The sequence below is a fragment of the Bradyrhizobium canariense genome (genome assembly GCF_018130465.1).
GTDB lineage: Bacteria > Pseudomonadota > Alphaproteobacteria > Rhizobiales > Xanthobacteraceae > Bradyrhizobium > Bradyrhizobium canariense_C.
Genome location: NZ_JAFCKJ010000002.1, coordinates 57265 through 111879, shown reverse-complemented (window position 1 = coordinate 111879; position 54615 = coordinate 57265). Strand labels below are relative to the sequence as shown.

Here is a 54615-nt window from a genome sequence, read left to right as displayed (position 1 = left end):
CGACACCCAGCGATTGGCCTGGAGCAGCGCGGCGGGACCGAGATAGCGCTCGCTGTTCCACCAATAGCTCGGGCACGAGGTCGAGCAGCAGGCGCAGAGGATGCACTCGTAGAGGCCGTCGAGCTTCTCGCGGTCCTCGTGGCTCTGCTTCCATTCCTTCTGCGGCGTCGGCGAGGTCGTCTTCAGCCACGGCTCGACCGAAGCGTACTGCGCATAGAAATTCGTGAGGTCGGGAACGAGGTCCTTCACGACAGGCTGGTGCGGCAGCGGATTGATCTTCACCGCGCCGTCCTTCACGTCGTGCATCGAGCGGGTGCAGGCCAGCGTGTTCTGGCCGTCAATGTTCATCGCGCAGGAGCCGCAGACGCCTTCGCGGCAGGAGCGGCGGAAGGTCAGCGACGGATCGATGTGGTTCTTGATCCAGATCAGGCCGTCCAGCACCATCGGACCGCAATCCTGGGTATCGACGTAATAGGTGTCGACGCTCGGATTCTTGCCGTCGTCCGGGTTCCAGCGATAGACGCGGAATTCGCGGACGTCGGTCGCGCCCGCGGGCTTCGGCCAGGTCTTGCCGCCGGTGATCTTGGAGTTCTTCGGAAGTGCGAATTCAACCATTTCGATAAAGCTTTCGCTGTTCGCTCAGTACACGTGCGCCGTTTAGTAAACGCGAGCTTTCGGCGGGATGTACTGCACGTCGTTGGTCATGGTGTAGTCGTGAACCGGGCGGTACTCGATCTTGACCTTGCCGGAATCTTCCAGCCAGGCCAGCGTGTGCTTCATCCAGTTCTTGTCGTCGCGCTCGGAGAAGTCCTCGCGGGCATGCGCGCCGCGGCTCTCGGTGCGGTTGGCGGCCGAGTTCATCGTCACCACCGCCTGCGAGATCAGATTGTCGAATTCGAGCGTCTCGATCAGGTCGGAATTCCACACCAGCGAGCGGTCGGACACGGCGATGTCGGTGATGCCGCTGTGGACCTTCTCGATCAAATTCTGGCCTTCGCTCAGGATATCGCCAGTGCGGAACACCGCGCAATTGTTCTGCATCACGTGCTGCATGCCTTCGCGCAGCTTCGCGGTCGGCGTGCCGCCGGAGGCGTAGCGGTAGTGGTCGAGCCGGCCGAGCGCCAGATCGGACGAATTCGCCGGCAACTCCGGCTGGCTGGCGTTCGGCGTGAGCTTTTCAGCCAGGCGCAGCGCCGCGGCGCGGCCGAACACCACGAGGTCGATCAGCGAGTTGGAGCCGAGGCGGTTGGCACCGTGCACGGACACGCAGGCGGCTTCGCCGATCGCCATCAGGCCGGGGATGATGGCGTTGTCGTCGCCGTCCTTCTTGGTCAGCACTTCGCCGTGATAGTTCGTCGGGATGCCGCCCATGTTGTAGTGCACTGTCGGCACGATCGGGATCGGCTCGCGCGTCACGTCGACATTGGCGAAGATCTTTGCGGATTCCGAGATGCCCGGCAGGCGCTCGGCCAGCACCGCGGGGTCGAGATGGTCGAGATGAAGGAAGATGTGGTCCTTCTTCTTGCCGACACCGCGGCCTTCGCGAATCTCGATGGTCATCGCGCGCGAGACGACGTCACGCGAGGCCAAATCCTTCGCGGAGGGCGCATAGCGCTCCATGAAGCGTTCGCCCTCGGAGTTGACGAGATAGCCGCCTTCGCCGCGCGCGCCTTCGGTGACGAGACAGCCCGAGCCGTAGATGCCGGTCGGGTGGAACTGCACGAACTCCATGTCCTGCATCGGCAGGCCGGCGCGCAGCACCATGCCGCCGCCATCGCCCGTGCAGGTGTGTGCCGAGGTGCAGGACGCATAGGCGCGGCCGTAGCCGCCGGTCGCCAGAATCACGGACTGGGCGCGGAAGCGGTGCAGCGTGCCGTCGTCGAGCTTGAGCGCGATGACGCCGCGGCAGGTGCCCTGGTCGTCCATGATCAGGTCGATGGCAAAGAACTCGATGAAGAACTCGGCCGCGTGGCGCAGCGACTGGCCGTACATCGTGTGCAGCATGGCGTGGCCGGTGCGGTCGGCGGCGGCGCAGGTGCGCTGCGCCTGGCCCTTGCCGTAGTCCAGCGTCATGCCGCCGAACGGGCGCTGGTAGATCTTGCCGTCTTCGGTGCGCGAGAACGGCACGCCCCAATGCTCGAGCTCGTAGACCGCCTCGGGCGCGTTGCGCACCATGTATTCGATCGCGTCCTGGTCGCCCAGCCAGTCCGACCCCTTCACGGTGTCGTACATGTGCCAGCGCCAGTCGTCCTTGTGCATGTTGCCGAGCGAAGCCGAGATGCCGCCCTGCGCAGCGACCGTATGCGAGCGGGTCGGAAACACTTTTGTGATGCAGGCGGTGCGGAGGCCGGCTTCGCTGCAGCCGACCACGGCGCGCAGCCCCGCGCCGCCGGCGCCGACCACGACGACGTCATAGGTGTGGTCTTCGATCGGATAGGCTTTGCCGTTGGTGGCGGGAGCGCCGTTGGCCTTGCCATTCGTATCATTGGCCATGGCTTAGACTCCGGAGGAAAGTTTCAGGATCGCGTAGGTCGAGGCGAGCGCCACGGCGATCGAGAAGAAGTTGTTGAGCATGATCGAGATGAGCTTCAGCTTCTCGTTATGGATGTAGTCCTCGATCACGACCTGCATGCCGATCTTCATGTGCCAAGCGCTGGCGAAGATGAAGAGCAGCAGGATCACCGCGATCGGCAGCGAGCCGAGGATCTGTGCGGCGCCGGCCTGGTTGCGGCCGAGCAGCATCATCACGATCACGATCACGGGAATCATCAGCAGCGTCATGGCGACGCCGGTGATGCGCTGGCGCCAGAAATCGGACGTGCCCGAATGCGCCGCGCCGAGATTGCGGACGCGGCCGAGCGGGGTGCGCATGGAGGAGCGCTTCGGAGAGCCGTGGGATTCGTCGAAACTCATCGTCCGCCTCCGATCGCGTAGGCGATGATCCAGACGAGGACTGTGAGCACGATGCCGCCGATCAACGCGCCCCAGGTCAACGCTTCGCGCTCGTTGGCCTTGAAGCCGTAGCCGAGGTCCCAGACGAAGTGCCGGATGCCGCTGAGCATGTGGTGCATCAGCGCCCAGGTGTAGCCGAACACGATCAGCCGGCCGATGATGCTGCCGGTGAAGGCCTGGACGTGGCCATAGGCGGTGGGGCCGGAGGCCGCCGCTATCAGCCACCAGGCCAGCAGCAGCGTTCCGGCGTAAAGCGCGATGCCGGTGGCGCGATGGACGATGGAGAGCGCCATCGTCAGGGTCCAGCGGTAGACTTGCATGTGGGGCGAGAGCGGTCGTTCGATCCGTGCGGTCATGGGCTTCAATTGCTTTATTGCGGCCCAGCATGGGGCGCGCGGGGATCGCGAAAGGTCGGCTCTATTTACGGAGTCGATTTCACCTGCGCAATCACCAAATCGACATAAATCGAACCTGGGTTCAGCTCTAGGCCCTTGATGTAACAAGGCCAATCGGCGGCTTGGTATACCAGGACGATGGCGCACCGACTAAAGAAAGAACCAAAATTCATCTCTTCTTGAGGAGCTGGGGCGCATTGAAATTACTATTGGAACGGCTCTAAGCCGCCGCAGGCCGGCGAGGTTCGAACCAGTCAGTTCATGACGTTCGAACCGGCAGGGCTGATCGGCGAGCAATTTTCAATTTCCGCCAAGCGCACCGATTTTTCGCGAGACGGGCGGATATGCGCAGCCCGCATCCCACCCCAGACCGGCGATGCGGCGGTCGACCCAACAAATCAGATCGCCTAGAGCATTGCGGGCAGCCGTTTCAGAGCGATGCATCGGAGAAGTTGCGACCGATCGCCGGGGTAGGTCAGGGGTGATTGCAGGACTTGATATCAAGGAGATCGTCGAGCTCGCGCTGCTGCTGATCGCAACCGGCGCGCTCTCCGGATTTTTGGCCGGCGTGTTCGGCATCGGCGGCGGCGCGATTCTGGTGCCGGTGTTCTACGAGTGCTTCCGCATTGCCGGTGTGCCGCTCGAGGTGCGCATGCCGCTCTGCGTCGGCACTTCGCTCGCCGTCATCATTCCGACCTCGATCCGTTCGTTCCAGGCGCACTACAAGCGCGGCGCCGTCGATTTGTCGATCCTGCGCGCCTGGTGGCTGCCGATCCTGATTGGCGTCGTCTCGGGGAGCGTCGTCGCGCGCTACGCGCCGGAGCGGCTGTTCAAGATCGTGTTCGTCGCCGTCGCCTGGTCGGCCGCGGTACGGCTGATCTTCGCGCGCGAAAGCTGGAAGCTCGGAGATGATTTGCCGAAGGGTCCGCTGATGCGAATCTACGGCTTCTGCGTCGGCATCTTGTCGACGCTGATGGGCATCGGCGGCGGATTGTTCTCGAACCTGCTGATGACCTTCTACGGCCGGCCGATTCATCAGGCCGTGGCGACGTCATCGGCACTCGCGGTGCTGATCTCGATCCCCGGCGCGCTCGGCTACATCTATGCCGGCTGGCCCGCGGCAGCGAACTATCCCGGCGTCGCAGCCCTGCAAATTCCGTTCGCGCTCGGCTACGTCTCGCTGATCGGCGCCGTGCTGGTGATGCCGATGAGCCTCGTCACCGCGCCGCTCGGCGTACGAGCCGCGCACGCGATGTCGAAGCGAACGCTGGAGATGGCGTTCGGGTGCTATCTCTTCATCGTTGGCAGCCGGTTTGTGATGAGCCTCGTCGGCGGGCAGTAAGGGGTTCGTCGCAGGCTCTCTCCTCAACGTCGTCCTGGACAAGCTCGGGAAGCGAGCGCCGATCCAGGACCCATTACCCCAGGAAGGAGTTGCGGCGCGCAGCTGGCGACCGCGAGTCTTCGCCAAATTTCTCCCTGGGGTAATGGGTCCTGGCTTTCGCCAGGACGACAGCGAGAGCGCGGCCTCGCCTTGCCGTTGCGCCCCTACTTCTTCGCGTAAAGGTCCTTGTACGTATCCCGCAGCACGTTCTTCTGCACCTTGCCCATGGTGTTGCGCGGCAGCTCGTCGACGACGAAGACGCGTTTGGGCATCTTGAACTTTGCCAGCCGGCCGTCGAGCGCCTTCAGCACCGCGGCCTCGGTCACATCGGCGCCCTTGTTGCAGACCAGCACCGCCGTGACGCCCTCGCCGAAATCGGCGTGCGGCACGCCGATCACGGCGGATTCGATCACGCCGGGCATGGCGTCGATCTCGCTCTCGATTTCCTTCGGGTAGACGTTGAAGCCACCGGAGATGACGAGATCCTTGCCGCGGCCGAGAATGTGGACGTAACCCTTGGCGTCGATCTTGCCGAGGTCGCCGGTGATGAAGAAGCCGTCGTCGCGGAATTCCGCCTTGGTCTTCTCCGCCATGCGCCAATAGCCCTTGAACACGTTGGGGCCCTTGACCTCGATCATGCCGATCTCGTCGCGCGGCAGTTCCTTGGCCGTCTCGGGATCTGTGACGCGCACGGAGACGCCGGGCAGCGGAAAGCCGACTGCGCCGGGCACGCGCTCGCCGTCATAGGGGTTCGACGTGTTCATATTGGTCTCGGTCATGCCGTAGCGCTCGAGCACGGCATGCCCGGTGCGCGCCGACCATTCGCGATGGGTTTCGGCGAGCAGTGGCGCGGAGCCCGAGATGAACAGCCGCATGTGTTTTGTGGTTTCGCGCGACAGCGCAGCATTCTGGAGCAGACGGGTATAGAACGTCGGCACGCCCATCAGAACCGTGGCACGCGCCATCAGCTTGATGATCAGATCCGGGTCGAGCTTCGGCAAAAAGATCATCGACGCCCGCGAAAACAGCGTCACGTTGGTCGCCACGAACAGGCCGTGGGTGTGGTAGATCGGCAGCGCGTGGATCAGCACGTCCTTGTCGGTGAAGCGCCAGAAGCCGACGAGCGAGAGCGAGTTCGACGCCAGATTGTCATGGGTCAACATCGCGCCCTTGGAGCGGCCGGTGGTGCCTGACGTATAGAGGATCGCGGCGAGATCGTCGTTTGCGCGCGACACGGTGGTGAATTCGCTGCTGGCCTTGTCGGCAGCGTCCGTCAGCGAGCCCTTGCCGTCAGGCCCGAGCGTCTCGATTTTCGCCTTCACCTTGGCGGCGATGGGGCCGAGGCCCTCCGCCTTGGAGGGGTCGCAGACCACCAGCGAGGGCTCGGCATCGCCGATGAAATAGTCGAGTTCGTTCAGCGTATAGGCGGTGTTGAGCGGCAGGTAGACCGCGCCGGCCCGCACCGTAGCCAGGTACAGCACGATGTTGGCCACGGATTTCTCGACCTGCACCGCAACGCGGTCGCCCGGCTTCACGCCGCGCGCGACCAGCAAATTGGCCATCTGCCCGGCCCGTGCGATCAAATCGCCATAGCTGATGCGCCCTCCGTCATGCGTCTCGATCGCGAGGCGCTTCGGATCGTCCAGGCCGTCGAACAGGCGGGAAAACAGATTGGCGTTGGCAGCTTGGTTCATGCAAGATTTCCTCGACCGCAAGGCTTGACCACAAGGCTCGTCAGACAAGGCCGGTCAAAACCGAGGGCTGGATTAGCAAAAACCGCCCCGATGAAGCAACGGAGACAGTTTGCATGACCAAAAACGGGAAACGCGTGGCCTGGGTCACGGGCGGCGGCAGCGGGATCGGGGAGGCCGGTGCCGAGGCGCTCGCGGCCGACGGCTGGACGGTGGTGATCTCGGGCCGGCGCAAGGACGCCCTGGATACCGTGGTCGCGAAGATCACCAAGGCGGGCGGGGCGGCCGAGGCGATTGCGCTGGACGTGTCGGTCGCCGCCGAAGCCCAGAGGGCGGCCGATCAAATCGTCGCGAAGCACGGCCGGATCGACCTGCTGGTGAACAATGCCGGCATCAATGTCCCCAAGCGCAGCTGGAAGGACATGGAACTGGAGGGCTGGGACAGACTGGTTCAGGTCAATCTCAACGGCGTGCTCTATTGCATGCACGCGGTGCTGCCGACGATGCGCAAGCAGCAGGACGGCTCCATCATCAACGTCTCGTCCTGGGCCGGCCGCCACGTCTCGAAAATGCCGGGCCCGGCCTACACCACGACCAAGCACGCGGTGCTGGCGCTGACCCATTCCTTCAACATGGACGAATGCGTCAACGGCCTGCGCGCCTGCTGCCTGATGCCGGGCGAGGTGGCGACCCCGATCCTGAAACTCCGCCCGGTGGTGCCGAGCGAGGAGGAGCAGGCCAGGATGCTGCAATCCGAAGATCTGGGCCGCACCATTGCGTTCATCGCGAGCATGCCGGCGCGGGTCTGCATCAACGAACTCTTGATCAGCCCGACGCATAACCGCGGGTTCATTCAAACGCCGCATAACAGGGATTAGGACGTCACTCGTCGTCCCGGCGAAGGCCGGGACCCATAACCACAGGACGTAGTTTGGCGAAGACACGTGGTTACCTGTCTCGCGCTACAACTGCTGATCGGGAGTATGGGTCCCGGCCTTCGCCGGGACGACAATTGAGTTTGTAGCGCTCACACACGGATGCGCCGCCCTATAGTTTCACGCATCACGATAAATTATTTCCCGAAACCCTATCGCAAACCCTCCCGTAGTTCGAGCCAACGACGGCGCTGCTGCTTCACGCTCACAGGTCGCAGCCACTGTTGTTGCCATCTCAAACGCCGGCAATCGCCGGTCACAATCCAATCGGGAGACTCTCCATGTCGAAGCGTATTGCCTATCTCGCGGCCGCCGCGTTCAGCGCCCTCGCCATCACCGCGACCGTCGTCGCGCCCGTCCGCGCCGAGGAGAAGACCGTCATGGTCGGCGGCGCCGCGATGTTCCCGTCCAAGAACATCGTCCAGAACGCCGTCAACTCGAAGGACCACACCACGCTGGTGGCGGCGGTGAAGGCGGCCGGCCTGGTGCCGACGCTGGAAGGCAAGGGCCCGTTCACGGTGTTCGCACCGACCAACGCCGCCTTCGGCAAGCTGCCGGCCGGCACCGTCGACACCCTGGTCAAGCCCGAGAACAAGGCGACGCTGACCAAGATCCTCACCTACCATGTCGTGCCCGGCAAGCTCGAGGCTTCCGACCTCACCGACGGCAAGAAGATGAAGACCGCCGAAGGCGAGGAGCTGACGGTGAAGAAGATGGACGGCAAGGTCTGGATCGTCGATGCCAAGGGCGGCACCTCGATGGTGACGATCTCCAACGTCAACCAGTCGAACGGCGTGATCCATGTGGTCGATACCGTGCTGATGCCGGCGACCTAACACCGCGCGATCCTGTTTCATCCCCCGATCAGGGTGCGACGAAAACGGCGAGCCGGGGGGTACCCGGCTCGCTTTTTTGTGACCACGATAGCCCGCCGGTATCGATTCGATGCCGGACTGGGCGTAACGAAAGCGGAAGCATCGGCGTATAATTGCTGTCAGACGATGTTCAGGACGGAACCATCATGTCGAGCCTCACTGTCACCGACGAGCAGGTCAGCGCCACCCCGGCCAAAGTGATCCAGCCGGCCTGGGTCCGGGTCATGCACTGGATCAACGCCCTCGCCATGGTCCTGATGATCCTGTCGGGCTGGCAGATCTACAACGCTTCGCCGCTGTTCGGCTTCAGCTTTCCGCGCGACTACACGCTCGGCGGCTGGCTCGGCGGCGGCCTGCTCTGGCACTTTGCGGCGATGTGGCTCTTGATGATCAACGGCCTCGCCTATCTCGTCACCGGTCTTGCCACCGGCCGCTTCCGGAAGAAACTGCTGCCGATCACCCCGTCCGGCGTGCTCCACGATGTCAGGGCTGCCCTGACCTTCAAGCTCGGCCATGCCGATCTCACCGTCTACAATTACGTCCAGCGCCTGCTCTATGCCGGCATCATCGTGGTCGGCGTGCTGATCGTGCTGTCGGGCCTGGGGATGTGGAAGCCGGTGCAACTGCATTGGCTGGTCATGCTGTTCGGCGATTATCCGACCGCGCGCTACATCCATTTCTTCTGCATGGCTGCGATCTGCGCGTTCCTCGTCATTCACGTTTTACTCGCGCTGCTGGTGCCGAAGAGCCTGCGTGCGATGATCATCGGTCGTTGAGCGGAGCAAGAACCATGGCCAAGCGCTCATTCCTGATCCCCGGCGTCGACAAGCGGCTGCTGATCAAGGACTCCATCAAGACGATGCCTGATGTCAGCCGCCGCCGCTTCATCGCGGGCGGCGCCAGCCTCGGCGCGCTGACGCTGCTCACCGGCTGCGACGTGATCGATTCGTCCTCCGCCGAGGAGATGCTGAAGTCCGTCTCGAAGTTCAACGACGCGGTGCAAGCCTTCATCTTCAATCCCGATGCGCTGGCGCCGACTTTTCCGGAGAGCGCGATCACAAAACCGTTTCCGTTCAATGCCTATTACGATCTCGACGACGCGCCCGAGGTCGATGGCAACGACTGGAAGCTCGAAGTTCGCGGCCTCGTCGACAACAAGAAGTCGTGGACGCTTCCGGAATTGTACAAGCTCCCGCAAGTCACGCAGATCACCCGTCACATCTGCGTCGAGGGCTGGAGCGCGATCGGCAGCTGGACCGGCACGCCGATGCGCGACTTCCTCAAGCTGATCGGCGCCGACACGCGCGCCAAATACGTCTGGTTCCAGTGCGCCGACAAGGACGGCTACAATTCTCCGCTCGACATGCGCACCGCGCTGCATCCGCAGACCCAGATGACGTTCAAGTACGCCAATGAAATCCTGCCGCGCGCCTATGGCTTCCCGATGAAGATCCGCGTGCCGACCAAGCTCGGCTTCAAGAACCCGAAATATGTGGTCTCGATGGAAGTCACCAACGACTACAAGGGCGGCTATTGGGAAGACCAGGGGTACAATTCGTTCAGCGGGAGTTAGCTCCGCGGATCTGGCCTACCGTCGTCCTGGACAAGCGAAGCGCAGATCCAGGACCCATTACCCCAGGGTTCAGTTTGACGAAGACTAGCAACTACGAGCCTTCGCCAAACTCCTCTGTGGGGTAATGGGTCCTGGCTTTCGCCAGGACGACATGGATCAGGCCGGCCCCACCTTGCGCTGGCACAGCGCCGCGACCGCCCCCAGCGCCAGCAGCGCCGCCGACACGTTCAGCGCGTAACTCAAGCTCCCCAGCGCGTCCGTGATCGCGCCGACCACGATCGGGCCGAGTGTCTGGCCGACGCCGAACGAGATCGTCATCGCCGCGATCGCGGTCGGCCACACCTCGGGCGGATAGTTGAAGCGGACGAAGGCGGTGGTCGAGCCGACCACCGCGAAGAAGGCGACGCCGAACACCACCGCCGAGACCGCGAGCCATGCCGGCGAATGCCCGAGCATCGGCAGGGCGGCGCCGAGCGCGTTGGTGCCGAGGATGATGGCGGTCGCCAGTCCGCCGCGATCGAGCGCGAGCACGCCGCGCCAGGCCCACGGCGTGACGAAAGCGCTCAGCCCAATCAGGCTCCAGAACGCAGCCTGTGCCGCGGCCCCGCCGCCGCCGTCGCGCACATAGGCGATCATGAAGGTCATGTAGGCGATGTAGCCCGCGCCGAACAGGAAGTAGCCGGCGAGATAGATCAGCACGGGAAGAATCGCGAAGGCGCCGTGGCTGCCTTGCGAGAAACGCACTCCGCTCTCGATGCGGACCAGGAACAGCGGCACGGTCATGGCGACGGACAGCAGTGTCATCGCCCACCACACCAGCCACCACGAGCCCGGCCCGAAATATTGCAACGTGAACGGGGCGATCAGTCCCGAGGCGAGAATGCCGATACCGGGTCCGGCATAGAACAAGCTCAGCAGGAAATTGGCCCGCTCCGGGCGCGACTGCGCGATTGAAGCGGCCAGCGCACCGCCGGCGACGAAGCCGGCCGCGGCGCCAACGCCCAGCACGAGACGCGCCAGGCTCAGCGCAACGAAATTTCCGGTCAGCGCGCAAGTCGCGAGCGCGGCGACGCAGGCCAGGGTTCCGCCGCGGATCGCCGCCGACCAGCCGACGCGCTGGATCAGCCGGGACGCCACAAGCGCGCCCACGAGGTAGCCGACGGCGTTGATGGTGTTCATGAAACCGGCCGCCGAGTAGGACCAGCCGAGGTCCTCCCGCATGTCGGGCAGCACCAGGGCATAGGCAAAGCGGCCGATGCCGAGCCCGACCGTCGCGGCCAGCGACAGGGTCAGGATCAGCCGCGCGGGGTGGGCGTCGGGCGGGGGGCGGTCAGGCGCGTGCAAGGGGGTACTCCGGCATGCGCAGTGTGGCAGGCCCCGTCCGCCTTGCACAGCCGCGAGGCGGCAATGGTGTCTTGCCAAGCGCGCAACGCCGCTCTAGCACTCCGGCCGAAATTCACGAGCGTCGTCATGCCCGTCCTAGTGCCGGGCCATGACGAAACGGAGGAAGAACGTCATGGCGACCCACAAACTGCTGCTGCTCCCCGGCGACGGTATCGGCCCCGAAGTGATGGGCGAGGTGAAGCGGCTGCTCGACTGGCTCAATTCGGCGGGGATCGCCAAGTTCGAGACCGACACCGGCCTCGTCGGCGGTTCGGCCTATGACGCGCACAAGGTGTCGATCTCGGAAGGCGACATGGCCAAGGCCAAGGACGCCGACGCGATTATCTTCGGCGCGGTCGGCGGCCCGAAATGGGACGCGGTGCCCTACGAGGTGCGCCCCGAAGCCGGCCTGCTGCGCCTGCGCAAGGATCTCGGTCTGTTCGCGAACCTCCGTCCCGCCGTGTGCTACCCGGCGCTGGCGGATGCCTCGAGCCTCAAGCGCGAGGCGGTCGAGGGCCTCGACATCATGATCGTGCGCGAGCTCACCGGCGGCGTCTATTTCGGCGAGCCCAAGACCATCACCGATCTCGGCAACGGCCAGAAGCGCGCCATCGATACCCAGGTCTACGATACCTATGAGATCGAGCGCATCGGCCGCGTCGCCTTCGAGCTTGCCAGGAAGCGCAAGAACAAGGTGACGTCGATGGAGAAGCGCAACGTCATGAAGTCGGGCGTGCTCTGGAACGAGGTCATGACCCAGGTTCACAAGCGCGAATATCCGGATGTCACGCTCGAGCATCAGCTCGCCGATTCCGGCGGCATGATGCTGGTGAAGGCGCCGAAGCAGTTCGACGTCATCGTCACCGACAATCTGTTCGGCGACATGCTGTCCGACATCGCGGCGATGCTGACGGGATCGCTCGGCATGCTGCCCTCGGCCTCCCTCGGCGAGGTCGACGTCAAGAGCAAGAAGCGCAAGGCGCTGTACGAGCCCGTGCACGGCTCGGCGCCCGATATCGCAGGCCAGGGTCTCGCCAATCCGATCGCGATGATCTCGTCCTTCGGCATGGCGCTGCGCTACTCCTTCGACATGGGCGCGCTCGCCGACAAGGTCGACGCCGCGATCGCCGCGGTGCTGGCCAGCGGCCTGCGCACCGCCGACATCAAGTCGGAAGGCACCACGTCCGCCTCGACCACGCAGATGGGCGAAGCGATCCTGAAGGAATTGCAGAAGCTGCACGCGTAACATGCGTGCCGTCATTCCGGGATGGTGCGTAGCACCAGACCACAGGTGCGCAATTGCGCACCGGGGAATCTCGAGATTCCGGGTTCGGCTCTTCGAGCCGCCCCGGAATGACGGTGTGGCACTAAACAAAAAAGGCCGGGCGTGAGCCCGGCCTTTTTCGATTCGAATTGTGGTCCGCCTCAGTACAGCGGGAAATTCTGCGGATAGCCGCCAACGTCCTGCGGCGGGCTCAGCGGCTGGCGATCGATCGGACGGTTGAGGTTTTCGCGCGCGAAGGACGGATAGCCCACGGCTGGCGGGAAGGCGTAGTCGGAGAACTTGCGGTCGCCCGGATTGACCTCGGTGCCGCCGTCGAGCCAGGAGCGCTTGCTCACATAGATGCGGGTGCGGCCCTGCTGATAGGTCGCGTTGGGGCCGCTCGGGCCGTAATAGGGACGGCCGTTGTCATAGCGCTGCTTCTTGGTGTCGGCCGCGGCGGGTGTCGCGACGGCTGAGGACATGGCAATCACGGCGCCGGCCGCAAGCCACATCGCCAGTTTGTTCGCGGCAGAGAAATTCGAGCTCATCACGTCCCCTTCAGGCGGCAAGCCGCCAATCGATTTCACCCCCATACTAGCCCGGCCGGGGCGGCTGCAACTAGGTCAATTGGGTCACACCAGCGCTGAATAATCGTGCGCGCCGGCAAAAGTTGCATGGATACAGCTACTTGAGCTTGATGCCGGTCAAAGCGCTCCGCGCAATTGCGCGTTGGCGGCGCCGAGCAGCCAGTCCGATGCGCCCGGGGGCGCGCAGGGGCGGCGCTTTAGCTCCGCATGGGCGAACAATTCGGCCAGCTTCGGCTCGTTGCCCGATGTCAGCAGCGTCAGCCGGTTCAGCGTACAGGCGATCGCCGCGCGCCGCTCGGGCAGGGTACCGCCCTGGCAGGAGAAGCCGGAGATCTGGAGCGCCGGCTCCTCGCTGCGCTTGAGGTAGCCGAGGCAGACCCGCGCGCCCTCAGCCGCGCCGGTTGGCCGGAACAGGGCGACAGGGCCGAATTTCGTGTCGATCAGGCCGGCTTGCTCCAGCGGGGTCGCGATGCCCAGTCCCATCCGGACGGCCAGGTCCGCTGTTGCCGGACGCGCCACGTCGAATTCGCCGCCTTCCCGGTAAATCTCGAGCTCGGCCAAGAGCTCAGCCTTGAACTCGACCTTGGGCCTGTCCGCCTCGCTCGCCCAGCCCATCACGTCCCTGCGGCCGCCTTCGGGGTGCCTGAAGATGGTGTAAGAGGCTGTTTTTTCTGACGAATCGAGCCGGCTGAGGGCGAAGGCCGGAGGCGAGCGGTCGGCCACGCTCCAACCCGGCTTCTCCGCGGGCTCATCGTCCCGGAGATCAGGCAGCTGGCCAAGTGCCGCAAGCCCGAGGATGGCAAACAGCACCAAAGTCCCCACATAGGCGAACAGGCGCGCCAGCGTGCCGACGACCTCGTCGGCGAAGGCTGCGAGCGCCAGATGGATCTGGGTGGGGGTTGCGGCCGTGCTGGCCTCAGGCGATTGCATCCACGGCCTTCAGGCATGGTCCAACGTTGTCTTGAGGCCGGTTCTCGCATAGAAGCGCTGCTCTTCCTGTTTAAGCCTCAGCTTCGGGAAAGAGCTTTTTCGTCGGAGAGTGAACGATGGGTTACAAAGTCGCAGTCGTCGGCGCGACCGGCAATGTCGGACGGGAAATGCTCAACATTTTGGATGAGCGCAAATTCCCCGCGGACGAGGTGGTGGCCCTGGCGTCACGCCGCAGCATGGGCGTCGAGGTCTCCTACGGCGACCGCACGCTGAAGGTCAAAGCGCTCGAGCATTACGACTTCTCCGACGTCGATATCTGCCTGATGTCGGCGGGCGGCGAGGTGTCGAAGGAATGGTCGCCGAAGATCGGCGCCGCCGGCACGGTCGTGATCGACAATTCCTCGGCCTGGCGCATGGACCCGGACGTGCCGTTGATCGTGCCGGAAGTGAATGCGGACGCGACCGCGGGCTTCAAGAAGAAGAACATCATCGCCAACCCGAACTGCTCAACCGCGCAGCTCGTGGTCGCGCTGAAGCCGCTGCACGACAAGGCCATCATCAAGCGCGTCGTGGTCTCGACCTATCAATCGGTGTCGGGCGCCGGCAAGGATGCGATGGACGAATTGTTCTCGCAGACCAAGGCCGTCTACACCAACCAGGAGCTGGTCAACAAAAAATTCCCCACGCGTATCGCCTTCAACGTCATCCCCCAGATCGACGTCTTCATGGAGGACGGCTACACCAAGGAAGAGTGGAAGATGATGGCGGAGACCAAGAAGATTCTTGATCCCAAGATCAAGCTCTCCGCGACCTGCGTGCGCGTGCCGGTCTTCGTCGGCCATTCCGAGGCCGTCAACATCGAGTTCGAGAATCCGATCAGCGCGGACGAAGCGCGCGACATCCTGCGCAAGGCGCCGGGCTGCCTCGTCATCGACAAGCACGAGCCCGGCGGCTACGCCACGCCGTATGAAGCGGCCGGCGAGGACGCCACCTATATCAGCCGCATCCGCGAGGACGCGACGGTCGAGAACGGTCTCGTGCTGTGGTGCGTGTCGGACAATCTGCGCAAGGGCGCCGCGCTCAACGCGATCCAGATCGCCGAAGTGCTGATCAACCGCAAGCTGATCAGCGCGAAGAAGAAGGCGGCGTAGCTCCGCTGCCGTAGGGTGGGCAAAGACGCGAAGCGTCGTGCCCGCCATCTCTCCGCAGTTGCTATGGAAGTGGTGGGCACGCTTCGCTTTGCCCACCCTACTAGAGCTCGCTAGTCGCGCGCGTTCCTGAATTCCTTCGCCGCCTTGTCCAGCACGAACAGCGATCCCTCCGCGACGCCGAAATAGGCGCCGTGCGTCTGCATCTGGCCGGCGTCGACCGCCTTCCGCACGAACGGGAAGGTCATCAGGTTTTCCAGGCTGCGGAACACTGCGGCCTTCTCGATGCGCTCGACGAATTGCGCCATGGTCTCGTGGTCGCGCTGCTCGACCACCTCGCCGGGCTTGATGAACATCTGCATCCATTTGCCGATGAAGTCGCCCGGCGTGAGCGGCTCGATCTTGTCGACGAAAGCACGGATGCCGCCGCATTGCGCGTGCCCGAGCACCACGATGTGCTTCACCTTCAGCACCGTCACGGCATATTCCAGCGCCGCCGAGACGCCATGCGCGTTGCCGTCGGGTTGATACACCGGCACCAGATTGGCGATGTTGCGGACCACGAAGAGTTCGCCCGGCCCGACGTCGAAGATCACTTCGGGCGAGACGCGGCTATCGCAGCAGCCGATCACCATCACTTCGGGGAACTGCCCCTTCACCGACAGCTCGCGGTAGCGGGTCTGCTCGGTCGGCAGCCGCTGGGTGGCGAAGGCCTTGTAGCCTTCCAGCAAATGCTCTGGGAATGTGGTCATGGCCTATGCCTAATCATATACCGCAGGGGCGAACAAGCCTTTCGAATAGGCAGGCCAGATGCTATCGGCTTCGGTCGGAAGTGAGACGAGGAAACCGGAAAGGAACGCTTGCATGACCCGCCCGCGCCGCAGCCATCTGTTCATGCCCGGCTCCAACCCCCGCGCGCTGGAAAAGGCGCGCAATCTCGCCGCCGATGGCCTGATCCTCGATCTGGAAGACTCCGTCGCGCCCGATGCCAAGGCGGTGGCGCGCGACGGAATCGCGGCCGCGATCGCGGCCAAAGGGTTCGGCAAGCGCGAGATCCTGATCCGGACCAACGGCCTCGACACGCCCTGGTGGGGCGACGACGTCGCGATGGCGGCGAAGGCCTCGCCCGACGGCATCCTGGTTCCAAAGGTTTCAAGTGTGGAGGACCTCGACACGATCGGCCGTCGTCTCGCCGAGCTCGGCGCGGCGCCGACCGTAAAAGTCTGGGCCATGATCGAGACCGCGCGCGCGGTGCTGCATGCGGAGGAACTGGCGGCCGCGGGGCGCGATCCAGCGAGGCGCTTGTCAGGCTTCGTGTTCGGCCCGAACGACATCTCGCGCGAGACGCGGATCAAGATGCTGCCGGGCCGCGCCGCGATGATCCCGATGATCACCCATTGCATCCTGGCAACGCGCGCCCACGGCCTCGAAATCCTCGACGGGCCCTACAGCGACATCGCCAATTCCGACGGTTTCGCAACCGAATGCGCGCAGGGCCGCGATCTCGGTTTTGACGGCAAGACGCTGATTCACCCCTCGCAGATCGAAGCCTGCAACGCGATCTTCACCCCGCCCGAAGAGGAAGTCGCGCGCGCGCGAAAGATCATCGCGGCGTTCGAGCTGCCAGAGAACGTCTCGCGCGGTGCGATCCGCCTCGACGGCGCCATGGTGGAACGTCTGCACGCCGACATGGCGCGGCGCACGATCGAGATCGCGGATGCGATCGCTGCGATGGGAAAGGCGTAACGGCTCGGCGTAACGCGACAGAGCACGCCCACTCCGCAGCACTCAGATCGTCTGCTAGCCATCCGCCCGATCGTCTGTTATGCTACGAGTTGTAGCAGACAACGCAACAGGCGGGTCGAATGAGGCGGCGTCGGTTTATTTCGCTTCTCGGGGGAGCTGCGCTCGCGCCGTTTTCTGCGTTGCCGGTCCGTGCGGATCCTCCCGATGGCTGCAGTGTTCCCGCCGCGCGAGACGACGGTTGGCCGGTCGCCCCCGTCGGTGAGGACAAGCTCATCGATCGCACCGCGCTGTGTAAGGTGACCGATCGGCTTGCGGCCAACGCCAACGTGCATGCCCTTCTGATCGCGCGCGGCGGCAGGTTGGTGTTCGAACGCTACCTCAGGGGCGACGACGAAATCAGCGATCGCCCCGTTGCAAACGCCAGCTTCGATCCTGACACGTTGCACGACACGAAGTCGGTTTCAAAGAGCGTCGCCTCCCTCGCGCTCGGGATCGCGATCGACCGCGGGCTCATCCGCGGCGTCGACGAGCCGATCTTCAATTTTTTCCCCGAGCTGTCCGACTTGCGCTCACCGGAAAAGGATCGCATCCGTCTCTCGCACGCGCTCACCATGTCGATGGGCCTGAAGTGGGTGGAGGCGACACCGAGCACCGGCAACGACAACAACGACGAGGCGCGCATGCATATGGCGGCGGACCCGTGCCGTTATGTCCTCGGTCTTCCCGTGACGGCTCCGGCCGGGCATGAGTTCTTCTACAACACCGGCGCGCTCACGCTCGTGTCGGCCATCGTCCGCAAGGCCGTCGGACGCCCGCTCGACGAATTTGTGCGCGAGGCGTTGTTCGAGCCTTTGGGCATCACCGCATTCGCGTGGAGACGCGTGAAGGGAGATGCCGACGCCGGCGGCGGATTGCGCCTGCGGCCGCGCGACATGTTGAAGATTGGCCAGCTCGTGCTCGCGGGTGGCCGCTGGAACGATCGCCAGATCGTGTCAAAGGCCTGGATCGACGCTTCGATGACGCCGCGGCTGGAGGCTACCGGACCTTATTTTTACGGCTATCTTTGGTGGCTCGGCCGCTCCCTGCACGACGGGCGTGAGGTCCACTGGGCGGCCGCGCTTGGTCGCGGCGGACAATCGATTCGCGTTGTTCCGGAGCTCGATCTCGTCGTCGCCGTGACCGCGGGCTACTATCAGGACTACAGCCCGCGCGCGTTCCAGGTACAGGCCGGCGTTTTCAAGGACGTGCTGCGCGGCATTCCGTCTTCGGGCTGAACTGGAATTGTCGAAGTGTGGCGCGCCGCCTCAGTGCGACGCTGCAACGTCGCGATCGAGCGACTCCAGCGTCGAGGCATTGCCGCAATAGCCGTGATAATTCTCCGCGGCGGTGCCGTCGGCCAGATCGCGATCGCATCGGGCCTTGTGGCTGCAAAGCGCGCAAACTCGCTCCATGTCGCGCAGCAACAGCGGTTGCGCCTGTCCCAGCCGCTCTTCGTTGATGCCGAGCTGCTCCAGCATCTTCGGCAACTCGTCGGCGGCGTGGTGGCCGTGACGGACCAGTTCCTCGAGATCGTCAGGTGCAATCCTGAGATCGCCTGCGATCCGGTTGAACTCCGAGCGGTCGAGCTGCCGCATCTCGTTCAGCTCGCGGCGATGCTTCAGCCAACTCGCAAAGGACTCGATGAGGTCCTGGACAATGGGATAAGGCCTGCTTGCGGTGCTCATGCGAAGCTCCATTCGAACGGCGGAATTGGAGCGAGACTAGGCACAATGGTGCAGGAGTGCGTTGCGCTGGATCAAACACAGCTTGCGTATCCCGGACGCGCTGCAGCGTGAAACGCTGCTGCGCAGAGCCGGGACCCATCGCACCACATTGCTGGGTCCCGGCTCTGCGGAGCGGCACTGCGTACCGCACCGCGTCCGGGACACGAGAACAGAGTTAGGTAAACCGCTCCGCCGCCCACGCATACAAACTGCCCGGAATCGGCTTCTCGGCACCGCGGCCCTTGGGCGAGATGTGCAGGCCGATGATCTCGGGGTTGGCGACGAGGCCGAGATAGCTCGAGGGATCGAAGAACAATTTCGGTTCGGCGTGCACGGCGTAGAACGACTGCTTCGGCAGCGCATTCTGCAATTCGCCGGTACGGCGCGCGAGCGCGGTGAGTGCCGCCGGCCCGAAGATCGCGACGCGGATGTCGGAGAGGCGGTTCGAGCCGCCGCGCAGGCGGCGCATCGCAAACGTGACGCGATGGCGCAGCGACAGCCAGTTCGGCGTCAGCTCCTCCTGCTCCATCAGCTCTTCGAAGGCGGCAACGATGCCGTGTCTGGGCGGAAGGTAAATTACGGAATTGCCGAGCTGGCGGGGCCGCTCCCACGCGAAGTAGGGCTTTGCCGGATCGATCTCGACGGGCCTCAGCAGCAGCACGTCGGCGTCGAGCCACAGGCCGAGGCCCTTCGCCATCAGCTTCATACGGAAGAAGTCGCTGAACTGAAGCGTGGTCCAGTCGCGCCAGCTGCCGTCCGGCTGCGGCGGTCGCAATCGTTCGGAGAACGCATGCGGCAGGATTGCCTCGGCATCCGCATTGCCGACGCCTGCGGGCAGGCCGGGAATGGTGTCGAAGCTGTAGACCGTGACCTTGTGGCCGGCCGCCAGCTGCGAGCGCAGACAGGTCTGGCGCAGGGCGTCCATCGGGCCATGCCAGAAGGTGACGATGTCGGGCAGCATGTGTGGAGCTATACGGGATAACGAAGGCAAAGAAAAAGCCCCGGCGCTGGTGGCACCGGGGCTCGAACAGAAAGCTGCAATCAGGCCCAGGCGCGTTCGCGCTTGAGCTTTTCCTCATAGGTGTCGATCGAGGCCTTCTTCTCCATCGTCAGGCCGATGTCGTCGAGGCCGTTGATCAGGCAGTGCTTGCGGAACGGGTCGATCTCGAACTTGACCTTGCCGCCGTCGGGACCGCGGATCTCCTGGTTCGGCAGGTCGATCGTCAGCGTCGCGTTGGCGCCGCGCTCGGCGTCGTCGAACAGCTTGTCGAGGTCTTCCTGCGAGACGCGGATCGGCAGAATGCCGTTCTTGAAGCAGTTGTTGTAGAAGATGTCGCCGAACGAGGTCGAGATCACGCAGCGGATGCCGAAGTCGAGCAGCGCCCAGGGCGCGTGCTCGCGGCTCGAGCCGCAGCCGAAATTGTCGCCGGCGACCAGCACCTTCGACGTGCGATAGGCGGGCTGGTTGAGGACGAAATCAGGATTCTCGCTGCCGTCGTCCTTGTAGCGCTGCTCGGAGAAGAGCCCCTTGCCAAGGCCGGTGCGCTTGATGGTCTTGAGGTACTGCTTCGGAATGATCATGTCGGTGTCGACATTGATGATCTTCAGCGGCGCCGCGACGCCTTCCAGCGTGGTGAACTTGTCCATGGTTGCGCTTTCCCGGGTGGTTCTGGGGAACAGGTATTTATCGCGATCGGGGGCCGAATCCTAGGCCGAATTCGGCAGATCTAGTCTGCTTGAGCCTCAATCGCGGCCATATCGTCGTCCGAGAGGCCGAAATGGTGGCCGATCTCGTGGATCAGGACGTGGCGGACGATGTGGCCGAGGCTCTCGTCGTGCTCGGCCCAGTAATCCAGGATCGGCCGGCGATAGAGCCAGACCATGTTGGGCAGCCGCGCCACGTCGCCAAAGCTCTGCTGCGGCAGGCCGACGCCCTGGAACAGGCCGAGCAGGTCGAACTCGCTCTCGCATTCCATCTCGTCCAGGACTTCCTCGGTCGGGAAGTCGTCGACGCGGATGATCACGCCCTCGCAGAGGCTGCGAAACTCCGCCGGCAGGCGTTCGAACACTTCATGCGCCATCGCTTCCATCTCGGCCAGCGAGGGCGCTTTCAATTCCGTCCACATGCGGTTCTCATAGCGTGGGTTTCGCGGCGATGCATCCGGCTTTATAAGCGCGGCGAGGTTGACGGGCGCCGTCAAAACGGGGAGCGTAGGGCCTCGAATAGGACGTTCAGGTGGGCGGAAAAATGCGAGCGAAAACAGCGCTGACGCTACTGTGCATGGGGTTGTTTTCGCAGTTTTGCGTTGGCGCGGAGGCCCAGACCGCTGCCCCCGGGGTCAGGCTGGCCCAGGCGGCCTCACGAGACGATCTCCCGCCGCCGCGCAAGCGGCCCCCGGCGCGCCTGCGCGTCACGCCCTATTACAGTCCGGATGGCGTCTATCCGCGTTACAACCCGGGTCCCGATGCGGTCCGCGAGTGCAACGCCACCTATGTGCAGGAATATCGCCCCAGCGGCACGGTGATCGTGCCGCACATGAGTTGCTACTGGCGCCGGGGCTGAGTTGGCCGATCCCGCCGGCAGCTGCGCATGCGGACGCAGCGGAGGTCGATCATGACGAGATGGATCGCAGTCACGGTTGCCCTCGGGCTGATCGTCGCTTCGCCCGGCGTCTCCATTGCCGCGACGCAGGACACCGCAAAGTCAAAGGCCTCGGCGTCCGCAACAGACATCGGTGCGCGGCGTCACGGGCGCCATCATGACGCTGTGCGCCAATTCGCACCTTCCGAGCCGCGTTACTACGCGCGGCCTGTCTACTATCGCCCTTATCCTTACGGCGTGCCCGCACCGTTCGTGCTTGGCTTCGGACCGTGGTGGTGACGTCGCGGCGCGACGTCGGGCACGTCGTTCATTCATGAGGCATTCACGTCGCTGTCCCTAATTTAATCTCGGGAGCGACCGTCAATGAACAGCGCTGACGCGCGGCGCGAACGAGCGTCGCAACTCCGCTGTCCAGATCCAGGGAGAATTGCATGCTGAGGATATTGGGTCTCAGAGCAAGCACGATGCGCTTGCTCGGGATTGCGGCCGCCGCGACGCTGATGCTGTCGGCCGGGACCACGCGTCCTGCTGAAGCGATGACACCAATCAATCCGACGGCGTTGCCGGCGGCGAAGGCCGCAAGCGACGACATGATCCAGGTTCGCCACGGCGGCGGCGGCGGTGGACATGGCGGTGGTGGTCATGGCGGCGGCTTCCATGGCGGAGGCGGCTTCCACGGTGGCGGAGGACATTTCGGCGGCGTCCGCAGCGGTGGTTTCCACGGTGGTGGCTTCCGCGCCGCGCCCGCCTTTCATGGCGGCGGCTATCGCTACGGCGGAATTCACCATTACGGCGGCTATCACCGCTATGGCGGCTATCGCCCCGCCTATTACGGCCATCGCCATTTCCACCGTCGCTACTACGGCGGCTACTATCCCTATTACAGCCATCCGCGCCGCTGCCGGGTCATCTGGACCTATTACGGCCCGCGCCGCGTCTGCCGCTGGCATCGCTGGCACCATCCGTACCGCTATTGGTGATGTGAGTTGTGTCGTCATGCCCGGGCTTGTCCCGGGCATCCACGATCTTTCTGTGCAAGTCTAAGAACGTGGATGGCCGGGACGAGCCCGGCCATGACGGAAAACGTCGCCTAAATCCAATCCTTCAGTTTCCACGTCGCCGACGTCCAGCGTGTGAGGTTCTCCAGCTTCCACTGCTTGAACATCGCCGGCGGCCAGCGGCTGAGCTTCGAAGTCTCCTCGACCTCGGGCTTGGCGATCATGCGCAGCGGTGCCGCGCGCCGCCGGTGCTGGGGCGTCGCCGCGCTGATCAGATCGACATATTCAGGCTTGTTGGCCAAGAGCTGCGTCCCCGCGAAACCGTCGCGAGGACGCAGTGTCGGCGCTGCCGATTAACGGCGGTTTGCCGCGATCGCTCAAATTGCAGGGAGCGGCTCAGCGCCACTCCCGCACATCCACGAAATGACCCGCGATCGCCGCGGCTGCGGCCATTGCCGGCGACACCAGATGGGTGCGGCCCTTGAAGCCCTGGCGGCCCTCGAAATTGCGGTTCGAGGTCGAGGCGCAGCGCTCTTCCGGCGCCAGCTTGTCGGGGTTCATCGCGAGGCACATCGAGCAACCGGGCTCGCGCCATTCGAAGCCGGCCTTGATGAAGATCTTGTCCAGACCTTCAGCCTCGGCCTGCTCCTTCACGAGGCCGGAGCCCGGCACGACCATGGCGTTGACGCCGCCTGCGACCTGCTTGCCTTCCGCGATCTTGGCGGCGGCGCGCAAATCCTCGATACGGCCGTTGGTGCAGGAGCCGATGAAGATGCGGTCGAGCTTGATGTCGGTGATCTTCGTGCCCGCGGTCAGGCCCATGTACTTCAAGGCACGGTGCTTGGAGAGACGCTTGGCCTCGTCGGCGATCTTGTCGGGGTCGGGCACGATGCCGGTGACCGAGATCACGTCCTCGGGGCTCGTGCCCCAGGTCACGATCGGCGGCAGCTTTGCCGCATCGAGCCGCAGCTCGTGGTCGAAATGCGCGCCCTCGTCGGAGCGAAGTTTCTCCCAATAGCGCATCGCCGCATCCCAGTCCGCGCCCTTCGGTGCCTTCGGGCGGCCGCGCAGGAAGTCGAACGCCTTCTGGTCCGGCGCGACCAGGCCGGCGCGCGCGCCACCCTCGATCGACATGTTGCAGACCGTCATGCGGCCTTCCATGCTGAGCGCGCGGATCGCCTCGCCGGCGTATTCCAGCACGTAGCCGGTGCCGCCCGCGGTGCCGATCTCGCCGATGATCGCGAGGATGATGTCCTTGCCCGTCACGCCATCCGGCAATTTGCCGTCGACGGTGACGCGCATGTTCTTCGCCTTCTTCTGGATCAGCGTCTGCGTCGCCAGCACGTGCTCGACCTCGGAGGTGCCGATGCCGTGCGCGAGCGCGCCGAACGCGCCGTGCGTCGAGGTGTGGCTGTCTCCGCAGACGATGGTGGTGCCGGGCAGCGTGAAGCCCTGCTCGGGGCCGATGACGTGGACGACGCCCTGACGCTTGTCGAACTCGTCGTAATATTCGATGCCGAATTCCCTGGCGTTGTCGGCCAGTGCCTTGATCTGCTCGATGCTTTCAGGGTCGGGGTTCGGCTTGGTGCGGTCGGTGGTCGGCACGTTGTGGTCGACGACGGCCAGCGTCTTTTCCGGCGAATGCACCTTGCGCCCGGTGGCGCGCAGGCCTTCGAACGCCTGCGGTGAAGTGACCTCGTGCACCAGATGGCGATCGATATAGAGCAGGCAGGTGCCGTCCTCGGCTTCGTGCACCAGATGGTCGTTCCAGATCTTGTCGTACAATGTGGTCGGCTTGGACATGAGCGTCAGCTCCAGGAATGTTGTGTAGAGCGGATATGCGCGGGTGGGGCGCGGGCAACAAAATCGTCAGCGCAGCTTTTAGGCTGCGCGCGTAAGCTCTGACGTTGCCGAGGTCGCGAAGCGTCCGAAGAACCGGCCAGGCAGCCGCGAGCGATCGTCGATGACGACGCGCTTGACGGGCGAGAGGCTGGTCAGATCTGGAAACATTCCAAGAATATATAGCAGGCCGAGTTGGAATCGCGAGGGCTTTGACGCGCACGGCTGACGCAACAAAAAAGCGCGGGGTTTGGCCCCGCGCTCTCTAAAACTCGCCTGTAAGCGGAGCTTACTCGTTGACGGCAGCAGCCGGGCGGTCCTGCTTCTTCTCGACGATGCGGGCCGACTTGCCGCGAAGGTTGCGGAGATAATAGAGCTTGGCGCGACGGACCTTGCCGCGGCGCACCACCTTGATCGAGTCGATCATCGGCGACATCACCGGGAACACGCGCTCCACGCCTTCGCCGTACGAAATCTTGCGCACCGTGAAGCTCTCGTTGAGACCGCCGCCGGAACGGCCGATGCAAACGCCTTCATAGGCCTGCACGCGGGTGCGGTCGCCTTCGACGACCTTCACGTTGACGATCACGGTGTCGCCGGGGCCGAATTCCGGAATCTCCTTGTTGGCGGAGAGCTTGTCGAATTGCTCTTTTTCGAGCTGTTGGATCAGGTTCATGGGTAAATCTCCATCGGCGCGCCCAGCCTTGGAAAACGGGGGCTGCGCGAAATTCGTTTATCCAGCCATTGCGGATGTGGCCGCTGCTATAAGGCAAGCCGGAGCGTTTGTCACCCGTCTGTCTTGTTTTTTGGCGTTTTTTGGCGTCCGGCCCGATTCGGGGCCTTGCTCGGGATCTGGGCCCACAAATCCGGTCGCCGGGCCGCCGTCAGGGCCTCGGATTCCGCCCGCCGCCAGCTGGCGACCTTGGCATGGTCGCCGGAGGTCAGGATCTCCGGGATCGGGGTTCCCTCGAACAGCTGCGGGCGGGTGTATTGGGGGTATTCGAGCAGGCCGTCCGAAAAGCTTTCCTCGGTTCCCGAGGCTTCCTTGCCCATCACGCCCGGTAGCAGCCGCACGCAGGCGTCGATCAGGGCCAGGGCCGCGATTTCACCGCCGGAGAGCACGTAATCGCCGATCGAGACCTCCTCCAGGCCCCGCCCGTCGATCACGCGCTGGTCCACCCCTTCGAACCGCCCGCAGACGATCAGGGGACCCGGACCCCTGGCCAGTTCCAGGACCCGGGCCTGGGTCAGTGGCCGACCCCTCGGGCTCATCAGCAGTTTTGGCCGGTCCTGTTCGCTTTCGGCGGCATCAACGGCCGCCGCCAAGACATCGGCCCGAAGCACCATGCCCGGCCCGCCGCCGGCCGGGGTGTCGTCGACGCTGCGGTGGCGGTCGGTGGCCGAGGCCCGGATGTCCCGCGCCTCCAGCTCCCAGAGCCCGCCAGTCAGCGCCCGGCCGGCCAGGCTCACGCCAAGCGGCCCCGGAAACATCTCCGGAAACAGCGTCAGCACCGTCGCGCGCCAGGGTGAGGGATTGGTCATTGTGCTTCAAAGATTCCGTCGTCCCGGCGAAGGCCGGGACCCATAGCCACCGCAGCCAATTTTGCGACGGCTGGAGCCATCAGCTTAGCCAAAAACCACGTCCTGTGGTTATGGGTCCCGGCTTTCGCCGGGACGACCCCGGGAGGGGTCCCCATCTTTGTCCTCGCCCGCGATTTCCGCCGGTAGCGCGATCACGACGCGGCCGCCGGCGATGTCGACCTCGGGCACCACCGCGTTCGTGAACGGCAGCAGCAGCGTGCTGCCTTTGGGCGGCGCGATCTCGATGATGTCGCCGGCGCCGAAATTGTGGATCGCGAGCACGCGGCCGAGCGCATCGCCATCCGTGGTGACGGCGGCGAGCCCGATCAGATCGGTGTGGTAATATTCGTCCTCGTCCGTCGCGGGCAGCTTTTCGCGCGCGACGTAGAGCTCGATGCCGTTGAGCCGTTCGGCCTCATCGCGGGTCGTGACGCCCTTGAACGTCGCAACCAGATGATCTTTGGCCTCGCGCGCCGTTGCGACCTCGAACTGGCGCTTGCCGTCCTTGGACGAGAGCAGACCGTAGCGCCGCACGGCAAAGGGATCTTCTGTGAAAGTCCACAGCTTGACCGCGCCGCGCACACCATGCGCGGCGCCGATCCGCGCGACGCAGACCAGCGCCGTCATGGTCTGGCCTTAACCCTTCGCGGCGGCTTCGGCCTGCGCCTTGCGTTCCTTGCGCGGCACGGCCTTCTCGGGATTGCTGCGCGCTTCGCGCTTCTTGACGCCGGCGGCGTCGAGGAAGCGCGACACACGGTCCGACGGCTGAGCGCCCTTGGCGAGCCAGGCCTTCACCTTGTCCATGTCGAGCTTCAGCCGGGTCTCGTTGTCCTTCGGCAGCAGCGGGTTGAAGTAACCGAGACGCTCGATGAAGCGGCCATCGCGGGGAAAGCGCGAATCGGCGACGACGACGTGATAGACGGGGCGCTTCTTGGTGCCTGCGCGAGCGAGGCGGATAACGACGGACATCTTAGTTCTCCTTCAAAGTACGGTTTGTTCGATTGATTGGTATTCCGCGTTGCGCGGGATGCTTGCGATCCCGTGCGACGAATTCCTCATTTCTTCTTGCCGGGGAAACCGCCGAGGCCCGGCAGCATCGGCTTGCCGCTCAGCCCGGTCAGGCCGGGAACGTTCGGCAGACCGGTGCGCAGCCCGGCCGGCAAATCCTTCGGCAGACTGGGCAGACCTTGTCCGCCGCCCCCCTGCATCTTCTCCTGCAGCGCCTTCATCTCTTCCGGCGAAGGCGGCTTCATGCCGCCGCCAAAACCCATCGCCTGCGCGATGCCGGCGAGCGGGCCGCGCTTGCCCGAGCCCATGGCCTTCATCATGTCGGCCATGTTCCGGTGCATCTTGAGCAGCTTGTTGACCTGCTCGACGCTTTGGCCGGAACCTGCGGCGATACGCTTCTTGCGGCTGGCCTTGAGCAGGTCGGGATGACGGCGCTCGTCGCGCGTCATGGAATCGATCACTGCGACCTGGCGCTTCAGAATCTTGTCGTCGATGCCCGCGGCCGCGATCTGGTTCTTCATCTTGGCGATGCCGGGCATCATGCCCATCAGGCCGCTGATGCCGCCCATATTGGCCATCTGCAGCAACTGCTCGCGCATGTCGTTGAGGTCGAACTGACCCTTGCGCATCCGCTCGGCGGTGCGCGCGGCCTTTTCGGCATCGATGTTGGCGGCAGCGCGTTCGACCAGCGACACCACGTCGCCCATGCCGAGGATGCGGCCGGCAATACGGTCGGGATGGAAATCCTCCAGCGCATCGGTCTTTTCACCGGTGCCGAGCAGCTTGATCGGCTTGCCGGTCACCGCGCGCATCGACAGCGCGGCGCCGCCACGGCCGTCGCCGTCCACGCGGGTCAGCACGATGCCGGTGAGGCCGACGCGCTCGTCGAAGGCGCGGGCGAGGTTGACGGCGTCCTGGCCGGTGAGGCTGTCTGCCACCAGCAGCACTTCATGCGGATTGGCGGCGGCTTTGATGGCTGCTGCTTCCGCCATCATCTCTTCGTCGAGCGTGGTGCGGCCGGCGGTGTCGAGCAGCACAACGTCGTAGCCGCCGAGCTTGCCGGCCTCCATCGCGCGCTTCGCGATCTGAGCCGGCTGCTGGCCGGCGACGATCGGCAGCGTCGGAATGTCGAGGTCGCGGCCAAGTACCGCCAGCTGTTCCATCGCCGCGGGACGGTAGATGTCGAGCGAGGCCATCAGCACCTTGCGCTTGTCGCGCTGGACCATGCGACGGGCGAGCTTTGCGGTGGTGGTGGTTTTGCCGGAGCCTTGCAGGCCGACCATCATGATCGGCACCGGCGGCACGGAATTGATGTCGATCGCCTGGCTTTCGGCGCCGAGCGTGTTGATCAGCTCGTCATGGACGATCTTGACCACCATCTGGCCGGGTGTGACCGACTTGACGACGGTGGCGCCGATCGCCTGCTCGCGGACCCGCTCGGTGAAGCTGCGCACCACCTCTAACGCGACGTCGGCCTCCAGCAGCGCGCGGCGCACCTCGCGCATCGCGGCGTCGACGTCCTTTTCGGTCAGCGCACCGCGCCCCGTCAGACGATCGAGAATGCCGCCAAGCCGTTCCGACAGATTGTCGAACAATGCCGTTGTCCCTTGTCCTGCTCGCGCAGGGTTGCCGCGTTCATCGCTGTCGTGCCCCGCCGCCTTCGCGGGGGATGACCACTTCCTTGGCAAGCGATCTTCCAAACACCTTTACGCCCGAGGGCGCACAGCGCTGTCGGGCGTTGGCCTCTGGCCTCCGGGGCCAGTGGGCGGGTCGAAAAGAAAGCCTTTCCGAGAAAGTGCGCGCGTTAAACGCCGCCCACGCCCGAAAGTCAAGGAAAGTTAGGGTGCGGCGGAGCGATTTTGAGGTCAAGGCATTGAAAATGCTTGCCTTCCAGCCACGGGTTCCTTTTTCTCCGGCCTAGCCCATATAGCCGGTGATGACTTACCTCCGCCACCGCCCCTGAAGCCCGCCCGTGCCGATCACCCGCCGCCGCCTTTTCGGACTGCTTGCCGGGGCTGGCGCACTGGTCGGCGTGCCCTCCCTTTGGATGTCCCGCATGAAGACCTATGACGGTCCCGCCTCCGACCATTTTGACGGCCTGACCTTCTTTGATCCGGACGGCGCGCCGCCGAAATCGCTTCGTGAGGTCCTGCGGTGGCAGTTCGGCGGCAAGCGACAGCGCGCTGCCTGGCCGGAGTGGGCGCCGAGCCCCCATGCCGACACCCCGCCGGAGCGCATCGACGGCGACACGGTGCGGCTCTCCTTCGTCGGCCATGCCAGCTGGCTGATCCAGACCGGCGGCCTCAACATCCTGATCGATCCCGTCTGGTCGACGCGGGTCTCGCCGGTCAGCTTCGCCGGGCCGAAACGGCATAACGATCCCGGCATCGCCTTCGACAAGCTGCCGAAGATCGACGTCGTGATGGTCTCGCACGGCCATTACGATCATCTCGACGTCGCGACGCTGTCGCGGCTCGCCAAGAATTTTGCCCCGCGCGTGGTCACCCCGCTCGGCAACGACGTCACGATGCGCGGTACCGATTCGACGATCAGGGTGGAAGCGTTCGACTGGCACGACCGCGTCGAGCTCGGCGGCGGCATCGCCGTGACGCTGGTGCCGACCCGGCACTGGTCGGCGCGCGGCATGTTCGACCGCAACAAGGCATTGTGGGCCAGCTTCGTGCTGGAGACGCCTGCGGGGAAAATCTACGTCGTCTGCGATTCCGGCTATGGCGACGGCACGCATTTCCGCCGCGTCGCCGAGAAGCACGGGCCGTTACGTCTGGCGATCCTCCCGATCGGCGCCTACGAGCCGCGCTGGTTCATGCGCGACCAGCACATGAATCCGGAGGACGCGGTCAAGGCGCTGGCGGATTGCGGCGCGCAAGCCGCACTCGGGCATCACCACGGAACGTTTCAGCTGACCGACGAGGCAATCGATGCGCCGGCCAAGGCGCTGGCCGAGGCGCTCGATGCCGCGAAGGTTCCGCAGGAGAGGTTTGTAGCGATGAAGCCGGGGCAGGTGGTGGAGATTTAGCTCACTCCATGCACACAGCTCGTGCCCCGGACGCAGCGCAGCGTCTCTTCGACGGTGCGCTGCAGAGCCGGGGCCCATGCCGCGGGAGTCTCCCGTGTTGCTTTCTGGGTCCCGGCTCTGCGCAGCGTCACTGCGTGCCGCAGCGCGTCCGGGACACGAGACTTATTGCTCTTTCGCCTTGATCGCCCAGCTCACATTCACCGTCACCGACAGCGTTTCCTCACCCGGCGCGACCGCGGCCTGCGGTGCGGCCATCGGAGCTGCGGCCATGCGTCCCTTGAACAGCGGCACCGGACCGCCGCCCTCCGTGACGCTGAGCGGCGCACCCAGTGTGACACCGGTGGCCTTGGCGTAGATCTCGGCCTTGCGGCGGGCATCGGCGACCGCCTTGTCGCGGGCATCGTCGAGCAGCTTTGAGGCCTGCGTCACCTCGAAGGAGATGTTGCCGATATCGTTGGCGCCGGCGCCGACCAGCGTGTCGATGATGCCGGCGACCTTGGTCACGTCGCGGATCTTCACGGTGACGCGGTTGGAGGCGCGGAAGCCGACCACGGGCGAGGCGCCGGTGGATTTGTTCTGGCCGTATTGCGGCTGCAGCGACAGCCGCGAGGTCTGGTAATCCTTCTCGGCAATGCCTGCGCCCTTCAGCGCCAGCAGCACCTTGCCCATCGCGGCGTTGTTGGCGTCTGAAGCTTCCTTCGCCGACTTGGCGTCGTTGGCGACGCCGGCATCAATCTGCGCGAGATCGGGTGCTGCGGAAACCGTGGCTTCGCCGCTCACCGAGATGGCGGACACGACATCGTCGGCGAATGCAGGCGTTGCCAGCAGCGTGGCGGCGAAAGCGGCGGCGAATAGGGCAGGCTTGTTCATCGGTCTCACTTCAGTGGCACGAATACGTTGATCACGAGCTTGTCCTCGGCCGTCTTCAGGGGATCGGTGAGGTATTCCTCGACAAAAGTGTCCTTGGCTTCGAGCTTCTTGTCGTCGAGGTGATTGGTGATCGCCTCATAGGTGTTGTCCATGTTGTCGTAGGAGCCGCGATGGACGAATTTCAGGGCCTTGCCCTCCGGCGATTTGCCGATGCTCATGTCCTTGGGCAGTTTCTGCGGATCCTGATCGACCGGGATCTCGGCGAGGAAAGTGAAGCCGGTGTCGTCGGTCGAGGTGTAGACGATCATCGAATTGCCGGCGTGCTTGATGCCCTGCTTGTCCAGCAGCGTGTTCAGCGCCTTGAAGGCGTCGACCAGCGTGTCGAAGGCCGAGTCCCAATTGGCGGTGCCCTTGACCATCACGACCTTCCTCGGCTCGAGCGTGGTCTCCTGGCCGAAGGGATCGGCGGTCTGCACGGGAGCCGGCGTCGCGGCCGCAGCGGGTGGCGGTGCGGCCGGACTCGGTGAGGCGCTGGCTGCGGGAGAGGGCGAGGTCGCCGGAGCAGGCGAGGCGCTGGCCGCAGGCGACGGGGTCGCCGCGGGCGCGGGCGAAGCGCTTGCGGCCGGAGAGGGCGAAGCCGACGGGGCCGGCGAGGGGCTTGCCGAGGCAGCCGGCGCCGGGCTCGGGGTTTGCGCCGGAGCGCCGGACACGCCAAGCGACAAGGCCGCCGCCGGGATCAGCGCAGCCAGAGCGAGACGACGGAAACTATTCATTTTATTCTCCCCAGACCTTGCCCACCAAGATCTAAACCCGGCCGCACGTCCCGGATCGCGCGAATTTCGCCGTTCTAACACGCGAGCGCCGAATTCGTCCCATGACAGATGCGTCATGGCAGACGTCCTGGCTTGCGGTGGCAAATCACTGGCCAAGCCGGCAAGGATCGCCATATAAGGCAGGCGAAATTCGGGAATTTTCATGAGCGCGCTGGCCAACCACGCATTTGCCAAGATGAACGGCATCGGCAACGAAATCGTCGTTGTCGACATGCGCGATTCCACCTCAAAGGTCACCCCGGACGATGCCCGCGCGGTGGCATCCGCGCCAGGCGGCGTGCCCTACGACCAGCTTATGGTGCTGCAGAAGCCGCGCTTCGACGGCACCGAAGCTTTCATCAGCATCTACAACAGTGACGGCTCCGAGGCAGGCGCCTGCGGCAACGGCATGCGCTGCGTGGTGCGGCGCGTCTTCGAGAAGACCGGCCAGACCAATGCGACGTTCGAGACCCGCGCCGGCTTGCTCAATTGCTGGCAGGGCCCGGCGCCCGATCTCTACACCGTCGACATGGGCGCGCCGAAGTTCGGCTGGCAGGACATTCCGCTCGACCAGGAATTCCGCGACACCCGCTACATCGAATTGCAGATCGGCCCGATCGACAATCCGATCCTGCATTCGCCCTCGGTGGTCAGCATGGGCAATCCGCATGCGATCTTCTGGGTCGATGACGTCAACGCCTATGATCTCGAGCGTTTCGGTCCGCTGCTGGAAAACCATCCGATCTTCCCCGAGCGCGCCAACATCACGCTCGCCCACATCGTCGATCGCGACCACATCACGATTCGCACCTGGGAGCGCGGCGCCGGCCTGACCAGGGCCTGCGGCTCGGCGGCTTGCGCGACGGCAGTTGCAGCGGCGCGCCTGAAGCGGGCCGAGCGCAATGTCGAGATCACGCTGCCCGGCGGCAAGCTCGGCATCGAATGGCGCGAGCGCGACGATCACGTGCTGATGACGGGCACGGCGACCTTCGAATATGAAGGCAGTTTCGATCCGGCGCTGTTCGCGCCGGCCGGGTAATGAGCGTCGACATCGTCACCTTCGGCTGCCGCCTCAACGCGTTCGAGGCCGAGGTGATCCGCCGCGAGGCCGAGGGCGCGGGGCTCTCCGACACCATCGTCGTCAACAGCTGCGCCGTGACCAACGAGGCCGTGGCGCAGGCGAGGCAGTCGATCCGCAAGCTGAAGCGCGAGCGGCCTGGTGCGCGCATCGTCGTCACCGGCTGTGCGGCGCAAACGCAGAGCAGCATGTTCGCCGACATGGCCGAGGTCGATCGCGTCGTCGGCAATGACGACAAGATGCGGTCGTCCGCATGGCGCGAGGCGCGTACGGCGTTCGATCTCGGTGCGAGCGAAAAAATCGCCGTCAGCGACATCATGGCGGTGAAGGAGATGGCGCCTCATCTCATCGACGGCTTTGCGAGCGGCCTGCCGCGGGTGTTCGTGCAGGTGCAGAACGGCTGCGACCATCGCTGCACCTTCTGCATCATTCCGTTCGGGCGTGGCAATTCGCGCTCGGTACCGATGGGCGCGGTGGTCGATCAGGTGCGGGCATTGGTCGCGCGCGGCCACGCCGAGATCGTGTTGACCGGCGTCGACCTCACCAGTTACGGCACCGACCTGCCGGGCGCGCCGAAACTTGGCATGCTGACGAAGCAGATTTTGCGGCATGTACCGGAGCTGAGGCGCCTGCGCATCTCCTCGATCGATTCGATCGAGGCAGACAGCGATCTGTTGGATGCCATCGCCGACGATGCGCGGCTGATGCCGCATCTGCACCTGTCGCTGCAGTCCGGCGACGACATGATTTTGAAGCGCATGAAGCGGCGGCATACGCGCGGCGACGCAATCGCGTTCTGCGACCAGGTCCGCCGCCTGCGCCCGGATATCGCGCTGGGTGCCGACATCATTGCCGGCTTTCCGACCGAGACCGAGGAGATGTTCTCGCGTTCGCTCGATCTGGTCGGGGAATGCGGCCTGACGTTCCTCCACGTCTTCCCCTATTCGCCGCGTCCCGGCACGCCGGCCGCGCGGATGCCGCAGGTGGCGGGCGGTGCGATCAAGGAGCGGGCGAAACGACTACGTGCGGCCGGCGAAGCGGCATTGCGGCTGCGGCTACAAGCCGAGATCGGCGCCACGCGCGAGGTGCTGATCGAGGGCGACGGTCAGGGGCGAACGGAGCATTATCTGCCGGTGGCGATTGCGGGCGAGCGTATGGGCAGCGTCGTGCCCCTGAGGATTGCCGGCAGTGATGGCGAGCGGCTCACGACGTAATTTGCCGTCATTCCACAACTGCATCCCCAACGTCGTCCTGGCGAAAGCCAGGACCCATGACCCCAGGGAGAGGTTGTTACACGCAGTTGCCAACCACCAGTCTTCGCCAAATTGAATTCGGTGGTTATGGGTCCTGGCTTTCGCCAGGACGACAGCGGAGGGCGTGGCGCGCAGCGCGGCCCAAAACGCATACCTTACAACGCCCGCACCTGCCAGAACCGTAGCGTGCGCCGTGCGTTCTCCGGCGTCATCCGTGCGTAATGGCCCTGCGCCCTGGCAAGATCCGCCGGCTTCATCGCGCCGGTCGCAAAGCGGCTTTCGAGCACGGCGGCGGTGGTTTCCCAGCTGAGCTGCGCCGCCTTGCACGGCACCAGCAAGCCGTCCTCGCGCAGGCTCTGCATCAATGGGCGAATCACTTCGACGGTCGATCCGGACAGTGCGGCCAATGCGGCCACCGCTTCTTCATAGCGCCGCTGCGTGGCGAAGCCGAGCAGCGTCGCCTCGCTGAGCTGGCCGGCCGCCCTGAGGTTTGCGATGGCACGCTTGGCACCTTCGAAATCGCGAACGCCCGACATCTCGCGGTCGACACCGACGGTGACGGCGGCGATCGCGGTCTGAATCTCCTCGAACAAATGCGGCGGTGCGCGCGACAACAGGCGGGTACGCACGGCATCCGTCGCCGAGCGCAGCAATTGACGGCGCAGATCTGACGGCAAATCGACGCGGACGCCGACGCTGACAGCGAGCTCGGGATCGGCCTCGGCCTGTCCGACGATGACGGCAAATCCGTTTCCGGAAACGCGCGCGCCGGGATTGGCGGCGAGCCGCCGGCTGACGCTGGGATAGCGCCGCGCCAGCAATGCATCGGTGACGATCTCCTTCAGCCACCAGCGCCCGGCGACCGCGAGCAGATGCGGCTCGCCCTTGGATGATGCGATCTGCACCAGCTCGCCATCGTCGAGGCGCGCGGATTCCTGGAGCACGGGACCGGCGATGCGGATTTCGTCATTGTTGGCGAGGCGGCGAATGACCGATGGCGGCGCCTGCGCGATCGGCGCGAGCTGCGCGCTGATCTCCGCGAGCGCAACGCGCGCGCCCATGTCGGCGATGGCGCGGAGCTCGATGGTGCCGATCAGGCGATCGAGCACGTCGTCGAACAGTGCGATCTGCTCGTCGTCGAAACTGCCGGCGGAAGACAGGAACAGGTCGGTGACGCGGCGGGCGGTTTCCAGGCCCTTTTCCGCCGAGCCTGTCCGAAGCGCGGACTCGACCTCGTCGATGATCGATAACTCGGCCGTGGACATGACGCGCAGCTCGTCCTGAGCAGATTGACGGAAGCTTGTTCTAAGCAACCGCTATCATTAGAGACGAGCACTGAACGTTTCGTAAACCAACGCGCGATGACCCTCATCCTGGGGAGCTCGCCAGAGGCGGGCGTCTCGAAGGATGCAGGCCGAGTTGCAAGCAGCGGGGCCTTTCATGGTTCGAGACGGCCGCTGCGTGGCCTCCTCACCGTGAGGGGCGAGCAGTTGGGCTACTCCCCGTTCCACCCGCAGGCGCGGAGCCGCTCGTGCATGTGGGGCGGCGCCGGCGCCACCACGCGGACCGGCTCCTTGTTCCGGGAGATCGGCACCACGATCTCGCGGGAATGCAGGTGCAGCTTCGGCTCGCCGAAGCGCGGGCCGTTGCCGTAAATGTTATCGCCGAAGATCGGCCAGCCGGTCGCGGACGAATGCACCCGCAATTGATGGGTCCGCCCGGTCACCGGTTCCATGGCGAGCCAGGTCAGGCCGTCGCTCCGGCCCATCACCTTCCAGTTCGTGATGGCCTTCTGGCCCTCGGGATCGGGCTTCTGCCACCAGCCGCGTTCGGCGTTCAGCCGCCCGAGCGGCATGTCGATGGTGCCTTCGTCCTCGGCGGGGCCGCCCTCGACGATGGTCCAGTAGGTCTTGCCGATCTTGCCATGCTTGAACAGCAGGCCGAGCGAGGCCGTCGCCTTGCGATGGCGGCCGAGCACGAGGCAACCGGAGGTGTCCTTGTCCAGCCGGTGGGCCAGCACGGGCGGCCGCGGCAGGCCGAAACGGAGCGCGTCGAAGGAGGTTTCCAGATTGGCACCGCCCTTGGGTCCGCGATGCACCGGCAGGCCGGCCGGCTTGTCGATGACCAGCATCAATCCGTCGCGATGGAGCACGCGCGCCAGGATTTCGTCGGCGGTCAATTCGGGAACATCGAGCAATTGCAGGACTTTCGGTCAAGACTTTCGTTTGGGAGCCGGAACGGCTAACACACCGCCACCATGAACGATACCACCCCCGAGACCCCCAAGCTGAGCTGGTGGCGCCGCCTGTCCGACGGGCTGAAGCGCACCTCGTCCTCGCTTGGGACCGCGGTCGCCGACCTCGTCACCAAGCGCAAGCTCGACCGCGCCATGCTCGACGACATCGAGGACGTGCTGCTGCGCGCCGACCTCGGCACCTCGGTCGCGGTCCGGATCGCGGATGCGGTCGGTACGGGGCGCTACGACAAGGCGATCTCGGCGGACGAGGTCAAGGACGTGGTCGCGACCGAAGTCGAGAAGGTGCTGGTGCCGGTGGCCAGGCCGCTCGAGATCGACGCGGGCAGGAAGCCGTTCGTCATCCTCGTGGTCGGCGTCAACGGCTCCGGCAAGACCACCACCATCGGAAAACTCTCGCAAAAATTCGCGTCCGAAGGCCGCAAGGTGATGCTCGCCGCCGGCGACACGTTTCGCGCCGCGGCGATCGAGCAGCTCAAGGTCTGGGGCGAACGCACCAAGACGCCCGTCATCGCCGGTGCGCAAGGCTCGGATTCGGCGAGCCTCGCCTTCAACGCGCTGACGGCGGCGAAGGAGCAGGCCGTCAACGTGCTCCTGATCGACACCGCCGGGCGGCTTCAGAACAAGGCCGAGCTGATGAACGAGCTCGAAAAGGTCGTGCGCGTCATCCGCAAGGTGGACGACACTGCGCCGCATGCGGTGCTGCTTGTGCTGGACGCCACCGTCGGCCAGAACGCGCTGTCGCAGGTCGAAGCCTTCCATCGCACCGCCGGGGTCACCGGTCTCGTGATGACGAAGCTCGACGGCACCGCCCGCGGCGGCATTCTGGTGGCGCTCGCGGAGAAATTCAAACTGCCGGTGCATTTCATCGGCGTCGGCGAAGGCGTCGACGATCTCGCGCCGTTCACCGCGCGCGATTTCGCCCGCGCGATTGCCGGAATCGAGTCATAGGTTTCTTTCGTCATGCCCCGCGTAGGCGGGGCATCCAGTACGCCGCAGCTTCTCGGTTCAAGCCGAGCTGCCTCTGGAATACTGGATCCCCCGCTTTCGCGGGGGATGACAGCAACAAAGGTCAAGGAATGGACAAGACCCAGCCGCATCCGTTGTTCAAGCTTGCGACCGAGCTCGGTCCGCTGCTCGTGTTCTTCTTCGTGAATGCGAAGTTCAATTTGTTCGCCGCGACCGGCGCCTTCATGGTCGCGATCGTCGCGGCGATGATCGCCTCCTATGTGGTGACGCGCCACATCCCGATCATGGCGATCGTAACCGGCGTCATCGTGCTGGTGTTCGGCACGCTGACCCTGGTCCTGCACGACGAGACCTTCATCAAGCTCAAGCCGACCATCATCTACGCCCTGTTCGCCGCGATCCTCGGCGGCGGCCTGTTGTTCGGGCGCTCCTTCATCGCGGTCATGTTCGACCAGATGTTCAATTTGACGCCGCAGGGCTGGCGCATCCTCACGCTGCGCTGGGCGCTGTTCTTCGCCGGCATGGCAGTGTTGAACGAGATCGTCTGGCGCACCCAGAGCACGGACTTCTGGGTGAACTTCAAGGTGTTCGGCGTCACCCCGCTGACCATGGTCTTCGCCATCGCCCAGATGCCGCTGACCAAGCGCTATCACCTCGAGCCGGCGTCGCTGGAAGCGAGCGAGGCCGAGGCGGGCGATGTGAGGAAGGGGTAATGGTCTCGTGTCCCGGACGCGCGAAGCGCGAGCCGGGACCCAGAATTTTGCCAAGAGTGCCGTCGTAGTGACATGGGCCCCGGCTCTGCAGCGCACCGCCTGCGCGCTGCGCAGCGTCCGGGGCACGAGATCCGTACTACGACCCCGCCTTCAACGCCTTCTCCATCTGCGGCAACAGCACCGTCCGCAAATTCTCCGGCGTGATCGGTCCCACCAGCTTGTAGACGATGGTGCCTTCGCGACCGACGACAAAAGTCTCCGGCACGCCATAGACGCCCCATTCGATCGAGGCGCGGCCGTTGGCGTCGACGCCGACGCGGCCGAACGGGTTGCCGTAGCGCCCCAGGAAGCGCCGCGCATTGTCGGCGGCATCCTTGTAGTTGATGCCGACGAGCTGGAAGCGCTTGTCCTTTGCCAATTCGGTCAGGAGCGGCGCCTCGTCGTGGCACGGCACGCACCAGGACGCCCAGACATTGACGAGGCTGACCTTGCCCTTGAACGCAGCGGGATCGAGGCCAGGGATCTGCGCGTTGTCAGCCTGCAATCCCTCGAGCGGCGGCAGCATGGTTTGCGGCGCAGGCCGTCCGATCAGTGCGGAAGGGATCCGCGAGGGATCGCCGCTGCCAAGCCGAAACCAGAACAACAGCGCCAGGCCGATGAAGGCGATCAGCGGCAGCACCATCAGGAAAGTGCGGCGCTGCGGCGGAGCGGGAGTCGACTGATCGCTCATGATTTATCCCTCATGACCGATCCGTCGCGCTACGGCCGGAGCGACGGGTAATGCCGCTACGCTCGAGCTCGCGCAGGCGCACTGTCTGGCTACGATAATCGAGCACGATCCAGCCGATCAGGATCACGACCACGAGGGCGGCCGCGGCATAGGACGTCACGATGAAAGACGCGTAGGGACCGAGCGACATCATCATGCAGCCCCGACTTCTTTTGACGCGTTTGCTTCATGCGAGCCGGTGCCGACGTCGCTTGAAAACGCCACACGGCTCGCCTGCATCATCTGCAGGGAGCGGACACGGCGGCGTAGGATCTCGTTGCGCATCGCCGCGAGATGGAGCGTGACGAACAGCAGGGTGAACGCGATCGCCATCACCAGCAGCGGAATCAGGAACGATCTGTCGAGCGACGAGCCGCCCATCCGCATCACCGAGGCCGGCTGGTGCAGCGTGTTCCACCAGTCGACCGAGAACTTGATGATGGGCAGGTTGATCGCGCCGACCAGGGTCAGCACGGCGGCGGCGCGCGCCGCGCGGGAGGGCTCGTCGACCGCGCGCCACAGCGCCATCAGGCCGAGATACATCAGGAACAGGATCAGCACCGAGGTCAGCCGCGCGTCCCATTCCCAATAGGTGCCCCACATCGGCCGGCCCCACAGCGATCCCGTCAGCAGCGCAAGGAAGGTGAAGGCGGCGCCGATCGGGGCTGCGGCTTTGGCGGCGACGTCGGCGAGCGGATGCCGCCACACCAGCGTGCCCAGCGAGGCGATGCTCATCACACCCCACACGAACATCGACAGCCAGGCATTGGGCACGTGGATGAACATGATCTTCACCGTCGCGCCCTGTTGATAGTCGTCGGGCGCGGACGCGGACTGATAAAGCCCGATCGCGAGCAGGATGATCGTCGCGGCCGCCAGCCACGGCAACAGCCGCGCCGTCAGCGCGAGGAACCGTGTGGGGTTGGCGAGGTCGATCAGCGTCATGGTATCCTGATAATCACAGGTAAGCGCTCACGCAATCAGCACGAAAGTCCGCAGCGAAAGTTGATCGGGGTCAAGGTCAGTCCAATCCGTGCTTCAGGCTCGCCGCAGCCGCGAAGGGGCCGACCACGAGGCTGATCAGCGACAGCGCGCACAGGATCGAGAACGGCGCGCCGAACGTCATGGGTCCGACGATCACCGCCTGCGAGGCCGCGACGCCGAAAATCAGCACCGGAATCGACAGCGGCAGCACCAGGACGGCCATCAGCAGGCCACCACGATGCAGCGTCACCGCCAGCGCCGCACCGATCATCCCGGTAAACGTCAGCGCCGGGGTGCCGGCGAGCAGCGTCAGCGCCACAGCACCGGTTGCAACCATGTCGAGGTTGAGCAGCAGGCCGAGCACGGGGGTTGCGACGATCAGCGGCAGGCCGGCGGCCAGCCAGTGCGCCAGCGCCTTCGCCGCACAGGCGAGTTCCAGCGGGGTCCGGCTCATCGTGATCAGGTCGAGCGAGCCGTCCTCGTGGTCGGCCATGAACAGCCGGTCCAGGGTGAGCAGGCTCGCCAACAGCGCCCCCAGCCACAGGATCGCCGGCCCGAGCCGCGACAGCAGCGCCAGATCCGGCCCCACCGCAAACGGCATCAGCACCACCACGGTCAGGAAGAACAGCACGCCAATCAACGCCCCGCCGCCGACGCGGAGCGCGATCCGGATGTCGCGGCGAATGAGGGCAGACAGGGCGGTCATGGGCTGGCTCTTTCCACGGCGAGACGGCCATAAGAGCCCGGCGCGTGCCTAGGGCAAGCTGCGCTCCCTCCCCCCTTGCGGGGGAGGGTGGGGGAGAGGGGTAGCCCCGGGAGAGATGCTTTTGAAGGGTGGGTCGCCAGCAGCAGAACGCCTGTTTTTCCAACGCTTGAACCGAGAGAGGACACCGTGTGGCACCCCTCTCCCTGACCCTCCCCCGCAAGGGGGGAGGGAACGGTGAGGGCGGAGTCCAGCCGCTCGAAAAGCTGAGGGTCGATCGGAATCATGCCATCCCCCCGATCCGCAGCTCCCGCGAATCGATCCCGAGCGGGGCGTGGGTGGCGGCGATGATCAGGCCGCCGCGCGCCAGGTGCGCGCGCATCAATCCGGAAAACATGTCCTGGCCGGCGACATCCAGCGCCGTGGTCGGCTCGTCCAACAGCCAGACCGGTCGGCGGACGGTCAGCAGGCGGGCCAGCGAGAGCCGGCGGCGTTGGCCGGCGGACAGGAAGGCGGCGGGCAGATGGGCGGCATGGTCGAGCCTGACGGTGGCGAGGCTCTCGCCGGCATCAAAACGCTCGCCGCCCAGAAAATCGGCCCAGAATGTCAGATTCTCCGCCACACTCAGGGCCGGCTTCAGGGCGTCACGATGACCGAGATAGTGGCATTGCTCCGGCAGCGTCAGCTCGGAATCACCTCCGTCCAGCGCGATCGTGCCGCCCGCCGGAATGAGCAGGCCAGCGATCAGCCGCAGCAGCGACGTCTTGCCCGATCCGTTGCGGCCCACGACTGCCACGGCTTCGCCGGAGCCGGCCGCGAAATCGAGCCCGGAAAACACCTCGCGCCCGCCCCTCACGCAAATGACCCCGCGTCCGGAAAGCTGCATCTTGCCTCGTACCAATCCGCTCAAAGCCGGGCCTCAGGAAATCTTGGGGTAGCGCATGGGAATTTTTGGCTCGCGAATTGCTGCGGCACGATTGTGGCTGTGGCGGCGCGGTTAGAAAGCTTCTATAAGCCCGGAACTACTTGATGCAGCACACTCAACCTGCCCCTGCAAGCGACCCAGCCGGATTCGCTGACGGTGTTAAAATACCCCTTGCCGGGTATAACTAACAATTGGGATTTTCCTACATGACCTCGCTCGACAGCTTCAAATGCAAAAAGACCCTCAAGGTCGGCGCCAAGACCTATGTCTATTACAGCCTGCCCACGGCCGAGAAGAATGGTCTGAAGGGAATTTCGAAACTCCCCTACTCGATGAAGGTCTTGCTCGAGAACCTGCTCCGCAACGAGGACGGCCGCTCGGTCAAGAAGGAAGACATCGTCGCGGTGTCGAAGTGGCTGCGCAAGAAGTCGCTGGAGCATGAGATCGCCTTCCGCCCGGCGCGCGTGCTGATGCAGGACTTCACCGGCGTGCCCGCCGTGGTCGATCTCGCCGCGATGCGCAACGCGATGCAGAAGCTCGGCGGCGATGCCGAGAAGATCAATCCGCTGGTGCCGGTCGATCTCGTCATCGACCACTCCGTGATCGTGAACTTCTTCGGTGACAACAAGGCCTTCGGCAAGAACGTCACCGAGGAATACAAGCAGAACCAGGAGCGCTACGAGTTCCTGAAATGGGGCCAGAAGGCGTTCTCGAACTTCTCCGTCGTGCCGCCCGGCACCGGCATCTGCCACCAGGTCAATCTCGAATATCTCTCCCAGACGGTCTGGACCAAGAAGGAGAAGATGACGGTCGGCAAGAAGACCGGCACCTTCGAGGTCGCCTATCCCGACTCGCTGGTCGGCACCGACTCCCACACCACCATGGTCAACGGTCTCGCCGTGCTCGGCTGGGGCGTCGGCGGCATCGAGGCGGAAGCCTGCATGCTCGGTCAGCCGCTGTCGATGCTGCTGCCGACCGTCGTCGGCTTCAAGCTGAAGGGCGCGATGAAGGAAGGCGTCACCGCGACCGACCTCGTGCTGACGGTCACGCAGATGCTGCGCAAGCTCGGCGTCGTCGGCAAGTTCGTCGAGTTCTTCGGCCCCGGCCTCGACCATCTCTCGGTCGCCGACAAGGCGACCATCGCCAACATGGCGCCCGAATATGGCGCGACCTGCGGCTTCTTCCCGGTCGATGCCGCCGCGCTCGATTATCTCAAGACCTCCGGCCGCGCCCCGGCGCGTGTCGCGCTGGTGCAGGCCTATGCGAAGGCGCAAGGGCTCTTCCGCACCGCCAAGTCGGCCGATCCGGTGTTCACGGAGACGCTGACGCTCGACCTCGGTGACGTCGTGCCCTCGATGGCCGGCCCGAAGCGTCCCGAGGGCCGCATTGCGCTGCCGTCGGTCGCCGAAGGTTTTTCGGTCGCGCTCGCCACCGAATACAAGAAGGCCGAGGAGCCGGCGAAGCGCTTTGCCGTCGACGGCAAGAAATTCGACATCGGCCATGGCGACGTCGTGATCGCCGCGATCACCTCCTGCACCAACACTTCGAACCCGAGCGTGCTGATCGGCGCTGGTCTGCTGGCGCGTAACGCCGCAGCGAAGGGTCTCAAGGCAAAGCCGTGGGTGAAGACCTCGCTGGCCCCAGGCAGCCAGGTGGTGGCCGCCTATCTCGCCGATTCCGGTCTCCAGGCCGATCTCGACAAGGTCGGCTTCAACCTGGTCGGCTTCGGCTGCACCACCTGCATCGGTAATTCCGGTCCGCTGCCCGAGGAGATTTCGAAGTCGATCAACGACAACGGCATCGTCGCGGCTGCCGTGCTCTCCGGCAACCGCAACTTCGAAGGCCGCGTCTCGCCGGACGTGCAGGCGAACTATCTGGCCTCGCCGCCGCTCGTGGTCGCCCACGCGCTCGCGGGCACCGTCACCAAGAACCTCGCCGTCGAGCCGCTCGGTGAAGGCAAGGACGGCAAGCCGGTCTACCTGAAGGACATCTGGCCGACGACGAAGGAGATCAACGCCTTCATGAAGAAGTTCGTGACCGCGGCGATCTTCAAGAAGAAGTATGCCGACGTGTTCAAGGGCGACGTCAACTGGCGCAAGATCAAGACCGTCGAGAGCGAGACCTATCGCTGGAACATGAGCTCGACCTATGTGCAGAACCCGCCCTATTTCGAAGGCATGAAGAAGGAGCCGGAGCCGGTCACCGACATCGTCGAGGCCCGCATCCTCGCCATGTTCGGCGACAAGATCACCACCGACCACATCTCGCCGGCCGGTTCGATCAAGCTCACCTCGCCCGCGGGCAAATATCTCAGCGAGCACCAGGTGCGTCCGGCCGACTTCAACCAGTACGGAACGCGGCGCGGCAACCACGAAATCATGATGCGAGGCACCTTCGCCAATATCCGCATCAAGAACTTCATGCTGAAGGGCGCCGACGGCAATATTCCGGAAGGCGGTCTCACCAAGCACTGGCCCGATGGCGAGCAGATGTCGATCTACGACGCCGCGATGAAGTACCAGCAGGAGCAGGTGCCGCTGGTGGTGTTCGCCGGCGCCGAATACGGCAACGGCTCCTCGCGCGACTGGGCCGCGAAGGGCACGCGTCTGCTCGGCGTGCGCGCCGTGATCTGCCAGAGCTTCGAGCGAATCCACCGCTCCAACCTGGTCGGCATGGGCGTGCTGCCGCTGACCTTCGAGGACGGCACCTCCTGGTCGTCGCTCGGTCTGAAGGGCGACGAGAAGGTCACGCTGCGTGGCCTCGTCGGCGACCTGAAGCCGCGCCAGAAGCTGACCGCGGAGATCGTCTCCGGCGACGGTTCGCTGCAGCGCGTTTCGCTGCTTTGCCGCATCGATACGCTGGACGAGCTCGAATACTACCGCAACGGCGGCATCCTGCACTACGTGCTGCGCAAGCTCGCGGCGTAAGCGCGGATTTGTGAACGGTGGCTCACTGCGAAGTGAGTAGTAGGTTACACGAAGGCGGCCTATCACAGGGCCGCCTTCGCGCGTTTGCGGCAGGCTTCAGATGGGCCCGCCCGGCGAAGAACCTCGCCGAGGACGGTGAAATGTGTGACGCCCGTAAGACTACGGTGACCATCCGGCGGTAAGATTTCCCCTCTCACGAGCAATGGTGTGCGGCGTTCGACATGACAACAATGACGGCTTCTCATCTGGTTTCGCGTTGGTCTGGTGCCCTCTGGTCGGGAGCACTTGGTCTCTGTGCGATCGTCGCCGTCATTCGTCCTGCCGAGGCTGATCCCCGCGCCGTTGTCGAATTGTTTACCTCGCAGGGCTGCTCCTCCTGCCCGCCGGCCGACAAGATCATCGGCGACCTCTCCAGCGATCCCTCGATCATCGCGCTGAGCATGCCGATCGACTATTGGGATTATCTCGGCTGGAAGGACACGTTGGCCGATTCGCGCTTCTCGGCGCGGCAGCGTGCCTATTCGCGCATGCGCGGCGACCGCGAGGTCTACACGCCGCAGGTCGTGGTCAACGGCTCCACGCATGTCATCGGCAGCGACCGCACCGGCATCGAAAGCGCGATCGGCAGGACCGACAAGGGCACGGGCGTGATGAGCGTGCCGGTGACGATGTCGCTCGCGGGCAAGCAGATCAACGTCTCGGTGGCCGCAAGCAAGGAGCCGGCAGTCTCGCACGGCGAAGTCTGGATCTGCTCGATTGCGAAATCGGTGCCGATCGCGATCAGCCGCGGCGAAAATCGCGGACAGCAGGTCATCTATCACAACGTGGTGCGCAACCTGCTCAAGGTCGGCGACTGGACCGGCCGTCCGGAAAGCTGGACAGTGCCGCTCGAGAACCTCACGCGCGACGGCGTCGACGGTGCTGTGGTCTATGTCCAGGACGGCAGCCGAGAAAAGCCAGGGCCGATGCTGGGCGCGGCGTATACGTCACTGCACTGATTTCGATTCTCTCTTCCTAGGCGTCGTACTCGCTCTCAACCCTCATGGTGAGGAGCGCGCCCTTGCGCGCGCGTGACGGACGATGCTGCGCATCGCCGCGAGAACCATGCAGGCCCGTGCTGATGCAGCGTGGCCCTTCCATCCTTCGAGACGCCGCTTCGCGGCTCCCCAGGATGAGGGGAGGGAGTCTTCTCGCTGATGAGGAAGAAGTCCGTCGAGGCAGAAACATCCCGACACAAACAAAACCCGACCCAAACAAAAAAGGACCAACTTGCGTTGGCCCTCCTTGTCGCGCGAACAGACCCGATCCTGACGACCCCGGGGGGCTGGGGGCTGAGGAATCCGGAACCGAAAGGACCGGGTCAACGCACATAGGTCTTTTCGCAATGCAGGGCGGCAGTCGCTTGGCGGAAAAGCGGCGACACTATGATTCCTGCTAACGATCCCGTGACGGTTTGCCGCGACAGAGTTCCACCGCTGCGTGTGCGCGGATTCGCTCCGGATTCCATGAGTCCTTTCAAGGGCCTCTTGCGGAGGGGAACAGTTGGCGCAATCATGCAACTGTCATGATCCGCGGTTCCGGGGACGGTCTTCGCGGACGCGGTCATGCTGATGCGACAGGAGGCGCTCTATGAGTCTGTCGGAGGATGCCGATCCGAGCGAACAGCGCGCGGCGGCGCGCCCGGCCGCTGCGAATGCGCAACTGAGCCGGGTGACGTTCAACCGGCTCGAGTTGCACCGCATTCTCAATCTCTACGGCCGGATGGTCGCTGACGGCGAGTGGCGCGACTATGCCATCGATTTTCTCAGGGATCGTGCCGTGTTCTCGGTCTTTCGCCGCGCCTCGGAAGTGCCGATCTATCGTATCGAGAAGGATCCGCGCCTCGCGCGCAAGCAGGGCATGTACAGCGTGATCTCGGCGACGGGTCTGATCCTGCGCCGCGGCCACGAACTCGAGCGCGTGCTCCTGGTGATCGATCGCAAGCTGGCGGTGGTGTAGCGCTCCATCCGGGCTACAAGAGCTGAACCCTACTTCCCCGGCACGCTCTTCGCGCCCTCCCCGAGGTCGCGCTGCATCATCACCGTGTCGAGCCAGCGGCCGAATTTCAGCCCGACGCTGGGATGCGTGCCGATCATCCTGAAGCCGCCCTTGGTGTGCACGCCGATCGAGCCGGCATTGGCGGAATCGCCGATCACGGCGATCATCTGGCGGAAGCCGCGCGCCTCGCATTCGACGATCAGCCGCTCCAGCAGGAGCGCCCCGATGCCGCGGCGGTGGAATGCCGGATCGAGATAGATCGAGTTCTCGACCGTGAAGCGGTAGGCCGGCCGCGGCCGGTAGGCGCCGGCATAGGCGTAGCCTGCGACGCGCCCGTCGAGGATGGCGACGAAGTAGGGATAGCCTCCGTCGACCAGCGCGCGGTAGCGCCGCATCATCTCGGCGAGGTCGGGCGGTGCCAGCTCGAACGTTGCGGTGCCCTCGCGGACGGCCTGCTGGTAAATGGCGGTGATGGCGGGAAGGTCGGCCTCGGTGGCGGGCCTGATTTCGGGTGCTGACATGGGGCGAGATTAGAGCCTTCCCGGGACGCCCGGAAGAGCCTCCGCATCGTCATTGCGAGCGTAGCGAAGCAATCCAGAAATGCATCTGTGGAGGGACTCTCGATTGCTTCCTCGCAAGAGCTCCTCGCAATGACGAGGATGGGCAGCCCGGCCCAAACAAAAACCCCGGCCTTTCGGCCGGGGTTCGTGTCCGTTCTCTCGTCTCAGCGCTTAGTCGCGCTGGCCGAGGAGCTGCAGGAGCAGCGTGAACAGGTTGATGAAGTTCAGGTACAGCGACAGCGCGCCGGTGATGGCCGCACGCTCTGCGATGTCACCGCCGGCCGAGGCGTAGCCGTAGATGTAGTCGTTCTTCAGCCGCTGGGTATCCCAGGCGGTGAGGCCCGCGAACACCAGCACGCCGACCACCGACACCACGAACTGCAGCACCGAGCTCGCCAGGAACAGGTTCACCAGGCTCGCGATGACGATGCCGATCAGGCCCATGAACAGGAACGAGCCCATTCCGCTCATGTCACGCTTGGTGGTGTAGCCGTAGAGGCTGAGCGCGCCGAAGGTCGCCGCGGTGATGAAGAACACCCGCACGATCGAGGTGTGTGTGAACACCAGGAAGATCGAGGACAGCGAGACGCCCATCAGCGCCGCGAATACCCAGAACAGGATCTGCGCGGTCGAGGGAGCGAGACGGTTGATGCCTGCCGAGATCACGAAGACCATGGCGAGGGGCGCGAGCATGAACAGCCACTTCAGGGGGCTGACGAACATCGCGTAGCCGAACGGCGTCAGGAACAGCTTGCCGACGCGGACGGCTTCCGGGGTCGGAACATCCGTCACGGCGGCCATATAGACGCCGAGCGCGGCAAGGCCGGTGATGGCCAGGCCGATGCTCATGTAGTTGTAGATGCGCAGCATATAGGCGCGCAGGCCGGCATCGACCGTCGCGGCGTCAACACGCCCGGCGGCCCTGCCGAAAGGAGAAGCGTAGTTACGGTCTAGGTCCGACATGGTCGAATTCCCGTTGGTTGGTCCGGTCCGGCATGAGGGTCGCCATGCCGCCGGTTCGTCAAATTCTATCTCGGATACCGATGTCTGCCGACTAAATTTTGGCTAACAATCGGGGCTCCGAACCCATTCGATATGTGGGAAACTAACACATCCGCTGCAACCGTCCACGCGCGGCTGAATGTCGCCCTCGCCCGCAATCCTGGCGAGTAGACGTGGTTAATCGCTAGAATCATGCGATTTCGACACGCCGCAGCCACCCGCTACCATTTGTCACAAATTCCGCAACACCGTGGCGGGCTTTTTGTTCAATGCCAGCAGCGTGCCCGCGAGCCCGAGACCGACCGTGACGACCAAGGCAGCCGCGACCACGCCGGCGGCGCTGCCGGCCTGCCAGACGAAAGTGAGGGTCATCAGCCGGGTCACGATCATCCAGGCCGCGACGCTGCCGGCGAAAACGCCGAACACCGCGGTGGCGAGCCCGATCAGGAGGTATTCGAGCGCATAGGCGCCGAGCAGCCGCAGCCGGGTCGCGCCCAGGGTCTTGAGGATCACCGCATCGTAGACCCTGTGGCGATGGCCGGCGGCGAGCGCCCCGCCCAAGACCAGGATCGCCGAGATCAGGGTCACCGCGCTGGCGCCGCGGATTGCCAGCGCAAGGTTGGTCACGACCGAGCCGACCGTCTCCATCACCTCGCGCACGCGCACGCTCGTCACCATCGGATAGGCGTCAGCGACCTCCTTGATGATCTTGCCGTCGCCGGTCGCATCGCCTCCGGCTTCCGTCAGCGTCGCGATGTGGGTGTGCGGCGCGCCCTTGAAGGCGTTGGGCGAGAACACCAGGACGAAATTGATGCCGAGGCCCTGCCAGTCGATGGTGCGCAGATTGCTGATCTTCGCGGGGATGTCGCGGCCGAGGATGTTGACCACGACTTCGTCGCCGAGTTTGAGGCCGAGTCCGTCGGCGATCTTCTTCTCCATCGAAACCAGCGGCGGGCCGGCATAATCGGCGCTCCACCACTCGCCCTCGACCACCTTGGAGCCTTTCGGCAGATCGGCGGTATAGGTCAGGCCACGGTCGCTCTGCAGCACCCACTCGGAATCGGTGCTGGGCTTGAGCTCCTCGGCGCGGACGCCACGGGCTCCGACGATCCGTCCGCGCAGCATCGGCACGTCCTCGACCTTCGCGCCAGGGGCGATCTGGCGCAGATACAAGTCGAACTGCTCGGCCTGCGTGCTCGGAATGTCGATGAAGAAGAACGATGGCGCGTGCTCGGGCAGTGCCGCCAGGAACTGCCGGCGCAGATTGCCGTCGATCTGGGTGATGGTGACGAGCACGGCGAGTCCGAGCCCGAGCGACAGCACGACCGAGGGCGTCAGCGCGCCCGGCCGGTGGATGTTGGCAATCGCAAGTCGCAGCATCGGCAACCGCGTGCGCGGCAGCCGCCGTGCGATCGTCATCAGCAGGGCGGCAATGCCGCGCAGCAGCGCGAACACGACGACGGAGGAGGCCACGAACACCGCGGCGATGCGCTTGTCGAAGGAGAGGCCGATCACGACCGCGATGAGCAGCGCGATCACGACGGCCATGAACACGAGGTAGCTCCAGCGTGGCCGATGCCATTCGGAGCTGATGGTGTCGCGGAACAGCGCCGCCACCGGCACGTCGTGCACGCGGCCGAGCGGCCACAGGCCGAAGGCAAGCGCAGTGAGCAGCCCGTAGACGAACGACAGCGCGAGCTCGTCGGCATGAACCGCCGGCACCACCGGCAGCGGCAGCAGCTTGCCGAACAGGCCTACGATCGCGAAGGGCATGGCGGCGCCGAGCGCGAGGCCGATCACCGAGCCGATCGCGGCGAGCAGCAGAACCTGGGCGAGATAGATGCCGAACACGTCGCGCCCCGTGGCGCCGACGGCCTTGAAGGCCGCGATCACCTCGAGCTTGTGGTCGATATGGGCCTTGACGGCATTGGCGACGCCGACGCCGCCCACCAGCAGCGCGGCGAGGCCGACCAGCGTCAGAAACTGCGTGAAGCGGTTGATGTTGCGCTCGAGCTGCGGCGAGGCATTGGAGCGGCTGCGGACCTCCCAGCCCGCCTGCGGCGCGGCGTTGCGCGAATCCGCAATGAAGGCGTCGGTGGCGCGCTCGCCGTTGGCGATCTCCGGCAGCTTCACACGGTAGACCCAGCGCACCAGGCTGCCGGGCTGGATCAGCCCTGTGGCGCGCAGGCCCGCCTCGCTGATCAGGAAGCGCGGGCCGAAGCCAATGCCGCCGGCGAGCTTGTCCGGTTCGGCTTCGACGGCGCTGCGGATCTGGAACGTCGCGGACCCGATGGTGACGCGATCGCCGGTCTTGAGCGACAGCCGCGCCAGCAGCGTCGGATCGGCGGCCGCGCCGAACGCACCGTCGCGCTCCGCGAGCAGGTCGGACATCGGCAGCGGTGGCGCCAGCGTCAATTGGCCGAGCATCGGATAGGTGTCGTCGACCGCCTTCATCTCGACCAGCGCCAGCTTGCCTTCGGCCGAGCGCGCCATGCCGCGCAGCGTGGCGGCGCTCGAGACGGTGCCGCGCGAACGCAGGAAGGCGACTTCCTCCGGCTTCGCCTCGCGCTGAAACAGGACGAACGACACGTCGCCCCCGAGCAGCGTGCGGCCCTCGCGGGCGAGGCCGTCGCTCAGGCTCGCCGAGACCGAACCGACACCGGCGATGGCCATCACGCCGAGCGCGATGCAGGCAATGAAGACGTAGAAGCCGCGCAGGCCGCCGCGCAATTCGCGCAGCGCGTAGCGCAGCGACAGCGCGACGCCGTTGGGCCTCGCGAACGGTTCTGCGGCAGTGCTCATGCCGGCGCCGACTGCGTGTCGATGCGCCCGGAGCGCAGGCGGATCACGCGATCGCAGCGATGCGCGAGCGAGGAATCGTGCGTGACCAGCACCAGCGTCATGCCGCGCTCGGCATGCTTGCTGAACAGGAGGTCGACGATCTGTTTTCCCGTGGCTTCGTCGAGATTGCCGGTCGGCTCGTCGGCAACGAGGATCGCGGGATCGGGTGCCAGCGCGCGGGCGAGCGCGACGCGCTGCTGTTCGCCGCCGGAGAGCTGCGTCGGATAATGATGCAGTCGGTCGCCGAGCCCGACCGATTGCAGCTCCTGCGCCGCGCGCTTTGCGGCGTCGGGATTGCCGGCGAGTTCGAGCGGCACCGCGACGTTCTCCAGCGCGGTCATGGTCGGGATCAAATGGAAGGACTGGAAGACGATGCCGACCTGGCGGCCGCGGAAGCGGGCCAGCGCGTCCTCGTCGAGGGCATTGAAAGGCGTGCCGCTGACCACCACCTCTCCGCTATCAGGACGCTCCAGCCCCGCCATCACCATCAGCAGCGTGGATTTGCCCGAGCCTGACGGGCCGATCAGGCCGATCGTCTCGCTACGGCCGACGCGCAAGCTGATATCCTTGAGAATGTGAACGCGTGCCGCGCCCGTACCCAATGACAGATTGACGTTGGAGATGGCGATGGTGTCCGCCGAGCTGTCGGCGAGCGAAGAGGAATAGATGCGAGTGTCCATGGTCCGGTCATATGGCAACTCCGCACGCGTGGTCGAGAGGCGTTACGGATTGTTCATGCACATAGCCGTGTTGATGTTCGCTTTGATGACGGTCGCAAATCCGGCATGGGCTGAGGCGGCGAAGCCGATAAAGCTGGTGGTTCTCGGCGATTCCTTGAGCGCCGGTCTTGGCCTCCCGGCCCAGGAAGCGTTCCCCGCGAAGCTTAAAAAAGCTTTGCAGGACAAAGGCATAGAGGTCGACATGACCAATGCTGGGGTATCCGGCGACACCTCGTCGGGTGGCCGTGACCGGCTCGACTGGTCGGTCCCTGACGGAACCGACGGTGTGATCATCGAGCTCGGCGCCAACGACGCGCTGCGCGGCATCGATCCCGACCTGACGCGCGCCGCGCTCACCGAAATCGTCCAGCGCCTCAAGGCGCGCAAGATCGCGGTGATGCTGTGCGGCATGCTGGCGCCGCCGAATTACGGCGCGGATTATGCCGCGCGCTTCAATTCGATTTATCCGGATCTGGCGAAAAAATTCGACGTGCCGCTCTATCCGTTTTTTCTTGACGGTGTTGCAGCGGATGCCAAGCTCAACCAGGCCGACGGCATTCATCCGACCGCGCCCGGCGTCGACATCATCGTTGGCACCATCATGCCCACAGTGGAGGCATTTCTGCGCACCATAAGCGAGCAACGGCGTTGAAATGCAGGCAGCGCTAACCCTAATACCCAGGGTTTTCCCGGGGTGGTGCGCGCCGTGCTTCGCAGAGTCATACAACTGCGATAGGAATCAAGGTACCGGTGATTCGTCTCCGGCTCTAAAATTTGGACATGGTCTTTCCCTGGGATCATGTCCAAGCATCGGGAGTGCGAAACGATGCCGCGTTTGTTCACTGGCCTGGAAATTCCGGCCGAGATCGGCCAGTCGCTTTCCAATTTGCGGGGCGGTCTTCCCGGCGCCCGCTGGATCGATCCCGAAAATTACCACGTCACACTGCGCTTCATCGGCAATATCGACGGCATGTCCGCCAACGAAATCGCCTCGATGCTGTTTCGCGTCGACCGCAAGCCGTTCGAGGTGAAGGTGCAGGGCTTGCAGAGTTTCGGCGGACGCAAGCCGCGCGCGGTGGTCGCAACCATCGTGCCGAGCAGGCCGCTGATGGAGTTGCAGGCCGAGCTCGAGCGCTTGATGCAGCGGATCGGCCTCAATCCTGAAGGCCGCAAGTTCATCCCGCATGTCACGCTGGCCCGTCTGCACGACGCCACCGACCGTGACGTCGCCGATTATCTCTCGCTGCGCGGCTATTTTCCCAGCAAGGCCTTCACGGCCGAACGTTTCGTGCTGTTCTCGTCCCGCGCCTCCACCGGCGGCGGGCCCTATGTGGTCGAGGACGCCTACGAGCTGTGTGAGTGACACCTTTCTTGACCTCGCCCCGCTTGCGGGGAGAGGTCGAAATTCAAGCGCAGCTTGAATTTCGGGTGAGGGGGTACAGGTCCCACGACGATCTCAAGCGCGGAGAGAGGCCCCTCACCCCAACCCTCTCCCTGTAAGAACGGGGAGAGGGAGAAAAGCGCATACCCCGTCCACCAATTGACGGCTTGCAATTTCCGGTCATCTCTGGCGGTAAAGGGCCATGCTCTCGACCCCCAGTTCCCCATTCCGCGAGGCCTATCAGGCCCAGGTCGCGTCCGGCGCGATCGAGCCCGACGCTGCGCAGGCCGAAATCGCCGAAGCCTATGCGGCGCTCGACCAGCGGCTCGCCGATTACAAGCCGCAGCGCAAGCAGGGCCTGCTCAGCCGCCTGTTCAGCAGCGACAAGGACGAGGCGCCGCACGGGCTCTACGTCCATGGCGAGGTCGGCCGCGGCAAGACCATGCTGATGGATCTGTTCTTCCAGCACAGTGCCGTCGAGCACAAGCGGCGCGCGCATTTCCACGAATTCATGGCCGATGTGCACGAGCGCATCTACGATTATCGCCAGGGCATCGCGCGCGGCGAGATCGCCGATGGCGACGTCATCGCGCTGACCGCGCATGCGATCTTCGAGGAGAGCTGGCTGCTCTGTTTCGACGAATTTCACGTCACCGACATCGCGGACGCGATGATCCTCGGCCGCCTGTTCGCAAAGCTGCTGGAGCTCGGCACCGTGGTGGTCGCGACCTCCAACGTCGCGCCTGACGACCTCTACAAGGGCGGTCTGAACCGTTCGCTGTTCCTGCCCTTCATCAGGCAGATCACCGACCACATGGACGTGCTGCGGCTCGACGCGCGCACCGACTTCCGGCTCGAAAAGCTGCAGGGCGTGCCGATGTGGCTGACGCCGGCAGACGCAGACGCGGACACCGCGCTCGACCGCGCCTGGTCGAGGATGTCGGGCGGCGCCAAATGCAGGTCGCGCGATATTTCGATCAAGGGCCGCATCCTGCACGTGCCGTGCTCGGCCCACGGCGTTGCGCGCTTCGCGTTCGCCGATCTCTGCGAGAAGCCGCTCGGGGCATCCGACTATCTCAGGCTGGCGCACGACTATCACACCATCCTGGTCGACCATATTCCAGTGATGGACATCTCTCAGCGCAACGCCGCCAAGCGTTTCATCACGCTGATCGACACGCTCTATGACAATGCCGTGAAGCTGATGGCCTCGGCCGATGCCAACCCGATCTCGCTCTATCTTGCCCACGAGGGCAACGAGGCCAACGAGTTCAAGCGCACCGCCTCGCGCCTGATCGAAATGAGCTCGGAATCCTATCTGGCGCTGCCCCACGGCCGCAAGGATTCCACAGCCAGCGGCTCGACCAAGGGCCTGGTGGAGACTTAAGTCCTATTTCGTCCCATCTCCCGGCGTCATTTCGGGCACGCGCTTCGCGCGCCCGGGAATGACAGCTCGACGTGCTGGCTGCCATCTCGCCAAGCCCGACAATTGGGCAACCGGCGACTTGAACGGGGAAGGCGAAAGGGATAACCAGCCACTCAGTTTCCCCTCCTTACGTGTCTAAAGGACAGGTTCACATGGCGCGCGACAAGATTGCTTTGATTGGCTCCGGTCAGATCGGCGGAACGCTGGCTCATCTCATCGGCCTGAAAGAGCTGGGCGACGTGGTGATGTTCGACATCGCCGAGGGCGTGCCGCAGGGCAAGGCGCTCGACATCGCGCAGTCCTCGCCGGTCGACGGCTTTGACGCGCACTACACCGGCGCGAACTCCTACGAGGCGCTCGACAACGCAAAGGTCTGCATCGTCACCGCCGGCGTGCCGCGCAAGCCGGGCATGAGCCGCGACGACCTCCTCTCCATCAACCTCAAGGTCATGGAGCAGGTCGGCGCCGGCATCAAGAAGTACGCCCCGGACGCCTTCGTCATCTGCATCACCAACCCGCTCGACGCGATGGTCTGGGCGCTGCAGAAGGCCTCGGGCCTGCCGCACAAGAAGGTCGTCGGCATGGCCGGCGTGCTGGATTCGTCGCGCTTCCGCTACTTCCTGGCCGACGAGTTCAACGTTTCGGTCGAAGACGTGACCGCCTTCGTGCTGGGCGGCCATGGCGACACCATGGTGCCGCTGGTA

Annotated in this window: 58 protein-coding genes (2 of these 58 cut by a window edge); 25 read left to right on the top strand and 33 right to left on the bottom strand. The window is 64.7% G+C overall.

The window, feature by feature from the left end; translation table 11 throughout:
* The 4 genes in view from JQ591_RS04835 to sdhC are tightly spaced (at most 42 nt apart) and all read right to left on the bottom strand, a layout consistent with a single transcriptional unit that may run on beyond the window.
* Positions 1 to 615 carry the 5' portion of a succinate dehydrogenase iron-sulfur subunit gene (locus JQ591_RS04835; protein ID WP_211394909.1) on the bottom strand. 168 nt of this gene lie to the left of the window's left edge, so only the first 615 of its 783 coding nucleotides appear in the window; it begins with the start codon at positions 613 to 615; the stop codon falls past the left edge of the window.
* Between the two features lie 42 nt (positions 616 to 657).
* The gene (gene sdhA, locus JQ591_RS04830; protein ID WP_211394908.1) at positions 658 to 2493 is read right to left on the bottom strand and encodes a succinate dehydrogenase flavoprotein subunit; all 1836 of its coding nucleotides are present in this window, start codon (positions 2491 to 2493) and stop codon (positions 658 to 660) included.
* Positions 2494 to 2496: 3 nt separating this feature from the next.
* Positions 2497 to 2913 (bottom strand): succinate dehydrogenase, hydrophobic membrane anchor protein, encoded by a 417-nt coding sequence (gene sdhD / locus JQ591_RS04825; RefSeq protein WP_249136522.1) that lies wholly within the window; start codon positions 2911 to 2913, stop codon positions 2497 to 2499.
* Complete coding sequence (gene sdhC / locus JQ591_RS04820) at positions 2910 to 3308, bottom strand: succinate dehydrogenase, cytochrome b556 subunit (protein ID WP_211394907.1); 399 nt, start codon at positions 3306 to 3308, stop codon at positions 2910 to 2912. Before sdhC ends, sdhD begins: the two co-directional genes overlap by 4 nt.
* Positions 3309 to 3608: 300 nt before the next feature.
* Between sdhC and JQ591_RS04815 the strand changes: the two genes are divergently transcribed.
* Both JQ591_RS04815 and JQ591_RS04810 read left to right on the top strand, forming a co-directional pair.
* The gene (locus JQ591_RS04815) at positions 3609 to 3758 is read left to right on the top strand and encodes a hypothetical protein (RefSeq protein WP_211394906.1); all 150 of its coding nucleotides are present in this window, start codon (positions 3609 to 3611) and stop codon (positions 3756 to 3758) included.
* Between the two features lie 70 nt (positions 3759 to 3828).
* Positions 3829 to 4689, top strand: a complete 861-nt coding sequence (locus tag JQ591_RS04810) for a sulfite exporter TauE/SafE family protein (RefSeq protein ID WP_211394905.1) — start codon at positions 3829 to 3831, stop codon at positions 4687 to 4689.
* A gap of 203 nt (positions 4690 to 4892) precedes the next feature.
* On the opposite strand, the gene JQ591_RS04805 is transcribed toward JQ591_RS04810, so the two are convergent.
* Positions 4893 to 6422: a malonate--CoA ligase gene (locus tag JQ591_RS04805; protein ID WP_211394904.1), complete on the bottom strand. Its 1530-nt coding sequence runs from the start codon at positions 6420 to 6422 to the stop codon at positions 4893 to 4895.
* Between the two features lie 113 nt (positions 6423 to 6535).
* Between JQ591_RS04805 and JQ591_RS04800 the strand changes: the two genes are divergently transcribed.
* The 4 genes from JQ591_RS04800 (at position 6536) to JQ591_RS04785 (ending at position 9802) form a co-directional block, all read left to right on the top strand.
* Entirely contained in the window at positions 6536 to 7297 is a 762-nt protein-coding gene (locus JQ591_RS04800) for an SDR family oxidoreductase (RefSeq protein WP_211394903.1), read from the top strand.
* A gap of 338 nt (positions 7298 to 7635) precedes the next feature.
* A complete protein-coding gene (locus tag JQ591_RS04795) occupies positions 7636 to 8190 on the top strand; it encodes a fasciclin domain-containing protein (protein ID WP_211394902.1) in 555 nt (184 codons plus the stop codon).
* Between the two features lie 185 nt (positions 8191 to 8375).
* Positions 8376 to 9005 carry a cytochrome b/b6 domain-containing protein gene (locus JQ591_RS04790; RefSeq protein ID WP_211394901.1) on the top strand — a complete coding sequence of 210 codons (630 nt, stop codon included), beginning with the start codon at positions 8376 to 8378 and terminating at the stop codon, positions 9003 to 9005.
* A gap of 14 nt (positions 9006 to 9019) precedes the next feature.
* On the top strand, positions 9020 to 9802 hold the full coding sequence (locus JQ591_RS04785) for a molybdopterin-dependent oxidoreductase (RefSeq protein ID WP_211394900.1): 783 nt from the start codon (positions 9020 to 9022) through the stop codon (positions 9800 to 9802).
* A gap of 156 nt (positions 9803 to 9958) precedes the next feature.
* On the opposite strand, the gene JQ591_RS04780 is transcribed toward JQ591_RS04785, so the two are convergent.
* A complete protein-coding gene (locus JQ591_RS04780; RefSeq protein ID WP_211394899.1) occupies positions 9959 to 11146 on the bottom strand; it encodes a YbfB/YjiJ family MFS transporter in 1188 nt (395 codons plus the stop codon).
* Between the two features lie 172 nt (positions 11147 to 11318).
* Between JQ591_RS04780 and leuB the strand changes: the two genes are divergently transcribed.
* Entirely contained in the window at positions 11319 to 12431 is a 1113-nt protein-coding gene (gene leuB / locus JQ591_RS04775; RefSeq protein ID WP_211394898.1) for a 3-isopropylmalate dehydrogenase, read from the top strand.
* Positions 12432 to 12610: 179 nt separating this feature from the next.
* Here the strand turns inward: leuB and JQ591_RS04770 are convergent, their stop codons facing one another.
* Entirely contained in the window at positions 12611 to 12997 is a 387-nt protein-coding gene (locus JQ591_RS04770; RefSeq protein ID WP_211394897.1) for a hypothetical protein, read from the bottom strand.
* Between the two features lie 156 nt (positions 12998 to 13153).
* Positions 13154 to 13966: a hypothetical protein gene (locus JQ591_RS04765; protein WP_211394896.1), complete on the bottom strand. Its 813-nt coding sequence runs from the start codon at positions 13964 to 13966 to the stop codon at positions 13154 to 13156.
* 116 nt (positions 13967 to 14082) lie between these two features.
* Between JQ591_RS04765 and JQ591_RS04760 the strand changes: the two genes are divergently transcribed.
* Positions 14083 to 15117 carry an aspartate-semialdehyde dehydrogenase gene (locus JQ591_RS04760; protein WP_211394895.1) on the top strand — a complete coding sequence of 345 codons (1035 nt, stop codon included), beginning with the start codon at positions 14083 to 14085 and terminating at the stop codon, positions 15115 to 15117.
* 110 nt (positions 15118 to 15227) lie between these two features.
* On the opposite strand, the gene JQ591_RS04755 is transcribed toward JQ591_RS04760, so the two are convergent.
* Positions 15228 to 15866, bottom strand: a complete 639-nt coding sequence (locus JQ591_RS04755) for a carbonic anhydrase (RefSeq protein ID WP_211394894.1) — start codon at positions 15864 to 15866, stop codon at positions 15228 to 15230.
* A 112-nt stretch (positions 15867 to 15978) separates the two neighbouring features.
* Here JQ591_RS04755 and JQ591_RS04750 point away from each other — a divergent pair, with 112 nt between their 5' ends.
* Both JQ591_RS04750 and JQ591_RS04745 read left to right on the top strand, forming a co-directional pair.
* Entirely contained in the window at positions 15979 to 16860 is an 882-nt protein-coding gene (locus JQ591_RS04750) for an HpcH/HpaI aldolase/citrate lyase family protein (RefSeq protein ID WP_211394893.1), read from the top strand.
* 119 nt (positions 16861 to 16979) lie between these two features.
* Positions 16980 to 18134: a serine hydrolase domain-containing protein gene (locus tag JQ591_RS04745; protein ID WP_211394892.1), complete on the top strand. Its 1155-nt coding sequence runs from the start codon at positions 16980 to 16982 to the stop codon at positions 18132 to 18134.
* Positions 18135 to 18164: 30 nt separating this feature from the next.
* Here JQ591_RS04745 and JQ591_RS04740 read toward each other — a convergent pair whose 3' ends face one another.
* The 4 genes from JQ591_RS04740 to JQ591_RS04725 all read right to left on the bottom strand — a co-directional run bounded on the left by JQ591_RS04740 (position 18165) and on the right by JQ591_RS04725 (position 20749).
* On the bottom strand, positions 18165 to 18584 hold the full coding sequence (locus tag JQ591_RS04740; RefSeq protein ID WP_211394891.1) for a DUF6455 family protein: 420 nt from the start codon (positions 18582 to 18584) through the stop codon (positions 18165 to 18167).
* A gap of 214 nt (positions 18585 to 18798) precedes the next feature.
* Positions 18799 to 19584, bottom strand: coding sequence for a hypothetical protein (locus tag JQ591_RS04735; protein WP_211394890.1), 786 nt, complete (start codon positions 19582 to 19584; stop codon positions 18799 to 18801).
* A gap of 80 nt (positions 19585 to 19664) precedes the next feature.
* Positions 19665 to 20270: a 3-isopropylmalate dehydratase small subunit gene (leuD, locus tag JQ591_RS04730; protein ID WP_106945535.1), complete on the bottom strand. Its 606-nt coding sequence runs from the start codon at positions 20268 to 20270 to the stop codon at positions 19665 to 19667.
* A gap of 80 nt (positions 20271 to 20350) precedes the next feature.
* Positions 20351 to 20749, bottom strand: coding sequence for a metallopeptidase family protein (locus tag JQ591_RS04725; RefSeq protein ID WP_211394889.1), 399 nt, complete (start codon positions 20747 to 20749; stop codon positions 20351 to 20353).
* 155 nt (positions 20750 to 20904) lie between these two features.
* Between JQ591_RS04725 and JQ591_RS04720 the strand changes: the two genes are divergently transcribed.
* The 3 genes from JQ591_RS04720 (at position 20905) to JQ591_RS04710 (ending at position 22205) form a co-directional block, all read left to right on the top strand.
* Positions 20905 to 21186: a hypothetical protein gene (locus JQ591_RS04720; protein WP_211395581.1), complete on the top strand. Its 282-nt coding sequence runs from the start codon at positions 20905 to 20907 to the stop codon at positions 21184 to 21186.
* 51 nt (positions 21187 to 21237) lie between these two features.
* A complete protein-coding gene (locus JQ591_RS04715) occupies positions 21238 to 21504 on the top strand; it encodes a hypothetical protein (protein ID WP_211394888.1) in 267 nt (88 codons plus the stop codon).
* Positions 21505 to 21656: 152 nt separating this feature from the next.
* Positions 21657 to 22205: a hypothetical protein gene (locus tag JQ591_RS04710; RefSeq protein ID WP_211394887.1), complete on the top strand. Its 549-nt coding sequence runs from the start codon at positions 21657 to 21659 to the stop codon at positions 22203 to 22205.
* Positions 22206 to 22315: 110 nt separating this feature from the next.
* Here the strand turns inward: JQ591_RS04710 and JQ591_RS04705 are convergent, their stop codons facing one another.
* The 7 genes from JQ591_RS04705 to ffh form a co-directional block, all read right to left on the bottom strand.
* On the bottom strand, positions 22316 to 22525 hold the full coding sequence (locus JQ591_RS04705; RefSeq protein ID WP_211394886.1) for a hypothetical protein: 210 nt from the start codon (positions 22523 to 22525) through the stop codon (positions 22316 to 22318).
* 94 nt (positions 22526 to 22619) lie between these two features.
* On the bottom strand, positions 22620 to 24026 hold the full coding sequence (leuC, locus tag JQ591_RS04700; RefSeq protein ID WP_211394885.1) for a 3-isopropylmalate dehydratase large subunit: 1407 nt from the start codon (positions 24024 to 24026) through the stop codon (positions 22620 to 22622).
* A gap of 325 nt (positions 24027 to 24351) precedes the next feature.
* Positions 24352 to 24738, bottom strand: a complete 387-nt coding sequence (rplS, locus tag JQ591_RS04695; protein ID WP_007598824.1) for a 50S ribosomal protein L19 — start codon at positions 24736 to 24738, stop codon at positions 24352 to 24354.
* 110 nt (positions 24739 to 24848) lie between these two features.
* On the bottom strand, positions 24849 to 25604 hold the full coding sequence (trmD, locus tag JQ591_RS04690) for a tRNA (guanosine(37)-N1)-methyltransferase TrmD (RefSeq protein WP_211394884.1): 756 nt from the start codon (positions 25602 to 25604) through the stop codon (positions 24849 to 24851).
* A gap of 108 nt (positions 25605 to 25712) precedes the next feature.
* Positions 25713 to 26270 (bottom strand): ribosome maturation factor RimM, encoded by a 558-nt coding sequence (rimM, locus tag JQ591_RS04685; RefSeq protein WP_211394883.1) that lies wholly within the window; start codon positions 26268 to 26270, stop codon positions 25713 to 25715.
* Between the two features lie 9 nt (positions 26271 to 26279).
* The gene (gene rpsP / locus JQ591_RS04680) at positions 26280 to 26612 is read right to left on the bottom strand and encodes a 30S ribosomal protein S16 (RefSeq protein ID WP_143842481.1); all 333 of its coding nucleotides are present in this window, start codon (positions 26610 to 26612) and stop codon (positions 26280 to 26282) included.
* An 86-nt stretch (positions 26613 to 26698) separates the two neighbouring features.
* The gene (gene ffh, locus JQ591_RS04675; protein WP_211394882.1) at positions 26699 to 28246 is read right to left on the bottom strand and encodes a signal recognition particle protein; all 1548 of its coding nucleotides are present in this window, start codon (positions 28244 to 28246) and stop codon (positions 26699 to 26701) included.
* Between the two features lie 377 nt (positions 28247 to 28623).
* On the opposite strand from ffh, the gene JQ591_RS04670 reads away from it, so the two are divergent.
* Positions 28624 to 29688: an MBL fold metallo-hydrolase gene (locus tag JQ591_RS04670; RefSeq protein WP_211394881.1), complete on the top strand. Its 1065-nt coding sequence runs from the start codon at positions 28624 to 28626 to the stop codon at positions 29686 to 29688.
* Positions 29689 to 29850: 162 nt separating this feature from the next.
* Here JQ591_RS04670 and JQ591_RS04665 read toward each other — a convergent pair whose 3' ends face one another.
* Both JQ591_RS04665 and JQ591_RS04660 read right to left on the bottom strand, forming a co-directional pair.
* Positions 29851 to 30558, bottom strand: a complete 708-nt coding sequence (locus JQ591_RS04665; protein ID WP_249136517.1) for an SIMPL domain-containing protein — start codon at positions 30556 to 30558, stop codon at positions 29851 to 29853.
* A gap of 5 nt (positions 30559 to 30563) precedes the next feature.
* The gene (locus tag JQ591_RS04660) at positions 30564 to 31331 is read right to left on the bottom strand and encodes a GyrI-like domain-containing protein (protein WP_211394879.1); all 768 of its coding nucleotides are present in this window, start codon (positions 31329 to 31331) and stop codon (positions 30564 to 30566) included.
* A gap of 202 nt (positions 31332 to 31533) precedes the next feature.
* On the opposite strand from JQ591_RS04660, the gene dapF reads away from it, so the two are divergent.
* A complete protein-coding gene (gene dapF / locus JQ591_RS04655; RefSeq protein WP_211394878.1) occupies positions 31534 to 32409 on the top strand; it encodes a diaminopimelate epimerase in 876 nt (291 codons plus the stop codon).
* Positions 32409 to 33662, top strand: a complete 1254-nt coding sequence (gene mtaB / locus JQ591_RS04650; RefSeq protein WP_211394877.1) for a tRNA (N(6)-L-threonylcarbamoyladenosine(37)-C(2))-methylthiotransferase MtaB — start codon at positions 32409 to 32411, stop codon at positions 33660 to 33662. Before dapF ends, mtaB begins: the two co-directional genes overlap by 1 nt.
* Positions 33663 to 33856: 194 nt before the next feature.
* Here mtaB and JQ591_RS04645 read toward each other — a convergent pair whose 3' ends face one another.
* Positions 33857 to 34966, bottom strand: a complete 1110-nt coding sequence (locus JQ591_RS04645) for a DUF2336 domain-containing protein (protein WP_211394876.1) — start codon at positions 34964 to 34966, stop codon at positions 33857 to 33859.
* A gap of 230 nt (positions 34967 to 35196) precedes the next feature.
* Positions 35197 to 35898 carry an RluA family pseudouridine synthase gene (locus JQ591_RS04640; RefSeq protein ID WP_211394875.1) on the bottom strand — a complete coding sequence of 234 codons (702 nt, stop codon included), beginning with the start codon at positions 35896 to 35898 and terminating at the stop codon, positions 35197 to 35199.
* Positions 35899 to 35958: 60 nt separating this feature from the next.
* Between JQ591_RS04640 and ftsY the strand changes: the two genes are divergently transcribed.
* Positions 35959 to 36906: a signal recognition particle-docking protein FtsY gene (gene ftsY, locus JQ591_RS04635; RefSeq protein ID WP_211394874.1), complete on the top strand. Its 948-nt coding sequence runs from the start codon at positions 35959 to 35961 to the stop codon at positions 36904 to 36906.
* A 128-nt stretch (positions 36907 to 37034) separates the two neighbouring features.
* Positions 37035 to 37637, top strand: coding sequence for a septation protein A (locus tag JQ591_RS04630; protein ID WP_211394873.1), 603 nt, complete (start codon positions 37035 to 37037; stop codon positions 37635 to 37637).
* A 136-nt stretch (positions 37638 to 37773) separates the two neighbouring features.
* Here JQ591_RS04630 and JQ591_RS04625 read toward each other — a convergent pair whose 3' ends face one another.
* From JQ591_RS04625 to ccmA, 5 genes are all read right to left on the bottom strand, one after another.
* Entirely contained in the window at positions 37774 to 38367 is a 594-nt protein-coding gene (locus tag JQ591_RS04625; RefSeq protein ID WP_211394872.1) for a DsbE family thiol:disulfide interchange protein, read from the bottom strand.
* Between the two features lie 10 nt (positions 38368 to 38377).
* Positions 38378 to 38563, bottom strand: coding sequence for a heme exporter protein CcmD (gene ccmD / locus JQ591_RS04620; protein ID WP_211394871.1), 186 nt, complete (start codon positions 38561 to 38563; stop codon positions 38378 to 38380).
* Positions 38560 to 39351: a heme ABC transporter permease gene (locus JQ591_RS04615; protein WP_211394870.1), complete on the bottom strand. Its 792-nt coding sequence runs from the start codon at positions 39349 to 39351 to the stop codon at positions 38560 to 38562. The genes ccmD and JQ591_RS04615 overlap by 4 nt, the downstream gene beginning before the upstream one ends.
* A 76-nt stretch (positions 39352 to 39427) precedes the next feature.
* Positions 39428 to 40096 carry a heme exporter protein CcmB gene (gene ccmB / locus JQ591_RS04610; protein ID WP_211394869.1) on the bottom strand — a complete coding sequence of 223 codons (669 nt, stop codon included), beginning with the start codon at positions 40094 to 40096 and terminating at the stop codon, positions 39428 to 39430.
* Between the two features lie 280 nt (positions 40097 to 40376).
* Complete coding sequence (gene ccmA, locus JQ591_RS04605) at positions 40377 to 40979, bottom strand: heme ABC exporter ATP-binding protein CcmA (protein WP_211394868.1); 603 nt, start codon at positions 40977 to 40979, stop codon at positions 40377 to 40379.
* Positions 40980 to 41224: 245 nt separating this feature from the next.
* On the opposite strand from ccmA, the gene acnA reads away from it, so the two are divergent.
* The 3 genes from acnA to JQ591_RS04590 all read left to right on the top strand — a co-directional run bounded on the left by acnA (position 41225) and on the right by JQ591_RS04590 (position 45943).
* The gene (gene acnA, locus JQ591_RS04600) at positions 41225 to 43945 is read left to right on the top strand and encodes an aconitate hydratase AcnA (protein WP_211394867.1); all 2721 of its coding nucleotides are present in this window, start codon (positions 41225 to 41227) and stop codon (positions 43943 to 43945) included.
* A gap of 221 nt (positions 43946 to 44166) precedes the next feature.
* On the top strand, positions 44167 to 44943 hold the full coding sequence (locus JQ591_RS04595; RefSeq protein ID WP_211394866.1) for a DUF1223 domain-containing protein: 777 nt from the start codon (positions 44167 to 44169) through the stop codon (positions 44941 to 44943).
* 631 nt (positions 44944 to 45574) lie between these two features.
* Entirely contained in the window at positions 45575 to 45943 is a 369-nt protein-coding gene (locus JQ591_RS04590) for a DUF2794 domain-containing protein (RefSeq protein WP_211394865.1), read from the top strand.
* Positions 45944 to 45972: 29 nt separating this feature from the next.
* Here the strand turns inward: JQ591_RS04590 and JQ591_RS04585 are convergent, their stop codons facing one another.
* The 4 genes from JQ591_RS04585 to JQ591_RS04570 form a co-directional block, all read right to left on the bottom strand.
* Entirely contained in the window at positions 45973 to 46503 is a 531-nt protein-coding gene (locus JQ591_RS04585; RefSeq protein WP_211394864.1) for a GNAT family N-acetyltransferase, read from the bottom strand.
* Positions 46504 to 46713: 210 nt separating this feature from the next.
* A complete protein-coding gene (locus JQ591_RS04580) occupies positions 46714 to 47505 on the bottom strand; it encodes a Bax inhibitor-1/YccA family protein (protein WP_007598855.1) in 792 nt (263 codons plus the stop codon).
* A gap of 270 nt (positions 47506 to 47775) precedes the next feature.
* Positions 47776 to 50346 (bottom strand): ABC transporter permease, encoded by a 2571-nt coding sequence (locus tag JQ591_RS04575; RefSeq protein WP_211394863.1) that lies wholly within the window; start codon positions 50344 to 50346, stop codon positions 47776 to 47778.
* Positions 50343 to 51065, bottom strand: coding sequence for an ABC transporter ATP-binding protein (locus JQ591_RS04570; protein WP_211394862.1), 723 nt, complete (start codon positions 51063 to 51065; stop codon positions 50343 to 50345). The genes JQ591_RS04575 and JQ591_RS04570 overlap by 4 nt, the downstream gene beginning before the upstream one ends.
* Before the next feature lie 55 nt (positions 51066 to 51120).
* Between JQ591_RS04570 and JQ591_RS04565 the strand changes: the two genes are divergently transcribed.
* The 4 genes from JQ591_RS04565 to mdh all read left to right on the top strand — a co-directional run.
* Positions 51121 to 51756 (top strand): arylesterase, encoded by a 636-nt coding sequence (locus JQ591_RS04565; RefSeq protein WP_211394861.1) that lies wholly within the window; start codon positions 51121 to 51123, stop codon positions 51754 to 51756.
* A gap of 174 nt (positions 51757 to 51930) precedes the next feature.
* Entirely contained in the window at positions 51931 to 52467 is a 537-nt protein-coding gene (gene thpR / locus JQ591_RS04560; protein WP_211394860.1) for an RNA 2',3'-cyclic phosphodiesterase, read from the top strand.
* A gap of 220 nt (positions 52468 to 52687) precedes the next feature.
* Positions 52688 to 53872 (top strand): cell division protein ZapE, encoded by a 1185-nt coding sequence (gene zapE, locus JQ591_RS04555; protein ID WP_211394859.1) that lies wholly within the window; start codon positions 52688 to 52690, stop codon positions 53870 to 53872.
* A gap of 191 nt (positions 53873 to 54063) precedes the next feature.
* Positions 54064 to 54615: the 5' portion of a malate dehydrogenase gene (gene mdh / locus JQ591_RS04550; protein WP_007598869.1), read on the top strand. It continues 417 nt past the right edge of the window; the window shows 552 of its 969 coding nt (coding positions 1-552); the start codon lies at positions 54064 to 54066; its stop codon lies off the right edge, out of view.

Excerpts from the sequence above, each read along its gene's own strand:
- trmD (WP_211394884.1), bottom strand. The coding sequence starts at position 25,604 with ATGACCAATCCCTCACCCTGGCGCGCGACGGTGCTGACGCTGTTTCCG.
- JQ591_RS04765 (WP_211394896.1), bottom strand. The coding sequence starts at position 13,966 with ATGCAATCGCCTGAGGCCAGCACGGCCGCAACCCCCACCCAGATCCAT.
- JQ591_RS04770 (WP_211394897.1), bottom strand. The coding sequence starts at position 12,997 with ATGAGCTCGAATTTCTCTGCCGCGAACAAACTGGCGATGTGGCTTGCG.
- JQ591_RS04570 (WP_211394862.1), bottom strand. The coding sequence starts at position 51,065 with ATGGACACTCGCATCTATTCCTCTTCGCTCGCCGACAGCTCGGCGGAC.
- leuB (WP_211394898.1), top strand. The coding sequence starts at position 11,319 with ATGGCGACCCACAAACTGCTGCTGCTCCCCGGCGACGGTATCGGCCCC.
- acnA (WP_211394867.1), top strand. The coding sequence starts at position 41,225 with ATGACCTCGCTCGACAGCTTCAAATGCAAAAAGACCCTCAAGGTCGGC.
- JQ591_RS04595 (WP_211394866.1), top strand. The coding sequence starts at position 44,167 with ATGACAACAATGACGGCTTCTCATCTGGTTTCGCGTTGGTCTGGTGCC.
- JQ591_RS04815 (WP_211394906.1), top strand. The coding sequence starts at position 3,609 with ATGACGTTCGAACCGGCAGGGCTGATCGGCGAGCAATTTTCAATTTCC.
- JQ591_RS04625 (WP_211394872.1), bottom strand. The coding sequence starts at position 38,367 with ATGAGCGATCAGTCGACTCCCGCTCCGCCGCAGCGCCGCACTTTCCTG.
- JQ591_RS04710 (WP_211394887.1), top strand. The coding sequence starts at position 21,657 with ATGCTGAGGATATTGGGTCTCAGAGCAAGCACGATGCGCTTGCTCGGG.
- JQ591_RS04615 (WP_211394870.1), bottom strand. The coding sequence starts at position 39,351 with ATGACGCTGATCGACCTCGCCAACCCCACACGGTTCCTCGCGCTGACG.
- JQ591_RS04785 (WP_211394900.1), top strand. The coding sequence starts at position 9,020 with ATGGCCAAGCGCTCATTCCTGATCCCCGGCGTCGACAAGCGGCTGCTG.
- sdhC (WP_211394907.1), bottom strand. The coding sequence starts at position 3,308 with ATGACCGCACGGATCGAACGACCGCTCTCGCCCCACATGCAAGTCTAC.
- zapE (WP_211394859.1), top strand. The coding sequence starts at position 52,688 with ATGCTCTCGACCCCCAGTTCCCCATTCCGCGAGGCCTATCAGGCCCAG.
- ccmD (WP_211394871.1), bottom strand. The coding sequence starts at position 38,563 with ATGATGATGTCGCTCGGTCCCTACGCGTCTTTCATCGTGACGTCCTAT.
- JQ591_RS04750 (WP_211394893.1), top strand. The coding sequence starts at position 15,979 with ATGACCCGCCCGCGCCGCAGCCATCTGTTCATGCCCGGCTCCAACCCC.
- dapF (WP_211394878.1), top strand. The coding sequence starts at position 31,534 with ATGAGCGCGCTGGCCAACCACGCATTTGCCAAGATGAACGGCATCGGC.
- JQ591_RS04565 (WP_211394861.1), top strand. The coding sequence starts at position 51,121 with ATGCACATAGCCGTGTTGATGTTCGCTTTGATGACGGTCGCAAATCCG.
- ccmA (WP_211394868.1), bottom strand. The coding sequence starts at position 40,979 with ATGCAGCTTTCCGGACGCGGGGTCATTTGCGTGAGGGGCGGGCGCGAG.
- leuC (WP_211394885.1), bottom strand. The coding sequence starts at position 24,026 with ATGTCCAAGCCGACCACATTGTACGACAAGATCTGGAACGACCATCTG.
- JQ591_RS04665 (WP_249136517.1), bottom strand. The coding sequence starts at position 30,558 with ATGAACAAGCCTGCCCTATTCGCCGCCGCTTTCGCCGCCACGCTGCTG.
- rpsP (WP_143842481.1), bottom strand. The coding sequence starts at position 26,612 with ATGTCCGTCGTTATCCGCCTCGCTCGCGCAGGCACCAAGAAGCGCCCC.
- JQ591_RS04755 (WP_211394894.1), bottom strand. The coding sequence starts at position 15,866 with ATGACCACATTCCCAGAGCATTTGCTGGAAGGCTACAAGGCCTTCGCC.
- ftsY (WP_211394874.1), top strand. The coding sequence starts at position 35,959 with ATGAACGATACCACCCCCGAGACCCCCAAGCTGAGCTGGTGGCGCCGC.
- sdhD (WP_249136522.1), bottom strand. The coding sequence starts at position 2,913 with ATGAGTTTCGACGAATCCCACGGCTCTCCGAAGCGCTCCTCCATGCGC.
- JQ591_RS04585 (WP_211394864.1), bottom strand. The coding sequence starts at position 46,503 with ATGTCAGCACCCGAAATCAGGCCCGCCACCGAGGCCGACCTTCCCGCC.
- JQ591_RS04715 (WP_211394888.1), top strand. The coding sequence starts at position 21,238 with ATGACGAGATGGATCGCAGTCACGGTTGCCCTCGGGCTGATCGTCGCT.
- thpR (WP_211394860.1), top strand. The coding sequence starts at position 51,931 with ATGCCGCGTTTGTTCACTGGCCTGGAAATTCCGGCCGAGATCGGCCAG.
- JQ591_RS04575 (WP_211394863.1), bottom strand. The coding sequence starts at position 50,346 with ATGAGCACTGCCGCAGAACCGTTCGCGAGGCCCAACGGCGTCGCGCTG.
- JQ591_RS04735 (WP_211394890.1), bottom strand. The coding sequence starts at position 19,584 with ATGCTGCCCGACATCGTCACCTTCTGGCATGGCCCGATGGACGCCCTG.
- rimM (WP_211394883.1), bottom strand. The coding sequence starts at position 26,270 with ATGACGGCGCTGGTCTGCGTCGCGCGGATCGGCGCCGCGCATGGTGTG.
- rplS (WP_007598824.1), bottom strand. The coding sequence starts at position 24,738 with ATGAACCTGATCCAACAGCTCGAAAAAGAGCAATTCGACAAGCTCTCC.
- JQ591_RS04790 (WP_211394901.1), top strand. The coding sequence starts at position 8,376 with ATGTCGAGCCTCACTGTCACCGACGAGCAGGTCAGCGCCACCCCGGCC.
- JQ591_RS04630 (WP_211394873.1), top strand. The coding sequence starts at position 37,035 with ATGGACAAGACCCAGCCGCATCCGTTGTTCAAGCTTGCGACCGAGCTC.
- JQ591_RS04720 (WP_211395581.1), top strand. The coding sequence starts at position 20,905 with ATGGGGTTGTTTTCGCAGTTTTGCGTTGGCGCGGAGGCCCAGACCGCT.
- JQ591_RS04745 (WP_211394892.1), top strand. The coding sequence starts at position 16,980 with ATGAGGCGGCGTCGGTTTATTTCGCTTCTCGGGGGAGCTGCGCTCGCG.
- ccmB (WP_211394869.1), bottom strand. The coding sequence starts at position 40,096 with ATGACCGCCCTGTCTGCCCTCATTCGCCGCGACATCCGGATCGCGCTC.
- JQ591_RS04660 (WP_211394879.1), bottom strand. The coding sequence starts at position 31,331 with ATGAATAGTTTCCGTCGTCTCGCTCTGGCTGCGCTGATCCCGGCGGCG.
- mtaB (WP_211394877.1), top strand. The coding sequence starts at position 32,409 with ATGAGCGTCGACATCGTCACCTTCGGCTGCCGCCTCAACGCGTTCGAG.
- JQ591_RS04805 (WP_211394904.1), bottom strand. The coding sequence starts at position 6,422 with ATGAACCAAGCTGCCAACGCCAATCTGTTTTCCCGCCTGTTCGACGGC.
- JQ591_RS04740 (WP_211394891.1), bottom strand. The coding sequence starts at position 18,584 with ATGAGCACCGCAAGCAGGCCTTATCCCATTGTCCAGGACCTCATCGAG.
- leuD (WP_106945535.1), bottom strand. The coding sequence starts at position 20,270 with ATGGACAAGTTCACCACGCTGGAAGGCGTCGCGGCGCCGCTGAAGATC.
- JQ591_RS04795 (WP_211394902.1), top strand. The coding sequence starts at position 7,636 with ATGTCGAAGCGTATTGCCTATCTCGCGGCCGCCGCGTTCAGCGCCCTC.
- JQ591_RS04645 (WP_211394876.1), bottom strand. The coding sequence starts at position 34,966 with ATGTCCACGGCCGAGTTATCGATCATCGACGAGGTCGAGTCCGCGCTT.
- JQ591_RS04580 (WP_007598855.1), bottom strand. The coding sequence starts at position 47,505 with ATGTCGGACCTAGACCGTAACTACGCTTCTCCTTTCGGCAGGGCCGCC.
- JQ591_RS04725 (WP_211394889.1), bottom strand. The coding sequence starts at position 20,749 with ATGTGGACGGAATTGAAAGCGCCCTCGCTGGCCGAGATGGAAGCGATG.
- JQ591_RS04760 (WP_211394895.1), top strand. The coding sequence starts at position 14,083 with ATGGGTTACAAAGTCGCAGTCGTCGGCGCGACCGGCAATGTCGGACGG.
- JQ591_RS04590 (WP_211394865.1), top strand. The coding sequence starts at position 45,575 with ATGAGTCTGTCGGAGGATGCCGATCCGAGCGAACAGCGCGCGGCGGCG.
- JQ591_RS04800 (WP_211394903.1), top strand. The coding sequence starts at position 6,536 with ATGACCAAAAACGGGAAACGCGTGGCCTGGGTCACGGGCGGCGGCAGC.
- sdhA (WP_211394908.1), bottom strand. The coding sequence starts at position 2,493 with ATGGCCAATGATACGAATGGCAAGGCCAACGGCGCTCCCGCCACCAAC.